This is a genomic window from Pseudomonas cerasi (assembly GCF_900074915.1).
Classification (GTDB): Bacteria; Pseudomonadota; Gammaproteobacteria; order Pseudomonadales; family Pseudomonadaceae; genus Aquipseudomonas; species Aquipseudomonas cerasi.
On the sequence record NZ_LT222319.1, the window covers coordinates 4,449,470 to 4,507,140 of the forward strand.

The 57,671-nt window shown below is 58.5% G+C and carries 46 protein-coding genes and 4 pseudogenes (2 of these 50 running past the window's edge); 24 read left to right on the forward strand and 26 right to left on the reverse strand.

Annotated elements, in window-relative coordinates; translation table 11 throughout:
* Positions 1–554: the 5' portion of a hypothetical protein gene (locus PCPL58_RS22120; RefSeq protein ID WP_065350447.1), read on the reverse strand. It extends 244 nt beyond the left edge of the window; the window shows 554 of its 798 coding nt (coding positions 1–554); it begins with the start codon at positions 552–554; its stop codon lies off the left edge, out of view.
* On the opposite strand from PCPL58_RS22120, the pseudogene PCPL58_RS22125 reads away from it, so the two are divergent.
* Positions 504–914: pseudogene (locus PCPL58_RS22125) on the forward strand (UvrD-helicase domain-containing protein); the annotation flags it as partial. The gene PCPL58_RS22120 and the pseudogene PCPL58_RS22125 sit on opposite strands and share 51 nt — an antisense overlap.
* A 34-nt stretch (positions 915–948) precedes the next feature.
* Here PCPL58_RS22125 and PCPL58_RS30040 read toward each other — a convergent pair.
* The 8 genes and pseudogenes from PCPL58_RS30040 to PCPL58_RS22160 form a co-directional block, all read right to left on the reverse strand.
* A pseudogene (locus tag PCPL58_RS30040) lies at positions 949–1,146 on the reverse strand (HAD family hydrolase); the annotation flags it as partial.
* 157 nt (positions 1,147–1,303) lie between these two features.
* A complete protein-coding gene (locus PCPL58_RS22130) occupies positions 1,304–2,281 on the reverse strand; it encodes an IS5 family transposase (RefSeq protein WP_065348561.1) in 978 nt (325 codons plus the stop codon).
* Between the two features lie 59 nt (positions 2,282–2,340).
* Positions 2,341–2,865, reverse strand: coding sequence for an HAD family hydrolase (locus PCPL58_RS30045; RefSeq protein ID WP_232002847.1), 525 nt, complete (start codon positions 2,863–2,865; stop codon positions 2,341–2,343).
* Between the two features lie 123 nt (positions 2,866–2,988).
* Positions 2,989–3,204, reverse strand: a pseudogene (locus PCPL58_RS22140) (IS3 family transposase); the annotation flags it as partial.
* A gap of 322 nt (positions 3,205–3,526) precedes the next feature.
* A complete protein-coding gene (locus tag PCPL58_RS22145) occupies positions 3,527–4,792 on the reverse strand; it encodes a pectate lyase family protein (protein ID WP_065350450.1) in 1,266 nt (421 codons plus the stop codon).
* A gap of 105 nt (positions 4,793–4,897) precedes the next feature.
* On the reverse strand, positions 4,898–5,359 hold the full coding sequence (locus tag PCPL58_RS22150; protein WP_065350451.1) for a GNAT family N-acetyltransferase: 462 nt from the start codon (positions 5,357–5,359) through the stop codon (positions 4,898–4,900).
* A gap of 23 nt (positions 5,360–5,382) precedes the next feature.
* A complete protein-coding gene (gene yiaY, locus PCPL58_RS22155; RefSeq protein WP_065350452.1) occupies positions 5,383–6,531 on the reverse strand; it encodes an L-threonine dehydrogenase in 1,149 nt (382 codons plus the stop codon).
* A gap of 141 nt (positions 6,532–6,672) precedes the next feature.
* The gene (locus tag PCPL58_RS22160; RefSeq protein WP_065350453.1) at positions 6,673–7,893 is read right to left on the reverse strand and encodes a class I SAM-dependent methyltransferase; all 1,221 of its coding nucleotides are present in this window, start codon (positions 7,891–7,893) and stop codon (positions 6,673–6,675) included.
* 296 nt (positions 7,894–8,189) lie between these two features.
* Between PCPL58_RS22160 and PCPL58_RS22165 the strand changes: the two genes are divergently transcribed.
* Together PCPL58_RS22165 and PCPL58_RS22170 are read left to right on the forward strand one after the other, a co-directional pair.
* Entirely contained in the window at positions 8,190–9,413 is a 1,224-nt protein-coding gene (locus PCPL58_RS22165) for an alpha-xenorhabdolysin family binary toxin subunit A (protein ID WP_065350454.1), read from the forward strand.
* Complete coding sequence (locus tag PCPL58_RS22170) at positions 9,410–10,426, forward strand: alpha-xenorhabdolysin family binary toxin subunit B (protein WP_065350455.1); 1,017 nt, start codon at positions 9,410–9,412, stop codon at positions 10,424–10,426. The genes PCPL58_RS22165 and PCPL58_RS22170 overlap by 4 nt, the downstream gene beginning before the upstream one ends.
* 56 nt (positions 10,427–10,482) lie before the next feature.
* Here the strand turns inward: PCPL58_RS22170 and PCPL58_RS22175 are convergent, their stop codons facing one another.
* Together PCPL58_RS22175 and PCPL58_RS22180 are read right to left on the reverse strand one after the other, a co-directional pair.
* Positions 10,483–11,100, reverse strand: coding sequence for a TPM domain-containing protein (locus PCPL58_RS22175; protein ID WP_003431360.1), 618 nt, complete (start codon positions 11,098–11,100; stop codon positions 10,483–10,485).
* A 26-nt stretch (positions 11,101–11,126) separates the two neighbouring features.
* Positions 11,127–11,819 (reverse strand): TPM domain-containing protein, encoded by a 693-nt coding sequence (locus PCPL58_RS22180; RefSeq protein ID WP_032609151.1) that lies wholly within the window; start codon positions 11,817–11,819, stop codon positions 11,127–11,129.
* A gap of 319 nt (positions 11,820–12,138) precedes the next feature.
* Between PCPL58_RS22180 and bglX the strand changes: the two genes are divergently transcribed.
* The 9 genes and pseudogenes from bglX (at position 12,139) to PCPL58_RS22225 (ending at position 26,623) form a co-directional block, all read left to right on the forward strand.
* A complete protein-coding gene (bglX, locus tag PCPL58_RS22185; protein WP_060708217.1) occupies positions 12,139–14,436 on the forward strand; it encodes a beta-glucosidase BglX in 2,298 nt (765 codons plus the stop codon).
* Between the two features lie 69 nt (positions 14,437–14,505).
* Positions 14,506–16,263, forward strand: coding sequence for an ATP-binding protein (locus PCPL58_RS22190; protein WP_065350456.1), 1,758 nt, complete (start codon positions 14,506–14,508; stop codon positions 16,261–16,263).
* Positions 16,260–17,402: pseudogene (locus tag PCPL58_RS22195) on the forward strand (sigma-54-dependent transcriptional regulator); the annotation flags it as partial. The gene PCPL58_RS22190 and the pseudogene PCPL58_RS22195, both read left to right, overlap by 4 nt.
* Before the next feature lie 223 nt (positions 17,403–17,625).
* On the forward strand, positions 17,626–20,001 hold the full coding sequence (locus PCPL58_RS22200; protein ID WP_083188469.1) for a PAS domain-containing protein: 2,376 nt from the start codon (positions 17,626–17,628) through the stop codon (positions 19,999–20,001).
* A 166-nt stretch (positions 20,002–20,167) separates the two neighbouring features.
* Complete coding sequence (locus PCPL58_RS22205) at positions 20,168–21,862, forward strand: molecular chaperone HscC (RefSeq protein ID WP_065350458.1); 1,695 nt, start codon at positions 20,168–20,170, stop codon at positions 21,860–21,862.
* The gene (locus PCPL58_RS22210) at positions 21,859–23,406 is read left to right on the forward strand and encodes a J domain-containing protein (RefSeq protein WP_065350459.1); all 1,548 of its coding nucleotides are present in this window, start codon (positions 21,859–21,861) and stop codon (positions 23,404–23,406) included. Before PCPL58_RS22205 ends, PCPL58_RS22210 begins: the two co-directional genes overlap by 4 nt.
* Positions 23,407–23,621: 215 nt before the next feature.
* A complete protein-coding gene (locus PCPL58_RS22215) occupies positions 23,622–24,947 on the forward strand; it encodes an MFS transporter (protein WP_003363806.1) in 1,326 nt (441 codons plus the stop codon).
* Between the two features lie 591 nt (positions 24,948–25,538).
* Positions 25,539–25,856 carry a hypothetical protein gene (locus tag PCPL58_RS22220; RefSeq protein WP_003363807.1) on the forward strand — a complete coding sequence of 106 codons (318 nt, stop codon included), beginning with the start codon at positions 25,539–25,541 and terminating at the stop codon, positions 25,854–25,856.
* Between the two features lie 143 nt (positions 25,857–25,999).
* The gene (locus PCPL58_RS22225; protein ID WP_065350460.1) at positions 26,000–26,623 is read left to right on the forward strand and encodes a flavin reductase family protein; all 624 of its coding nucleotides are present in this window, start codon (positions 26,000–26,002) and stop codon (positions 26,621–26,623) included.
* Here PCPL58_RS22225 and PCPL58_RS22230 read toward each other — a convergent pair whose 3' ends face one another.
* Positions 26,624–26,863, reverse strand: coding sequence for a hypothetical protein (locus PCPL58_RS22230; protein WP_065350461.1), 240 nt, complete (start codon positions 26,861–26,863; stop codon positions 26,624–26,626).
* Positions 26,864–27,028: 165 nt separating this feature from the next.
* On the opposite strand from PCPL58_RS22230, the gene PCPL58_RS31590 reads away from it, so the two are divergent.
* Both PCPL58_RS31590 and PCPL58_RS22235 read left to right on the forward strand, forming a co-directional pair.
* Positions 27,029–27,199: a hypothetical protein gene (locus PCPL58_RS31590; RefSeq protein WP_164989056.1), complete on the forward strand. Its 171-nt coding sequence runs from the start codon at positions 27,029–27,031 to the stop codon at positions 27,197–27,199.
* Positions 27,200–27,326: 127 nt separating this feature from the next.
* On the forward strand, positions 27,327–28,823 hold the full coding sequence (locus tag PCPL58_RS22235; RefSeq protein ID WP_065350462.1) for an MDR family MFS transporter: 1,497 nt from the start codon (positions 27,327–27,329) through the stop codon (positions 28,821–28,823).
* 14 nt (positions 28,824–28,837) lie between these two features.
* Here PCPL58_RS22235 and PCPL58_RS22240 read toward each other — a convergent pair whose 3' ends face one another.
* The 3 genes from PCPL58_RS22240 to pmeR form a co-directional block, all read right to left on the reverse strand.
* Complete coding sequence (locus PCPL58_RS22240) at positions 28,838–29,971, reverse strand: DUF3396 domain-containing protein (RefSeq protein WP_032609153.1); 1,134 nt, start codon at positions 29,969–29,971, stop codon at positions 28,838–28,840.
* Complete coding sequence (locus PCPL58_RS22245) at positions 29,952–30,155, reverse strand: hypothetical protein (RefSeq protein ID WP_003363818.1); 204 nt, start codon at positions 30,153–30,155, stop codon at positions 29,952–29,954. Before PCPL58_RS22245 ends, PCPL58_RS22240 begins: the two co-directional genes overlap by 20 nt.
* Positions 30,156–30,446: 291 nt before the next feature.
* Positions 30,447–31,106 carry an auxin-lysine conjugate-binding transcriptional regulator PmeR gene (gene pmeR, locus PCPL58_RS22250; protein ID WP_065350463.1) on the reverse strand — a complete coding sequence of 220 codons (660 nt, stop codon included), beginning with the start codon at positions 31,104–31,106 and terminating at the stop codon, positions 30,447–30,449.
* A 254-nt stretch (positions 31,107–31,360) separates the two neighbouring features.
* Between pmeR and PCPL58_RS22255 the strand changes: the two genes are divergently transcribed.
* From PCPL58_RS22255 to PCPL58_RS22265, 3 genes are read left to right on the forward strand one after another with little or no spacing between them, the layout of a single operon-like run.
* Positions 31,361–32,521 (forward strand): efflux RND transporter periplasmic adaptor subunit, encoded by a 1,161-nt coding sequence (locus tag PCPL58_RS22255; protein WP_065350464.1) that lies wholly within the window; start codon positions 31,361–31,363, stop codon positions 32,519–32,521.
* 3 nt (positions 32,522–32,524) lie between these two features.
* Positions 32,525–35,659 carry an efflux RND transporter permease subunit gene (locus PCPL58_RS22260; protein ID WP_044308897.1) on the forward strand — a complete coding sequence of 1,045 codons (3,135 nt, stop codon included), beginning with the start codon at positions 32,525–32,527 and terminating at the stop codon, positions 35,657–35,659.
* Positions 35,656–37,116 carry an AdeC/AdeK/OprM family multidrug efflux complex outer membrane factor gene (locus tag PCPL58_RS22265; RefSeq protein WP_003431378.1) on the forward strand — a complete coding sequence of 487 codons (1,461 nt, stop codon included), beginning with the start codon at positions 35,656–35,658 and terminating at the stop codon, positions 37,114–37,116. The genes PCPL58_RS22260 and PCPL58_RS22265 overlap by 4 nt, the downstream gene beginning before the upstream one ends.
* Before the next feature lie 67 nt (positions 37,117–37,183).
* Here PCPL58_RS22265 and PCPL58_RS22270 read toward each other — a convergent pair whose 3' ends face one another.
* From PCPL58_RS22270 to pcaR, 5 genes are all read right to left on the reverse strand, one after another.
* A complete protein-coding gene (locus PCPL58_RS22270; RefSeq protein WP_065350465.1) occupies positions 37,184–38,485 on the reverse strand; it encodes an MFS family transporter in 1,302 nt (433 codons plus the stop codon).
* A 212-nt stretch (positions 38,486–38,697) separates the two neighbouring features.
* A complete protein-coding gene (gene pcaF / locus PCPL58_RS22275) occupies positions 38,698–39,897 on the reverse strand; it encodes a 3-oxoadipyl-CoA thiolase (RefSeq protein ID WP_065350466.1) in 1,200 nt (399 codons plus the stop codon).
* A complete protein-coding gene (locus PCPL58_RS22280) occupies positions 39,897–40,679 on the reverse strand; it encodes a CoA-transferase subunit beta (protein WP_170846028.1) in 783 nt (260 codons plus the stop codon). Before PCPL58_RS22280 ends, pcaF begins: the two co-directional genes overlap by 1 nt.
* Entirely contained in the window at positions 40,676–41,533 is an 858-nt protein-coding gene (locus tag PCPL58_RS22285) for a CoA transferase subunit A (RefSeq protein WP_003363839.1), read from the reverse strand. The genes PCPL58_RS22280 and PCPL58_RS22285 overlap by 4 nt, the downstream gene beginning before the upstream one ends.
* 156 nt (positions 41,534–41,689) lie before the next feature.
* Positions 41,690–42,532: a pca regulon transcriptional regulator PcaR gene (gene pcaR / locus PCPL58_RS22290; RefSeq protein WP_003363842.1), complete on the reverse strand. Its 843-nt coding sequence runs from the start codon at positions 42,530–42,532 to the stop codon at positions 41,690–41,692.
* 857 nt (positions 42,533–43,389) lie between these two features.
* On the opposite strand from pcaR, the gene PCPL58_RS22295 reads away from it, so the two are divergent.
* A complete protein-coding gene (locus tag PCPL58_RS22295) occupies positions 43,390–43,587 on the forward strand; it encodes a hypothetical protein (RefSeq protein WP_002554967.1) in 198 nt (65 codons plus the stop codon).
* Positions 43,588–43,792: 205 nt separating this feature from the next.
* A complete protein-coding gene (locus PCPL58_RS22300) occupies positions 43,793–45,265 on the forward strand; it encodes an inorganic phosphate transporter (protein ID WP_003363847.1) in 1,473 nt (490 codons plus the stop codon).
* A 49-nt stretch (positions 45,266–45,314) separates the two neighbouring features.
* Here PCPL58_RS22300 and PCPL58_RS22305 read toward each other — a convergent pair whose 3' ends face one another.
* Together PCPL58_RS22305 and purU are read right to left on the reverse strand one after the other, a co-directional pair.
* On the reverse strand, positions 45,315–45,515 hold the full coding sequence (locus PCPL58_RS22305) for a hypothetical protein (RefSeq protein ID WP_065350467.1): 201 nt from the start codon (positions 45,513–45,515) through the stop codon (positions 45,315–45,317).
* Between the two features lie 76 nt (positions 45,516–45,591).
* Positions 45,592–46,443, reverse strand: coding sequence for a formyltetrahydrofolate deformylase (gene purU / locus PCPL58_RS22310; protein WP_003363851.1), 852 nt, complete (start codon positions 46,441–46,443; stop codon positions 45,592–45,594).
* 358 nt (positions 46,444–46,801) lie between these two features.
* Here purU and mvaT point away from each other — a divergent pair, with 358 nt between their 5' ends.
* Complete coding sequence (gene mvaT, locus PCPL58_RS22315; protein ID WP_065350468.1) at positions 46,802–47,182, forward strand: histone-like nucleoid-structuring protein MvaT; 381 nt, start codon at positions 46,802–46,804, stop codon at positions 47,180–47,182.
* A 73-nt stretch (positions 47,183–47,255) separates the two neighbouring features.
* Here mvaT and sbcB read toward each other — a convergent pair whose 3' ends face one another.
* Complete coding sequence (gene sbcB / locus PCPL58_RS22320) at positions 47,256–48,686, reverse strand: exodeoxyribonuclease I (protein WP_065350469.1); 1,431 nt, start codon at positions 48,684–48,686, stop codon at positions 47,256–47,258.
* Between the two features lie 180 nt (positions 48,687–48,866).
* On the opposite strand from sbcB, the gene PCPL58_RS22325 reads away from it, so the two are divergent.
* The 4 genes from PCPL58_RS22325 to PCPL58_RS22340 are packed head-to-tail and all read left to right on the forward strand — an operon-like array spanning position 48,867 to position 53,359.
* A complete protein-coding gene (locus tag PCPL58_RS22325) occupies positions 48,867–49,592 on the forward strand; it encodes an RDD family protein (RefSeq protein ID WP_065350470.1) in 726 nt (241 codons plus the stop codon).
* Positions 49,589–50,569, forward strand: a complete 981-nt coding sequence (locus tag PCPL58_RS22330; protein ID WP_065350471.1) for a stage II sporulation protein M — start codon at positions 49,589–49,591, stop codon at positions 50,567–50,569. Before PCPL58_RS22325 ends, PCPL58_RS22330 begins: the two co-directional genes overlap by 4 nt.
* Complete coding sequence (locus PCPL58_RS22335; protein WP_065350472.1) at positions 50,556–52,145, forward strand: DUF4129 domain-containing protein; 1,590 nt, start codon at positions 50,556–50,558, stop codon at positions 52,143–52,145. The genes PCPL58_RS22330 and PCPL58_RS22335 overlap by 14 nt, the downstream gene beginning before the upstream one ends.
* Positions 52,142–53,359, forward strand: coding sequence for a DUF4350 domain-containing protein (locus PCPL58_RS22340; protein WP_065350473.1), 1,218 nt, complete (start codon positions 52,142–52,144; stop codon positions 53,357–53,359). Before PCPL58_RS22335 ends, PCPL58_RS22340 begins: the two co-directional genes overlap by 4 nt.
* A gap of 154 nt (positions 53,360–53,513) precedes the next feature.
* On the opposite strand, the gene PCPL58_RS22345 is transcribed toward PCPL58_RS22340, so the two are convergent.
* The 3 genes from PCPL58_RS22345 to PCPL58_RS22355 all read right to left on the reverse strand — a co-directional run.
* Complete coding sequence (locus PCPL58_RS22345) at positions 53,514–54,941, reverse strand: aldehyde dehydrogenase family protein (protein ID WP_065350474.1); 1,428 nt, start codon at positions 54,939–54,941, stop codon at positions 53,514–53,516.
* Between the two features lie 131 nt (positions 54,942–55,072).
* Positions 55,073–56,674 (reverse strand): 5-guanidino-2-oxopentanoate decarboxylase, encoded by a 1,602-nt coding sequence (locus PCPL58_RS22350; RefSeq protein WP_065350475.1) that lies wholly within the window; start codon positions 56,672–56,674, stop codon positions 55,073–55,075.
* A protein-coding gene (locus tag PCPL58_RS22355; protein ID WP_060708231.1) for an amino acid ABC transporter permease/ATP-binding protein crosses the window boundary here: on the reverse strand, positions 56,671–57,671 show its 3' portion. Its footprint extends 517 nt past the window's final position; only the last 1,001 of its 1,518 coding nucleotides appear in the window; the start codon falls outside the window, past its right edge; it ends in the stop codon at positions 56,671–56,673. The genes PCPL58_RS22350 and PCPL58_RS22355 overlap by 4 nt, the downstream gene beginning before the upstream one ends.

A 57,671-nucleotide genomic window follows, 5' to 3' on the forward strand; every position in this document is an offset into this window, starting at 1 on the left:
AAAAAGCGCCTCAGGGCTTGGGCGGTTAGTCCATTTGCTAAAACCCCATCACTGAAGGTTATTAGAGGACAGAGAATCCACTTATAAAGTTCAAATCCTGTCGTGCCAAAACCAACAGAGAAATCCATTAGGAATTTTGTATAGCGTCCCGTCTGGCTTTCTAATATATCCTTTATTTCTGCGCGCACGTCCAGTTCGCTAGCTACCAATACAGCCAACTCTTGACGGCGATGAATACCTTGTTGCTCGCACGCGACTAGGCAAATTTGCTGAACCAGAAATACGTTGCCCCTACAATACTTCTTTACCTCTTCCTTGAAGGAGTGTGCAAAAACCAAGTTGAGCATTTCCTCACTGGTCTTGAAGAGATTGTCTATATCTTCATCATGCCAACTATCAGCATTGACGGATGTTATGCGGCCATCAAGATCATTATTCAGAGATGTCAGCTTGTCCGCTTCAAGCCAGACTCCGACAATGATAAAGCATATCTTGCTTGGCTCATGAAAGGCCTTCAATGCTTGAGCGAAGTCGACTTGAGTGTCCTCACCCATACCAACGCCGGGGTCACAGCCCTTCGCGCCCGGATGGCTCGGGCCAGGGTGGCACCGACCTCATTCCGAATTGCCACGCTTGATGGGTTCACCATGAAGCTGATCAGCAGGTTCCCAGGCAGGAGTGGCCACGACCCGGCAATCATGCTGCTGACGAACCGCGCCAATGACTACCCCGCCATCCGTGCAGCTGCCCTCGCGCTGTTGAGGGCTAGGCATCTTGATCAAGTACTGCAATCGACCTATTCGCGCGTCCTTGTCGACGAGTATCAAGATTGCAATCGAGTGCAGCACGCCATCGTCACCTGCCTGGCCGCCACGTTGCCCACGTATGTCATGGGCGACCCAATGCATTGCATTGGGAGGCAGCCCGCCAGAGCTTAAGACGGACATATCACCTAGCGCCTAATCCAGGTGACCATTGTGAGATTAGATTGGGTAGTTCATCCAGCGAAGTTATAGAAGATTCCGCTGGAATGATGCCTTCGGGCCATGAATGAAACCCTTGAAACCACACGGCGTACATTCCTGCTGCTTTTGCACCTTGGTAGTCATTCAAGGGATGGTCGCCTACAAACCAACACTGCTCGGGAAGAAAACCTAGGGAAGGTCTGAAGTAGGCAGACTTTTTAACCCTCCCGTTGCTTCAAAGTTTCAAAAAACGTCGTTTCAATCGAAAATCAGACCTTTGCCTCGCCCAACTCCTCTTTTTTCTTCGGACAAGCGCTTTTTAGCGTCAATTGTCCACATTACAGGCGCACCTCTCCTGTATTCAGCAGTCGTTTTCGCATCATCCACAGATTGGACAGAGCAAATAGCGTGGTCTGCTGCGCAGTGTTTTTCAGCAGGCCTCGGAAGCGTACTTTCGTATAACCAAACTGGCGTTTGATCACTCGAAACGGATGCTCAACCTTGGCGCGCAGTTGAGCTTTCGCGTATTCGATTTTGCGACGCATGCGCCCGATCAGACTTTCCTTTGCATGCTTTTTATAACTGCTGGGCCGCGCTGCAATCGACCATATCATTTGGCGATTTTGATGCTCGGGACGCTTTTCGACACCGGTGTAGCCCGCGTCGCCAGAGACGTAAGTTTCTTCTCCGTGCAGTAACTGGTCGACCTGAGTTACGTCAGCTACATTCGCCGCCGTGCCCACCACGCTATGCACCAAACCGGATTCGGCATCGACACCGATGTGCGCTTTCATCCCGAAGAAATATTGATTTCCTTTCTTCGTCTGGTGCATTTCAGGGTCACGTTTTCCGTCCTCGTTCTTGGTCGAACTCGCCGCATGGATGATCGTTGCATCGACCACGGTGCCCTGGCGCAGCAACAAACCACGGTCGCCCAAATAGCCATTGATGACCTGCAAAATCCCACCGGCCAGCTCATGTTTCTCCAGCAGTCGGCGGAAATTGAGGATCGTGGTTTCGTCCGGAATCCGATCCAGGTGCAGTCCTGCAAACTGTCGCAGAATTGTGGTTTCGTAGAGCGATTCTTCCATGGCCGGATCGCTGTAGCCGAACCAGTTTTGCATCAGATGAACCCGCAACATCGCCATCAACGGATAGGCAGGGCGACCACCTTCGCCCTTTGGATAGTGTGGCTCGATCAGTTTGACCAAGCCATTCCAGGGCACGACCTGATCCATCTCGATCAGGAAGCGTTCACGGCGGGTTTGTTTGCGTTTGCCAGCGTATTCGGCGTCAGCGAAGGACATCTGCTTCATCGGGACTCAACCGTTCAGTGCTTGGGACTGGCGTATTTCACCAGATTTGGAAGTCTTTTTCAGAGTTTCCCTAGCTGTGCAGCCCCTGCTCGGAAGATATCGGACGCTGGCTTAGCCATCCCAAACGCTTCCGAGCTAATTGCCGTGCTAACTGATTTGGCAAAGGGCAATGCGGCTATAGTTTGCCTGCGCGACCTTTCAGCACCGTTGGAAATAACACCAACCTTAATATCCCTGCTTTCTAACTCTAGGATCAAATCCAGAGCGCCGGGCATCTGTACTGTGGCGGATGGGAAATGGTTCATCCAGTGATTGATTAAGACCTGTGGCGCCTTCGGTGCTAACCATGGCAGGTCGTGGGCAAGCGTCTGGCCTACCGCTTCACGGATAGAGGTAAATTTAGATTCAGGAGAAAGGTAGCCGCCGTTGTCTTCACGAAGAATAAGCTTTCCGATGTCGTCCAACGTCACAAACTTCATTTGATGGCCGAAATCGGTCAGGAACACTTTGGCGTACCGCAGAATACTGAAGGCACGGTTTGTCAGGGTGTTATCTAAATCGAACAGGATGGCTCGTGGGTACATAAATTGTCCTTGAGACTCCAAATGAGTAGCCGCAGCTCAACCCTATCGTCCGGCACGCGCGTATTCAAGGAATGGCTACCGTATAGGTGGACACCCTCGTCTAACTGAATCGCCCCGGATTCTCTAGACACCTTGCAAGCTCATTGCGTAACGCTTTTCAAACTCTACCGGTGACAGTTGATTGTTGAAACCATGCCGGCGTTTTGCGTTGGAGAACATCTCGATGTAATCAAACACATCACTGCGAGCATCTTCCCGCGTGGTGTAGATTTTCCGCTTGATCCGTTCCCGCTTTAGAAGCTGGAAAAAGCTCTCGGCCACGGCGTTGTCATGACAGTTGCAATGGATCACTCACATGAATCCTACGGACTATGCACATATTGCTCACCTGTGAACATAGAGAATTTTGTATAGGCGAGACCTGCAAGGCACGTAAATCAATGGCTTGCCTGCATAAGCCACCTACACACCTACACAGATTGGTGTCGGATCTGTCCTATAAGAGTTCGATTCCCTCTACCCGCTCCATTTCAGTCTTTCACAAAATCTGCTCTGCACTCCTGAAATTCCTCCCCCTTGCCGTTCAAAACTCCCCCTCTCCCCGCCTCCACTCTCAGATAGCAAAACCCAGAAACACGTCAATGCAACTCAAACATCGAAGTCATCGCAGTAGACCGGCACTGGCCTTCCCCACCCCCGCCTCTCCCGGCACCCGCGCCTTGGCTTCTTGCGCCGAAACCGGCACCACCAAGTACTGCCGATACTCGCGGAACGCCTGCAAGGCAGAAGCGTCCTGCGGGCGATAGTCGTCGCCGCTATCCTGTTGCCGATTCGCCACACAAGGCCTGCCGATCACGCTCATGCACACGTTGTTTGCAGCCGCTGAAACCGGATCGAACAAGGCGAATGCCGTACCTGGCTGATCCGTATCGTTGAACAGTGGGTGGGCTACGTTCTCGAAGTCGTTTCCCTCGACCAGCAGCTGTGAGGATGAGGTCCGCGACATGATTGCGCCTTGGTAGGTCATACGCTGAAAGACATTGTTGACCAGTTGGGCACGAACCTGCGCATTGTTCATACCGCCTGAATGCGGTGCTCTGCCGGAGGTGTCGTGTACGTAGTTTCTCGACAGCGTCAGCGTGTCCTGACTGCCGAGGAACAGCCATACCCAGTAATGATGGCCATCGCAGGTAGACGAGTAAGGCGTTCGGCCGTCGAACTCATTGCTGGAAATGGTGATGTGTGACGCAGAGCCCCAGCCCGTAACAATCATCTGTCTACCGATCCGCGCGAAGGTATTGTGATCGATCCAGACGCCATCAGCCTTGTTCAGGGTCAGCGCATCGCCGCCCCATACGACACGTGGATTGATATCCGAAAGCGTCAGGTTGCGAACGATCACGTTATGCGCGCCGTCGCCAATGAACAGCCCAGCGCCCTGAATGCCTGCCTTGTCGCCAAGCCCGATCAATGTCTTGTTGGAGCCGACTTTCAGTGGTTTCAGCCCCGCGTTATCGTAGGTCACCATAACGGGCGGCCTTGATTGGCAGAAGTTGTTCGCACCATTCAGTGCAAGTTGCTCACCCCCCTGCGGGCAAGGTTTCACGACGCAGCCAGACTCAGTGGTTGTTGTATTGCCGTTGGCAATCACGCTCGTGCGGAAGTCGAACGTGCGGTCCAGTACAATCACTCGCGGTGTGTCATCGGTGCAGACCCCGTGTGAGTCATGAGACGAGCAGAGCGCTGATCGAAGTTCATCCAGCGTGGAGGGATGCACGGCAGCAGCGGAGCCTCCGCCGGTCACGCCCTTGGCAAAGCCATCAGGTATGTCTGCTGCGCGCAAGCATTGCGCTCCTGACAGGAGCAGAACCAGAGTGGCAGCGATCTTCAGATAGCCGCTTTGCAAAAGAGAACGCAGGGGCGTCATCGGTTGAGCTTCCCGTCATGCTCGCGGGAATCGCGAGGACAATCTAGATGCTAAACGGACTGCGGCCTGGCCTGCTCCGCTTCCATGGTGCTGGTCAGCCGCCGTTCAGGCGCCCTTGCTCACGAAAACCTCTCGCTCCATCCTGACGCTGTCAATCCCGCGCCCATGCCCGTCGACATCGACCGAGACAACAGCAAAGCCCAGGTTCGAGTAGAACCCCTGAACATGCTGACTGGTATCGATAAAGGCTCGGGTGACGCCCGGTAAAGACCGCATGCGCTGCAGCCGGGCCTCGGTCAGAAATCTGCCAAGGCCGCTGCCGTGGCGATCGCTGATGACCATGCCCCAGGTCAGCTCTGCCACTTCCGGGTCTGACAACACCAGATAGCCACCACAGGCAACAACCTCGCCGTCACGCTCGGCGACAAAGTACTGGCCCAGCGGAGCCATCAGAAAACTGGCAAATTGCTTGCGCTCCACTGGATCAAAGTAGCGTGGGACGTTGGTGTCGAAGATATCCAGACAACGCTCACGATCTGCGAGGGTGTAGGGCCGAAGCATGTCCATTGCGAGCCTTTTTGCAGAAAGAATTAAAGTGCCTGGCGAAATATATCCTGAATCTGCTCAAGATCGGCAGGACGCGGATTGGTCAGGCCACAGGCATCTTTCAGGGCATTGGTGGCCAGCATCGGGAAGTCTTCTTCCTTGACGCCCAGCGTAGCAAGGCCTGCCGGGATTTCCACGGCAGCTGACAATGCACGAATGGCGTCGATGGCCGCCTGGGCGCCCTCTTCCGGAGAGAGCCCACGGATATTGCTGCCCATGGCGTGTGCAACGTCGGTCAGGCGTGCAGCGCTGACGCTGGCGTTGAAGCGCTGCACATGTGGCAGCAGTACCGCGTTGCATACACCGTGAGGCAAATCATAAAAGCCGCCCAGCTGGTGCGCCATGGCATGCACGTAACCCAGTGAGGCGTTATTGAACGCCATGCCGGCCAGGAACTGGGCATAGGCCATGTTCTCGCGAGCAGTGATGTTTGCCCCGTTGTTGAATGCGTCGCGCAAATTGTTGGCGATCAGCGCCATGGCCTGCAACGCGCAGGCATCAGTGATCGGGTTGGCAGCCGTGGAGACATAGGCTTCGATTGCGTGAGTCAAAGCATCCATACCGGTGGCGGCGGTCAGCGATTTGGGCATGGCGACCATCATTTCGGGGTCATTCACCGACAGCAGCGGCGTGACGTTGCGGTCGATGATCGCCATTTTTACGTGCCGGGCTTCGTCGGTGATGATGCAGAAGCGGGTCATTTCACTTGCGGTTCCGGCGGTGGTATTGATGGCAATCAGCGGCAACTGCGGTTTTGCCGAACGGTCGACGCCTTCATAGTCGCTGATATGCCCTCCATTGCTCGCGCACAGGGCAATGCCTTTTGCGCAGTCGTGGGGCGAGCCGCCGCCCAGCGAGATGACGAAATCGCACTGGCGCTCCTGCAACAAGGCAAGACCGTTCTCGACATTGGCGATGGTCGGGTTGGGGCGGGCACCGTCGTACACGACCGAGTCGATGCCCTGCTCCACCAGCAGCCCGGCGATCTGACTGGCCACTCCTGCCTTGGCGAGGCCCACATCCGTGACGATCAGGGCCTTGCGAAATCCGTAGTTGCGTATGGCGAGCATGGCTTCATCAATGCAGCCAGTGCCGATGATGTTCACAGCGGGGATGAAAAAAGTGCTGATCATGACGGACCCTCGTGGGATGCCTGGAGATAGCTCAAGCATCCGCCTTGCGCGAGGTACAACCATTGACCTGGAGCAACGAAGCAGCCCACTGGCAGACCGTTGGTCGAAGACTCTTCGGTCTGCTGGCGCAGGGTGGCTGTTTCAGCCGATGAAACCGTCCGCCTCAAGGAGCGTTTCAAGGCACTGCTCGCTGATGCCATAGAACGTCTTGAGCTCCTGAATGCGTGCCAGCAACTGGGCCGGATCGACCGGCTCGGCACGCTTGACCGCGAGGATCATCTTGTTCTTGTTGGTATGCTCCAGCGAGATGAACTCGAACACTTTGGTTTCGTAACCGCATGCTTCCAGCAACAGCGCGCGCAGGCTGTCGGTGACCATCTCTGCCTGCTGTCCCATGTGCAGACCGTATTGCAGCATCGGTTTCAACAAGGCAGGACTCTGGATCTGCAGACGAATCTGTTTGTGGCAGCACGGCGAGCACATGATGATCGAGGCACCGGAACGAATGCCCATATGAATGGCGTAATCGGTCGCGATGTCACAGGCGTGCAGCGCGATCATCACATCCAGCGCGCTGGACGCGACAGTACGCACATCACCGTGCTGGAACGTCAGGCCGGGATGTTCAAGGCCCGCCGCAGCGTTGTTGCACAAGGTAACCATGTCCTCACGTAACTCGACGCCGGTCACTTGCCCTTGCGCCTGCAAGGTATTGCACAGGTAATCGTGAATGGCGAAGGTCAGGTAGCCCTTGCCTGAGCCAAAGTCCGCGACCTTGATCGGCTGATCCAGCTTGAGTGGCGATGAGCTCAAGGCATGGGAAAACACTTCGATGAACTTGTTGATCTGCTTCCACTTGCGCGACATGGCCGGGATCAGCTCATGCTGGCGATTGGTCACACCCAAGTCGGTCAGGAACGGCCGGGTCAGTTCCAGGTAGCGCTTCTTCTCGCGGTCATGTCCGGCTGAAGGGGCCTGACGCTCCTGCTGCGCCTTGCTTTTGAACAGCGTGGTCTTGCCCTTCTTGCTGTATTCCAGCTGCACCTCGTCGGTCAGCGACAACAGGTGCGCGTTCTTGAACGATTCAGGGATCAGGCTGGCAATAACAGCTACTGCTTCAGCAAGCGAAAAATTCTTGGTGATGTCACGAGTCTTGTAGCGATACACGAAGCTCAGGCACGGTTGTTCCTTGACGGTCAGCGGCTTGATGATAACGCGCTGCAGATCGGCCTCGCTGCCCACGTATTTGGCCAGGACCAGCTTGATCAACGAGTTCTGCGACAGACTGGTCTCCAGCAGGCCAAGGAACTGCGCGCGATGATCAGTCGCAGCGATGGGTGACGTGGAGGTAATGACTGACATTGAAAATGTGCCTCAAGCGTCCCGTCCGGGACTCGAAAAATCAGACCGGCATTTTAGGCGCGTCAGCGCGTCATGGGCACCCCTATTTTTCAGGGACTACACACACTGTTCGCGCGGTCGTACACGCCCTGAAGAAACGCACATAAATGGTAAAGTAATCCTTGTCAAAAACGACGCGCCATTACTTGCACGGCATACAAACATCTTTATAGTCGCCTTGGCTGATTACAGACAATCAGAACACACTTCTAGAGTCCTTTGTTCTACTGGAATAACTCGCACAAGGAACGTGCATTATGTTGAGTCAAGCAGCACTGTTGGAAAACGAAAACATCGCTCGAATTACCTTGAAACCCTTAGAGTATCTGAACGCTGTCTTTGATGATGAAAAAAGTGGTGGCCGAAGCGCCGGCCTTGTTCTAACCAAGGAAGACATTCTTAGCCTGAAGCGTTACGAACGACATGCTCTTAATATCCCCACGTCACTCGCTCGCGTCGAACAGCAATTGGGTTTTACCAAAAGTGGCATTCCCGGGCTTGAGCCTGAAGACATGCTGAAGACCTACAAGGCCATTAACAGTCACGGCAAAAGCTGGTCGGGGATCGAGAATGGCATCAAGCGCACCGGAACCAACATTGACCTGTTTGCCGCACAGTTCTCGGGGCAGGGTCAGCAGATCATCAACTACATTGAAAAGATGGATTTTGCCAGACAGCTGGATCTGACCGTTGCCGATTTATCCATTGAAGAGGTCCGCAACACGCCTCCGGTACCTCTGGGTGAAACTGATCAGAGGGTCTGTGTCACGCTGGCCGAATTTCTGAAGAAAACCGCGTCACAAATAAAAAACCATCAGCACGCTGCGCAAACGCTGGCGCAACACATCGATACGTTCAGCACCGTTCTGAGCGTCCAGCTCATTCCCGGCATCAATGACAAGGTAAAACTGGCAACGCGCTCGGACCTGGACCAGCAAATCAAGGAGCTGGAACAAGATATCGAACAGCTGACGAGAGAAATCGAGCAGAAAAACAAAGAGTATAAAAACACACTGAATAATATTGCCTGGGGTGTTTTCGGCGGCCCCATCGGGGTCGCTATAACCGGAGGTATTTTTGGCGCCAACGCGGAAAAAATTCGAAAAGAAAAAAATCGAATGGTAGCGTCCAAGCGTCAGAAAGTTCAAATACTCAAGGAAAAAATCCCCTTGGCAGCCGCCGTGCGCAGCCTGCAACTGCTGTTTGATGATATGTATATTCGCATGTTGGACGCTCATAAGGGCGCCACTCACCTGAAAGACCTCTGGGCCCTATTGGCCGCCTACATAGACAGTTCCGCAAACGAACTGGCGGCGATCAGAGACGATCAGGCACTGCTGATTTTCGCCATGCAGTTTCACGGCGTTGTCATGCCGTGGCTGGAAATAAAAGGCAAAACGACTGAGCTATTGAAGATATTTAATAGTGCGCTGGATCAGTTTAAACGCGAACAGCAACCCGTCATTGTAATAGGACGATAATCATGAGCACTGAAACCCTGGGTGAGCTGTTGATCCTCACCCCGCCTGACACTGAAGTCATGAAAACCGCCCGCCAGAATATTCTTGCGCACGTGACCGCGCTGAAGCTGGACTTTCTGCCGGTCATGAAAGAAAAAATGCGGCCGCTTCAGGACGCCTTGATAAGTGCAGACAAGGTCTATAGCCAGGCACTGGCCACTGTCACCGTACAGCTGAATAACGTATACCTGAAGTCGATCGATCAGAAACAACAACTGATTGAAGCCGACACAAGGCTCAGCGACAAACAGAAACAACAAGCGATCAGCCAGCTGAACGGGCAGCGCATTCGGCAGGTATCGAATCTCACCGCCGTGGTGCGCCGCAGCGCTCAAGCGATTGCCGGACACAGCGATGATATGGCGCAGATCAACCTGACGCTGGAAAATAATCGTTTGCTGGAAACACTCCAGCAACAGATCGACAGCATAAGCCAGCGCTCAGCCACGCTGGAAAGCGCAATGGCTTTAATCGCTGCAGACCGACGCCTGCTTGATACAACGATCACGACATTTGAAAAATACAACCTTGCCGATGTGTTCAAGGAAATGCTGCCTACTCCGGAGGAGCTCAAGCTGGTCAACATGACATCGCCGGAACTTGAGTTGGTCAACGCCGGGATTGCCAGACTCGGAAAATTACTCGACAAGGTCAGCAGCGCCTTGAAATACCTTGACCTCATTGAAGAACGCGACCGACTGAGGTCGCGCTATAACGCTCTGCTCGACGATTCCCGCACGGCTACCCGGGAAGCAAAGGCAATCAAAGAAAAACTCGACGAGTTGACAGCGCTCGCAGGCGTTGCGCAGAGCAAAGCGCTTTGGGTACAAGAGGCGAAAAAAGTTTATCAATCGCTCTACCATTTTCTGGATCAGATAACGTCGCCCGTTGATACTTCGACGCTGATCAGCCAGCAGGTCGAACAACTGCAGACTTACATAAAATCGTTTTACGACGTAAAGCGTATCGTCTGACCCGCACGGGTTCAAGAAAGGCAGGTGTCGATAAACTCGACACCTGCCTTTTGGCCTTACCCCAGCACCACCAGCCGATTGGGCAGCTCATTCCTGCCATGAGTCACAGGAACGTGATCGGCAAGCAACTCGCCACAGGCGTGAATACAACCCAGAAATCCCTGCAGAATCTGCCCGTCCCGAACCTGCTGAGTAAACACATCAACCATCGCCTTCCAGGTGTCGTCGTGCAGACGACTGGCGATGCCATGGTCGACCAGAATTTCGACATAACGCTCGGCCTCGCTGACAAATACCAGAATGCCGGTGCCGTCATGGGTCTTGTGCAGGTTCTGTTCGAGGAACTGCCGACGCGCGAGGTTGCCGGCACGCCAGCGTCTGACCGAGACCGGCACCAGCAAGGCGGATACTTTCGGGATGCGGCACGCCAGCGCCACGATAATGAACGTGCTCATCTGCGCCAGCATCAACTCGTCAGCGCTCAGCCATTGAAAGCAGTAATTGACCGTACCCGGCAGCAGCAGACCGATCAGCCCGGCCCAGATCAGCGGCATGTAGGCGTAGTCGTCGGCACGTGAGGCCAGCACCGTGACCAGCTCGGCGTCAGTGCGCTGTTCGACGCGGTCGATCGCTTCGGCAACCTGCCGCTGCTCGTCTTTGTTCAGTAAAGCCATGGTTCCCTCATTCCCGAATCAATCAACTACCAGTTACCGGAAGCACCGCCACCGCCGAAACGTCCACCACTGCGATCAGCGGCTCTTTCACGTGAGGGGCGGGTGACGCCGCTCCTTCTGACGCTGATGATTACAATCCCCAGAACGATGAGGGTCAACACGATACCGATCAGCCAGACCTGGTCGTCATTGGTCTGCTCGTCATATTCGGACATCTGACCTGTCGGCTCGGGGTAATCGGGGATCTGCCCGCCCAGTGCCGCGATGATCGCACGTGTACCGCGCTCTATACCGACGGCAAACCGGTTGTCGTCAAACTCCGGAGTCATCAGCATGTCGATGATCAGAGAAGCCTGGGCGTCATTGAGACGATCCTTCAGCGCTCCACCGACCTCCATGAACACCTTGCGCTTGTCGCGATAGACCACCAGCAGAACACTGTCATCCTTGCCGTGCAGCCCCAGGCCCCAAGTGTCCCCGAGTCGAGCGCCGAACTCTTCGATGCTCGTGCCCTGCAGATCCGCGAGGGTCACCACCACCACACGCTCCCCGGTCGCCTTTTCGTGGGCGCTTAGAAGTCTCGCCAGACGAACCGTAGTCTGGCTGTCGAGCATTTGTGCGGCATCCACCACACTGCCGGTCATCGGCGGAAAAACCAGTGCTTCTGGCTCTGCCTCGGCACGCAATACCCCTCCCAACAGCATCACCACGTATAACATCCACTGTGAAACAGACTTCAAAATCCAGACCTCCGGTGTTTTTTGAATCCATTGAAACGACACGCCTTAGCCAAAACACAAGTTCCCCGGCATAATCCACCGCCAACACCTGATCCGGTCACTATTTGATCGACAGGGTCTGTACAAAAATCAATCAAACCGCCATTTTCGTACACACCTTGGGGAGACTTCGTACAGTGAAGCGGATAGCAACTATCCTTGCATCCCGTGCGAACCATAACGCCAAAGGTCCATAACCCAAAAACTGGCTGTCGGACATTAAACGCGAGTTACTGACAAAAGCCTTGAGAAATCATTCATGAATAAGCTGTGTTTATTAGGTTTGCTGGTCGGTATGGCCAGTCAGTCGGTGATGGCCCAGACCGCTGCCGCCACGGACAATACAACGCTTCAAGCCAAGAATGCCTTCATCGGCAAACTCATGAAACAAATGACTCTGGACGAAAAGATCGGTCAGTTACGACTCATCAGTATCAGTTCGGAAATGCCACAGCCGCAAATTCTCAAGGAAATTGCCGCCGGAAGAATCGGCGGAACGTTCAACTCCATTACCCGTTCGGAAAATCGTCCGCTGCAGGAAGCCGCAGTCGCCAAAAGCCGTCTGAAAATTCCGATGTTCTTTGCCTACGACGTGGTTCACGGTCATCGCACGATTTTCCCGATCAGCCTGGGCATGGCCGCCAGCTGGGACATGGACGCCATCGCACTGATGGCCCGGGTCTCGGCCAAAGAAGCCAGTGCCGACAGCATCGACATGACTTTCGCCCCCATGGTGGATATTTCCCGCGACCCTCGCTGGGGCCGCAGCTCCGAGGGCTTCGGTGAAGACACTTACCTGGTGTCACGCATTTCCGACGTGATGGTCAGGTCCTTCCAGGGCAAGAACGTCGCAGCCAATGACAGCATCATGGCTGCCGTCAAACACTTCGCCCTGTATGGCGCAGTAGAAGGCGGACGCGACTACAACACCGTGGACATGAGCATGACGCGCATGTACCAGGACTACCTGCCGCCCTACAAGGCCGGCATCGATGCCGGCGCCGGCGGCATCATGGTCGCACTCAACTCGATCAACGGCGTGCCGTCGACCTCCAACAAATGGCTGATGCAGGACCTGTTGCGCAAGGACTGGGGCTTCAAGGGCGTGACCATCAGCGACCACGGTGCGCTCAAGGAACTGATCGACCACGGCGTGGCCAAGGATTTCCGCGAGGCCGCCAAGCTGGCGATCAAGGCGGGCGTCGACCTGAGCATGAACGACGCGGCCTATGGCGAGCAGTTGCCTGGCCTGGTGAAAGACGGCGAAGTTTCCATGAAGGAAATCGACAACGCCGTGCGTGAAGTGCTGGGTGCCAAGTACGACATGGGTCTGTTCGCCTCGCCTTACGGCCGCATCGGCGTCGCTGCCGATGACCCTGCCGATACCTATTCCGATGACCGCCTGCACCGTGCCGAAGCTCGCGATGTGGCGCGCAAGACACTGGTACTGCTGAAAAACCAGAACGAGACACTGCCGCTGAAGAAACAAGGCACCATCGCAGTGATTGGCGGACTGGCACAAAGTCACCTCGACATGCTCGGCAGCTGGTCGGCAGCGGGTCGTCCCAACCAGTCGGTGACGGTGTATGAAGGGCTGGCCAACGCGGTCGGCGACAAGGCCAAGCTGGTTTATGCGCGCGGTGCCAACGTCAGTGACAACGAACACGTCCTCAACTACCTGAACTTCATCGAGAAGGAAGTAGAGGTCGATCCGCGCCCGGCGCAGGAAATGATCGACGAAGCGGTCAAGGTCGCCGAGCAGGCCGATGTGATCGTTGCCGTGGTCGGCGAGTCGCGCGGCATGTCGCATGAGTCGGCCAGCCGCAGCAGCCTGGACATTCCGGGCAAACAGCGCGACCTGATCAAGGCGCTCAAGGCCACTGGCAAACCACTGGTGCTGGTGCTGATGAATGGCCGTCCGCTGGTTCTGGTCGACGAACAGGAACAGGCTGACGCCATGCTCGAAACCTGGTTCCCGGGCACCGAAGGCGGCAACGCAGTGGCTGATGTGCTATTCGGCGACTACAACCCGTCGGGCAAGCTGGCCATGTCGTTTCCACGCTCGATCGGTCAACTGCCGGTCTACTATGCGCACCTGAACACCGGCCGTCCGTATCACGAAGGCAAGCCAGGCAACTACACCTCGCACTACTTCGAGGAGCCCAATGGCCCGCTGTTTCCGTTCGGTTATGGCCTGAGCTACACCCAGTTCGACGTCTCGGACATCAAGTTGTCGGACGCCAGCATGACGCGCAAAGGCAAGGTGACTGCCAGCGTGACCGTGAAGAATACCGGCAAGGTGGCCGGTGCAACCGTTGTGCAGTTGTATCTGCATGACGTGGCAGCGTCGATCAGCCGTCCGGTAAAAGAACTGAAGAACTTCGAAAAGGTAATGCTTGAGCCCGGAGAAGAAAAAGTCGTGACCTTCACCCTCAGTGAAGACGATCTGAAGTTCTACAACAGCGAGCTCAAGCACGTGGCGGAACCTGGCGAATTCAAGGTAATGATCGGTCTGGACTCGCAAGCAGTGAAAGAAGCGACCTTCAATCTGTTGTAAACCCTGCGCGTGGCGCGTTCGTGAGCATTCGCTCGGGAACGCGCCGACAGGGTCCGATCAGGCTGCGACATGACGCTCAAGCATCGCTACTGGCGCATTACCCTGTACGTGCTGCTGATCCTGGCCGGTGCGGCCCTGTGCGCCGGGCTCGCGATGCGTCAGGCGCAGCGTCACGCCATGTCGGAAGATGCCGCGCGTGCCGAAGGACAGCTGGCACTGTATGCCAATACCCTGCACACCCTGATCGAGCGCTATCGCGCCCTGCCCTCCGTTCTGGCGCTGGACCCGGAAATTCGTGCCGCGCTGAGCGGCCCGGTGACCGGTGAGGTGCAGAACGCCCTCAACCTCAAGCTGGAAAAGATCAACAGCGCGGCTCATTCGTCGACGCTGGAGTTGCTCGACCGGCAGGGTCTGGCGATTGGCGCGAGCAACTGGCGCACGCCCAATAGCTATGTCGGCCACAACTACGCTTTTCGACCCTACTTCCTGCAAACCCGCGCCAAGGGCACCGGGCGTTTCTATGCGGTCGGTGTGACCACCGGAATTCCAGGGTACTTTCTGTCCAGTGCGGTATTGAACGACACCGGCGGGTTCATGGGGGCGATGGTCGTGAAGCTGGAGTTCCCGAGCCTTGAGCAGGAGTGGGATCAGGGTGAGGACCTGCTGCTGGTCAGCGATGAGAAAGGCATCGTGTTCATCGCCAATCAACCAGGCTGGCGCTATCGCGAGCTGCTGCCAATCTCGGTGGAAGATCGTGCCAGCCTGTTGCGCACCCGCCAGTACGACAAGAAGGTATTGTCACCGCTACGCAGCCGGGTCCTCGACAGCTTCAGCGAAAACAGTCATTTGAGCCGTGTCGAAGGCCCGGACGGCACCACGGATTATCTCTGGCAGTCGCTGCCCCTTGCGGATGAGAATTGGACTCTGCATCTGCTGCGCAAGCCGCCCGCGGCCAGTGAAGACGTTCGCAATGCAGGACTGGCCGCCGCGGGTATCTGGCTGGCGCTGGTATTTCTGAGTCTGTTTCTCTATCAGCGCTGGCGACTGGCGCGACTGAGAGAGCGCAACCGGGATGAACTGGAGCGCCTGGTGCAAGAACGCACGCGTGATCTGCAAACCGCGCAGGACGGTCTGGTGCAGTCGGCCAAACTGGCGGCGCTGGGGCAGATGTCGGCAGCGCTGGCCCACGAAATCAACCAGCCGTTGACCGCCCAGCGCATGCAACTGGCGACCCTGCGGCTGCTGCTCGATCAGGGCCGAATCGATGAAGCCTGCAAAGCATTGGTTCCCGTCGATCAGCAACTGACACGAATGGCCGCCTTGACCAGCCACCTGAAGACCTTCGCACGCAAGAGCCCCAGCGGACTGCGCGAACGGCTGGACCTGGCCACGGTGGTCGATCAGGCCTTGTTGCTGCTCGACCCGCGCCTGCGCGAGGAGCACGTCCACTGCGTTCTGCATGTGTCACGTCCGGCATGGGGGCGCGGCGATGCCATCCGCCTGGAACAGGTACTGATAAACCTGCTGCGCAATGCGCTGGACGCCATGCGCGAGTGCCGCTCCAGGCGCCTTGAAGTGCGTATCGACGCCGTCGACAACCAGTGGCGGCTCAGCGTCAGGGACAACGGAAGCGGGATCGCTGCGAAGGATCTGCCGAGCATTTTCGATCCGTTCTTCACCACCAAACCGGTAGGCGACGGCCTGGGCCTTGGCCTGGCTGTGTCGTACGCCATCATTCATGAACTGGGCGGACAACTGACGGCGCAAAACCATGCGGACGGTGCCGAGTTCTGGTTCAGCTTGCCCAATGACTTTCTGGAGGCCTGACCCGGCTGCAAGGCGCAGACCGCGACCTGCCAGTCATCCTCCTGACCGGCCATGGCGACGTGCCGATGGCTGTAGAGGCGATGCGCGAAGGGGCCTATGACTTTCTGGAAAAACCCTTCAGCCCGGAAACCCTGATCAGCAACCTGCGGCGCGCCCTCGAGAAACGCCAGCTGGTGCTGGAAAACCGCCGCCTGCATGAGCAGGCCGATGCCAGAACCCGCCTGGACGCCACGTTGCTCGGCGTATCGCCCGGCATGCAGACCCTGCGTCGCCAGGTGCTGGAACTGGCGCAACTGCCGGTCAACGTGATCATCCGCGGGGAGACCGGCAGCGGCAAGGAGCTGGTCGCTCGCTGCCTGCATGATTTTGGGCCGCGCGCCGCCAAACCTTTTGTCGCACTCAACTGCGCGGCCATCCCGGAGCACCTGTTCGAAGCCGAGCTGTTCGGCCACGAGAGCGGCGCCTTCACCGGCGCACAGGGCAAGCGCGTCGGTCGCCTGGAGTATGCCCACGGCGGCACGGTGTTCCTTGATGAAATCGAGAGCATGCCGATGGCGCAACAGGTCAAGCTGCTGCGCGTTCTACAGGACAAGCGCCTTGAGCGGCTGGGCTCGAATCAGAGTATCGACGTCGACCTGCGAATCATCGCGGCGACCAAGCCTGATCTTCTCGAAGAAGCGCGTGCCGGGCGCTTCCGCGAAGACCTGGCCTACCGCCTCAACGTTGCCGAGCTGCGCCTGCCGCCGCTGCGCGAGCGCCTTGAAGACATCGCGCAACTGTTCAGCCACTTCGCCCGCGCCGCCGCCGAACGTGTAGGCCGGGAAGCGCCAGCGCTGGATGCCGCACATGTAGGTCAGTTGCTCGGCCATGACTGGCAAGGCAACGTGCGCGAGCTGGCCAATGCCGCCGAGCGCCAGGCCCTGGGGCTGGAGCAAGCCCTGCCGCAACCTGATACGCAATGGCCGGGGCACTCGCTGGCGGCGCGTCAGGAGGCCTTCGAAGCACAATGCCTGCGCGCCTCGCTGGCCCGTCACAAAGGCGACATCAAGGCGGTGCTCAATGAATTGCAACTGCCTCGAAGGACGCTGAACGAGAAGATGCAGCGCCATGCTCTGGTACGCGAAACGTTCCTCGAATGAGGGCTGCGCAGATTCCGTACAGCTTGTTCCGGCGATAACCGAACATTTCCCGCAGCGCCGGGTCTGCATACTGTCACGGCCATGTGCGGTCGTGATGGCTGGATACTGGAAAGGCATAATGACATCATACCCGCCTGGCTATTCAGCTCACTTTGACAGTCCGAAAGATGGGGCATTTTCTACCGTGAATACTCCCCTCGACCTCCCATTGGGAGGCGGCGAAATGGGTCGGTTTATCCGAGAGACGGACTGGTCTACGTCCGCGCTTGGACCGAAGCAAGCATGGCCCGCAGCGCTACTGTCTTCAATGAACCTGATGCTCAGTTGCCCGGATAGCATGTACCTGCTCTGGGGCCCTGACTACATTCTGTTCTTCAATGACGCTTACTCTCAGGTGCTGCCCATTGCGGCACGACAGGCGCAGGGCCAACCCATTGCCTCGGTGTGGGGCGATGCCTGGGACGCCGTGCGGCCACTCGCCGAGCACGCGCTGGCCGGACAAAGCCGCCGATCCGACAATATTCAGCGCACCATCGTCCGTAATGGCAAGCCCGAGCAGACCTGGTGGTCGCTGTCCTATTCTCCACTGTACGGCGATAGCGGCCTGATCGAGGGGGTATTCTGCCGGGTCAACGAAACCACTTCGCAGGTCATGGCTGAAGCCCGTCAGTCGGAGAACGAAGCGTTCACGGACCGTGTGCTGTCGAGCATCAACGACTGCATCAAGGTGCTGGACCTCGACTCGCGCCTGACCTTCATGAGCGAAGGCGGCCAGCGGATCATGGAAGTCAGCGATTTCAACGCGATTCGCGGCTGCCCCTGGCCCGACTTCTGGCAGGACCAGGGCAATCTGGACGCCATCGCTGCGGTCGAAGCGGCCAGATCGGGTCAAAACGCCAGCTTCATCGGCTCGGCGCAGACCATGGCCGGCACCACCAAGTGGTGGCATGTGCAGGTCAGCCCGATTTTCGGCAAGGATGGCAAACCGGAAAAGATTCTGTGTGTTTCCCGAGACATGACCCAGCTCAGAGACGCTGAAGAAGCGTTGCTGTCGCTCAACGAGACACTCGAGCAGCGCGTGATCGAACGCACCCAGGACCGTGATCGTATCTGGCGGCTGTCGACCGACCTGATGCTGGTGGCGCAGTTCGACGGGATCGTCTCGGCGGTCAATCCGGCATGGAATCAGGCTCTGGGCTGGTCGGAAGAGCAACTGCTCAACAGCCAGTTCCTGGCACTGGTGCACCCTGAAGACGTGGAAAGTACGCTGGCCGCCATGAGCGGGCTGGAGAACGGCCGCACTATTCCTCACTTCAAGAACCGCTATCGCCATCTGGACGGGTCGTACCGGACCATCTCCTGGACTGCCGTGCCGGACAAACAATTCATCCATGCCGTCGGCCGTGACATTCAGGCCGAGGAAGAGGCCAATGAAGCGTTGCGGCTTTCGCAGGACGCCCTGCACCAGGCGCAGAAGCTGGAAGCCATCGGTCAACTGACCGGCGGCGTGGCACATGATTTCAATAACCTGTTGACGGTGATCCGCTCCTGCAGCGACCTGTTGAAATCGCCAAACCTCGAAGAGTCCCGTCGCGTTAAGTATGTCGAGGCCATTTCCAGCACGGTAGACCGAGCCGCTCGCCTGACCGGACAGTTGCTGGCGTTTGCCCGCCGCCAGGCCTTGCAGCCGGAAGTGTTCGATGTCTGCAAGAGTGTGGCGCGCATTGGCGAGATGATGGACACGCTTACCGGCGCACGTATTCAGGTCAGCATCGACCTGCCTGCCGAGCCGTGCTTCATCTTTGCCGACGGCAGCCAGTTCGACACGGCGCTGGTCAACATGGTGGTCAACGCCCGCGATGCCATGTCCGGCGCGGGTAAGTTGGTCATAAAGGTTGATTGCGCTGCCTGTGCTGCCGACGATCAGCCCGCTTCACTCGGTGAGGGTGATTATGTAAGGGTATCGCTGACCGATACCGGCGCAGGTATCGCCAAGGAGAAGCTGGGGCTGATCTTCGAACCGTTCTATACCACCAAGAGTGTCGGCCAGGGCACAGGGCTGGGGTTGTCGCAGGTATTCGGTTTTGCCAAACAGTCGGGCGGTGAAGTTCTGGTTGAAAGCGAGCTGGGCAAGGGCAGCCGCTTCACGCTGTGCCTGCCCAGCGCACAACGTCACGAAGTGATCCAGGAAGATAATCGCCATATCCTCCCCCCATTGCCAGGGCTGTGCGTGCTGATGGTCGAGGACAATCAGGACATCGGCACCTATACACGCCCGATGCTTGAGCAATTGGGCTTTCAGGTGCTCTGGGTGAGCAGTGCCGCCGAGGCGCTGAAAGAGCTCTCCGGCAACCCGGAAAACTTTCATGTGGTGTTCTCGGACATCGCCATGCCGGGCATGAGCGGACTGGAGCTGTACGCCGAAATCGAAGCGCGCTATCCGTGGATGCCGGTGGTTCTTACCACCGGGTACAGCACTGAGTTCGCGACGATCGCTCAGGACGAAACACACCGCTTCGACCTGCTGCAGAAACCCTACTCCAAAGATGATCTGGCGGCGATTCTGCACAAGGCCGTGAGTCGTACCGGCGAACACTGATGGTATGGATTGGTCTGAATCCATCATGCCAGCGGATTCACTGATGTCTGATACGCATGAGTGAACCCCGGCACTTCCCACGCATAAAACCAAGACAACACCGGTTGCCTTGATTCAGAATCACGCAAAACATCGCAACACTCTTAGAGCAGGGAGCATTTTCGAGATGATCGTTGGTATTGATCTGGGGACCACCAACAGCCTGGTGGCTGTATGGCGCGACGGCAGCAGTGAACTGGTGACCAACGCACTGGGTGAAACTCTCACCCCCAGCGTTGTCGGGCTGGACGATGACGGGCAGATTCTGGTCGGCAAGGCGGCCCGCGAACGACTGCAGACTCACCCGAAAAAAACCACGGCCCTGTTCAAACGCTACATGGGCAGTGCCCAGGAAATTCGCTTGGGCTGTGCTACTTACCGCCCGGAAGAGTTGTCCTCGCTGGTCCTCAAAAGCCTGAAAGCCGATGTCGAGCGCGCGTTTGGCGAGCCTGTCACGGAAGCGGTGATCAGCGTTCCGGCCTATTTCAGCGACGCTCAACGTAAAGCCACGCGTATTGCCGGAGAGCTGGCGGGGCTCAAGGTCGAGAAGCTCATCAACGAGCCGACAGCGGCGGCACTCGCGTATGGCCTTCACCAGAAGGAAGGCGAAACTTCGTTTCTGGTCTTCGATCTGGGTGGCGGTACGTTCGACATCTCGATCCTCGAACTCTTCGACGGCGTGATGGAAGTGCGTGCCAGTGCGGGCGACAACTTTCTGGGGGGTGAAGATTTCGACCAGGTCATGGTCGAGCACTTCGTGAACCTGCACCGCGATGAGCCGGACTTCCCGTCAACGGAGCTGATTGCCCCGGCCTTGCGGCGCGAAGCCGAGCGAGTGCGCAGGGCTTTGGGTCAGGACGGAAGTGCCGACTTCGTATTGCGTCACGCCGAGAGGGAATGGCGCAAGACCATTACTCAAGAGCAGATGAGCGATTTTTATGCGCCCCTGCTTAACCGCCTGCGCGCTCCGGCCGAGCGTGCGCTTCGAGACGCGAGGATACGCGTCGCCGATCTGGATGAGATTCTGCTGGTGGGCGGCACAACGCGGATGCCACTGATCCGCAAGCTTGCCGCGAGCCTGTTCGGGCGCTTCCCTTCCATTGCACTCAACCCTGATGAAATCGTCGCACAGGGCGCCGCGGTGCAAGCGGCGCTCAAGCAGCGGGACGCAGCGCTGGAGGAGATCGTCCTAACCGACGTATGCCCTTACACGCTGGGAATCGAGACCATCGCGCAAATTGCCAATCGCTATGAAAGCGGTCATTACCTGCCCATTATCGAACGCAACAGCGTCGTACCGGTCAGCCGGGTAAAAACAGTTCAGACCGTCAGTGATGATCAGGAACACGTCATGGTGCGGATCTTTCAGGGCGAAAGTCGCATGGTCAAGGACAACATTGCGCTGGGTGAGCTCATCATTCCGATCCCCAAGGCCAAGGCCGGCGAAGTAGCGCTGGATGTGCGCTTTACCTATGACAACAACGGCCTGCTGGAGGCCGATGTGATGACACAGCTGACCGGGGAACGTCACAAGCTGGTTATCGAAAACAACCCTGGCGTGATGACGCCTGATGAAATACAGGAACGCCTTCAGGTACTCGAAGCGCTCAAAGTCCATCCACGCGAACAGCAGGCCAACACTCACCTGATCGCCAGACTTGAACGCCTGTACCAGGAATGCCTGGGCAGTGATCGAGAACTTATCGATCATTGGACCAGCCAGTTTCAGCATGTGCTGGAGACACAGGACGAGCGGCAGATCAGCGAAATTCGCAAGCAACTCAAACAGGAAGTCGACACGTTCGAGCAGGGCGCAAGATGATCGACTGTTGGTCCGTACTTGAGCTGAATAACGATGCCGACGAGCGCAGCATCAAACGACAATATGCCCGGTTATTGAAGGTCAACCGTCCTGATGAAGACCCGGCAGCCTTCCAGAATCTGCGTGATGCCTATGAAGAGGCGCTGCAGCTGGCACGATCACGCGCGGACGAAGATGACCCGCCCGTCATGCTGCGCCAGCCTTTGCCTGAGCCCTCGCCTGCCCCCCTCCTGACAACGACTGTTATCGAGCAGCCCGATGGCATGGACTGGCTTCAACAGGTCAGGCAGACCACTGCGCAGAATCTGCCCGAGCAACAGCAGATCGCCATGGAGCACGGACAGGCGGAGCGCTTTCAACAACTGTTGCTGCTGGAGTGCCTGAACGACTCGGCGCGCCGTGTCGAGTTGATCAAAGCTGCATTTCAGCATTTGCGCTGGCTGACGGTATGGCAAAGCATTCATATCAGCAGCTACCAGCAGCACGCCTTGGCAGAGGCGATATTGCGCGAGGCGTTCGAAGCGTTCAGCGCACTCATCGAAAACGGGCAGCATGCGCGCTTCATTGAAGAACTTCGGGCGCTGGAACAACAGCCCTGGCTGACAGAACTGGAGCGTCGCGAGCATTTGCAATGCAGGTGCATGGTCTTGCTGATTGCCAGCCACCCTGTGACCTCTGACCTGCTGGAACAGACGCGCGCGGTATTTGGCTGGAACCTGCAGCAAAACCTCCACCCCGGTCCCGAAGACCTCTGGCAGGCGCTGCGCCAGCGATACGAAGAAGTGGAGTATGCCGAGCATCTGCAACGCCTGCTCGATGCCAAACCGAGCACTGCCGAAGGCAAGGCCGCGCACTTGATGTTCAAGCCGCCACGTCTGGCCGCGCGGATCCGTACCGCAGTCAAGCAAGACGCTTCGGTGTGGAACGCCTGCGCGCATATTCAGGAGCAGTTGACCGTTCACTACCCCGACGTCCTCAAGCGCTACCCCAAAGCGGACCTGAGCGCCTGGAAGCTCATGCGTGAGCAGAGCGACTTCACGCCGCTCATCTGGGTCTACATAGGCGCGTTTCTGCTGGCGTTGCTGGCACCCCCGCTGGCGCCTGAAGGTGTGGAGTACGATCCGGGAACGCGGGTCCTCGTGCTATTCCTGTCACCGCTCTGGACAACCGTCGGCTTCTTCATCTTCATCTGCATATGGCGTCCGCTGATGGTTCTGGCAGAGCCAGCCGATGCGTGGCTGAGCAGCAAGTTACTGCCCAAGGTGCTGAGCTGGCCCGGTGCCCAGGCGCTGGTCTTGCGGCGTGGCCTCCCCTTTTTGTTTCTGGGCCTTGTCCAGGTGCTCGACGGTCCGCGGACACTTCTGGCTTATCTGGTGCTGGCGGTGCTGTGGGTCGCCGTGTCGCCTTATCGCTACCTGTTTCAAACAGCGCCTATCCGGCAAAGGATTCGGCAGTTTTATGCAAGGCACACGATCATGGTGATCATCGGCACGCTGAGCATCGTCATGGCGGCGCTGTTGCTCTCCTCCAGACTGAGCGCTTGAGCGGTCTTCTGTCGGCAATCGACCAGAACGCCCTGCTGCGAGCGCTCCCATCGGCAAGAATCCGCTTACCTCAACCGGGCAGATAAGCGGATTATTGCTCATCAAAGATTCCCGACGGCTCTAGAACAAGCCCTCATGGTGTGGCACAGCTCCTGCTATGTAACAGGTAGGGCACCCAATGCCTCCTTCCAAAAATAATGAAAACAAGGAACACCATGGAAACCTCCAATCCCGCCTCCCATGGGTCGGCTGCTACTGCTGCTGGCCAGAAAACCACCTCCAGCCGTCTCAAATCGATTTTCAGTGGCTCGGTCGGCAACATGGTCGAGTGGTACGACTGGTACGTCTACGCCGCCTTCTCGCTGTACTTCGCCAAAGCCTTCTTTCCCAAGGGCGACACCACCGCACAGCTGCTCAACACCGCCGCGATCTTCGCCGTCGGCTTTCTGATGCGGCCCATCGGTGGCTGGTTGATGGGGCTTTACGCCGACTACAAAGGGCGCAAGGCTGCGCTGATGGCCTCGGTGCTGCTGATGTGCTTCGGCTCGCTGATCATTGCCCTGACACCAGGCTATGAAAGCATCGGCGTCGGTGCTCCGATCCTGCTGGTGTTCGCCCGCTTGCTGCAGGGGCTGTCTGTCGGCGGTGAATACGGCACGTCCGCCACCTACCTCAGCGAAATGGCCACCAAGGAACGTCGCGGCTTTTTCTCCAGCTTTCAGTACGTGACGCTGATTTCCGGCCAGCTCATCGCACTGGGCGTGCTGATCGTGCTGCAACAGACGCTGACCACCGAGCAACTGTATGCCTGGGGCTGGCGCATCCCGTTCGTCATCGGTGCCCTGTGCGCAATCGTCGCGCTGTTCCTGCGTCGTGGCATGGAAGAAACCGAATCGTTCACGCGCAAGAAGAAGGAAAAGCCCAAGGAAAGCCTGATGCGCACGCTGATGCGTCATCCCAAGGAACTGATGACCGTCGTCGGTCTGACCATGGGCGGGACACTGGCTTTCTACACCTACACCACTTACATGCAGAAGTATCTGGTCAACACCGTCGGCATGAGCATCACCGACTCGACGTCGATATCAGCGGCAACACTGTTTCTGTTCATGCTGTTGCAACCGGTCGTCGGCGCGCTGTCCGACAAGGTCGGGCGTCGTCCGATCCTCATTGCGTTCGGCGTGTTGGGAACGCTGTGTACCGTACCGATCCTGACCACGCTGCATACCATTCAGACATGGTGGGGTGCGTTCTTCCTGATCATGGCGGCGCTGATCATCGTCAGCGGTTATACCTCGATCAACGCAGTGGTGAAGGCCGAGCTGTTTCCGACCGAGATCCGCGCGCTGGGCGTCGGCCTGCCTTACGCCCTGACGGTATCGATCTTCGGCGGTACTGCGGAATACATCGCGCTGTGGTTCAAGAGCATCGGTATGGAAACCGGTTACTACTGGTACGTCACTGCCTGTATCGCCTGCTCGCTGCTGGTGTATGTGTTCATGAAAGATACCCGCAAGCACTCGCGCATCGAAACCGACTGATCGGATTGCGACGATTCTCGTGCCCAGGCTCCGCTCTCATCGTTATATATAAATCTCGTAGGAGCGAGCTTGCTCGCGAAGAGGCCAGTACAACCTCCAGAAATAGAGCGTTATGACTGACTCTTCGTGAGCAATGGGGATCGCCGCCCCGTTCACTCCATTTTTCGGGCTTATCGAGACCTGTGTATAACGCTGAGGACTCTGCCAAGGCACGAGAGTCATCAAGCTCGCTTACAACGATCAATATCATCGTCCGCATCGATACATCAGCCGCTACAAAACAATCAATTACATCCACGACCTGCAACAGAGTGTTACAGGGCGGTGCATCATTTGGCCAACTTTCAGTAATAAACGCTTGAATTAACTGTACTTTTAATTTGTCAAGGGCCTTTATTACAAGACTTTTCAAGAATTGCACCACAATAATGCAATCCCGCCTGAAAGGCCCGAAACCAGAGCATTACAGCCAACTATCATTTTCAGCGATGATCGCTAGCAATCCTATTAACTTCTTAATAATCCGCTGGCGCGTAGCATTGCCTCCATACCGGGATGACAACTCACCCGACACTCATTGGAGACATCATCATGAAAACCAACACATTGATCTTTGGCCTGGCTATCTCTGTTCTGGCTTCCAGCGCATTTGCACTTCCAGTCACCCACGTTCAAAGCGACCTGTCCAGCGCCACCCTCGTTGCTGAAGGCGGTACCAAACATACCAACGTCGGCTCGATCCGCGTATCTGCTGACGGCGCCGATCACGTCGGTGCCAATCGTCTGGCCGCTGATGGTGCAGATCGCGTCGGTGCCAACCGTCAGGCTGCCGATGGTGCAGACCACGTCGGTGCCAATCGTCTTGCGGCAGACGGTGCAGATCGCGTAGGCGCCAATCGTCTGGGCTGATCGCTCACGCAACATCCCAAGCCCGGCCAATGTCGGGCTTCTTCATGTCTAGCTCAGAGTGAAACACGCGAACTGCTCTGGCATCCTCTGCAAATGCGCAGCACTATGCTGACATCCATTATTGAGCCCATCAGGAACCGAGCATGTCAGACGCTATTCACTCCTACGAGCCTTCCAAGGGTCACGGCCTGCCGCACGACCCGTTCAACGCGATTGTAGGCCCACGCCCGATTGGCTGGATTTCGTCGCAGGATGCCCACGGCAAACTCAACCTGGCACCTTACAGCTTCTTCAATGCGTTCAACTACGTGCCGCCGATCATCGGGTTCTGCAGCGTGGGTCGCAAGGACAGCCTCAATAATATCGAGCAGACCGGCGAGTTCGTCTGGAACCTGGCGACCCGCTCGCTGGCCGAAGCCATGAACCAGAGCTGCGCACCGGTAGCGCCGGATGTCAGCGAATTCGAGCTGGCAAACCTGACACCACTGGCCTCGCAGATCGTCTCGGTGCCGCGTGTACTCGAAACGCCGGTGTCGTTCGAGTGCAAGGTCACGCAGATCATTCAGTTGCAACGCGCCGACAAGGAACTGGTGCCCAGCTGGTTGATTCTGGGCGAGGTCGTGGCGGTGCACATCGACAAGTCACTGCTCAAGGACGGCGTTTACGACACTGCCGCCGCCGAGCCGATTCTGCGCGGCGGCGGCCCGGCGGATTACTTCCAGCTTGGCCCGGAAGCGCTGTTCAAGATGTTCCGCCCAGGCGCCTGATCAGGCGTCAGCCCAGACCGGTTCGCCCTCTGCATCAATATCGACCAGCCGCTGCAGCTCTTGCACAGCGGCCACGTCGGCATCATCGGCGGTCTTGAATTTCTGGTCCGGCAGCAGCGCATGGAAGCGCGGTGCGCCGCCGGCACCCAGCGCCTTTACGGCAATCGCCGCGTTATAACCCTGCTCGGACGGCATCACTGCCGAGACCACTTCAAACCCGTTGTATTCCTTGCGTGCCATGTGTCTCAACCCTGCCAATACGTCAAAGCGCGAATTCTAGCGCGTCTTCCGGTTCGTCCGACATGCGGCATCCAGCGATAACGGCAGCCGACGCAAAACCCAACCTTGTCCTACACTCTAATCAGTTCTTTCAAACTGCTCTGTAGCCGAGGTAAGGAGTGCGTCATGAAAGCAATAACAAGAAAATGCATGGTTGTCGCAGGAGCTCTGGCGGTATTGGCCGTCTACACCGCCGGCGCCTATCGTAACGAACTGGCGCGCCAGGCCCCTTATGTCTCCAGCTGTACGTTTGGCCATTGCGTGCCAACCGATGCCACCTTCAGCGCCTTGCGATGAGGCGCGCACAGCGTGAATTGCATCGCCATTCCGCAAAGGCACCTATCGATTAGCAAGCTATCGGATTAGACTGGCCAGACTCTCCCGCCACACTTGCGGCGGGTCAACACTGCCATCAGGTTTTGCCTTGACCAGTCTTACTCATACGCCTCCGGCCATTCGTAGCATCCTGTTTGCGTTGATGATGGCAGTCCTGCTCAGCGCGCTGGACCAAACCATCGTCGCGGTCTCGATGCCTGCCATTTCCGCCCAGTTCAGGGACATCGATCTACTGGCGTGGGTTATTTCCGCCTATATGGTGTCGCTGACCGTGGCTGTGCCGATCTACGGCAAGCTCGGCGATCTTTACGGGCGACGTAAACTGATGCTGTTCGGACTGGGGATTTTTACCCTGGCCTCGCTGTTCTGTGGCCTGGCGCAAAGCATGGAACAACTGGTGCTGGCGCGCGTCCTTCAGGGTATCGGCGCGGGCGGGATGGTTTCGGTCAGCCAGGCGATCATCGCCGACATCGTTCCACCTCGTGAGCGCGGCCGTTATCAGGGTTACTTCAGCAGCATGTACGCCGTGGCCAGCGTCGCCGGGCCGGTACTCGGTGGCCTGATGACTGAATACCTGTCCTGGCGCTGGGTGTTTCTGATCAATCTGCCGTTGGGGGCCGCCGCGCTGATCGTCGCGTATCGGACCCTCGTCGGCCTGCCAGTACCGCAACGCAAGCCGATTATCGATTATCTGGGTACCATGCTGATGATCATCGGCCTGACAGCGCTGCTGCTGGGGATTACCGAGATTGGCCAAGGGCACGGTCTGGACGATACCGAGGTTCAGTTGTTACTGGGCACCGCCCTGCTGACACTGGCTATTTTCGTCTGCTATGAACGTCGCACGGCCGAACCCTTGCTGCCCATGCATCTGTTCACCAACAAGAGCGCGGTGCTGTGCTGGTGCACCGTGTTCTTCACCAGCTTTCAGGCCATCTCCCTGATTGTCCTGATGCCGCTGCGTTACCAGACCGTCACCGGTGGCGGAGCAGACAGCGCCGCCCTGCACTTGCTTCCGCTGGCGATCGGCATGCCGATGGGTGCCTATTTCGCCGGGCGACGCACCGCGCATACCGGGCGCTACAAGCCGCTTATCCTGACCGGTGCGCTGCTGATGCCGATTGCGATTCTGGGCATGGCCTTCACGCCGCCGCAATCGCTGATAGTGATGAGCCTGTTCATGATTCTCACGGGGGTTGCGACCGGCATGCAGTTCCCCACCTCATTGGTGGGCACTCAGAATTCGGTTCAGCCGCGGGATATGGGCGTGGCCACCAGCACGACCAATCTATTCCGCTCGCTGGGTGGCGCCGTGGGCGTGGCACTGATGTCGGCGCTGCTGCTGGCCATGTTGCAGCACACCGGCGTCGGTCAACTCGGTGCAGGGGCGCTGGGTGGCGAAGGCAGCTCCGGCAACGTCCTGCTCGACAGTCTGAACGCGGCCACCGGACCCGCGCTGGAGACCCTGCGCGCCGAACTGGCACTGACCTTTAGAAACCTGCTGATCACCAGCGCGGCCATTTCGCTGCTCGGCCTTGCGGCAGCCGCAGTGATGCCCAATACGCTATTGCGAGGACGGGACTGATTCGCTTCTCGGGCTCAGGAAGGCATCCCGGCCCAGAACCACTGCGTTTTCTTGCTCTTTATATGGGCAAACGCAGGCATCAGTTCGCCCTCATCGAAGTGTCGACGGGAGCCTGACTGAGCGCTGCTGAACCAGCTGCCTGAGCGAGGGCATACTTGCCCGGCATCGACCGGCGGCAGCGGCTTTTCATCGAATCGCGCATACCACTGCGCAGTGGTTTCATCGGTAAAGCCAATTCCTGGAGCCAGGTAGGGATGAAGATTGCCGGTGTCCTGCAAGCGGATTGGCTTGATCATCCTGTTGACCGTCACATAAGGCTTTGGCGGCGGCAGCCCTCGCCCACCCAGCTCGGGCACCTCACCGGCGCGAATGATCAGGCCGTTGCGGTAGGTGTGGAACACGATCTCGCTGTGTGCACTCATCTCGCCGCGCATTTTGTCACTGCCTCCCAACTGCCTGACGAACGCATCACCGAGCACGGTGTACCAACTGACGCCCTTGATACGGTCCAGCAGGCGCAGGCTTTCAATGTGCGGGCCGGGGTCGACCATCAGCCCGCTGTAATCCTGAGCCAGCCGATATTCCCAAGGCAAATACTGATGACCGTCACACGGCAACACGCAGGCAAGACCACCAAAGCCGTGCTCGGCCTGCAGTTCGCTGCTGAGGTACCTGATCCAGTTCTCGTAATGCTTCAACCCCTCGGGCTCGGTCAGATACGACCAGGGCAAGACCATTTTCAGACACGATCGATCGTTGTCGGCCTGCCCCTCTGAGGTGTTCATCACAAACAGGCTGTAGGTGGCGACTTCAGCCTGAGTCGCACTGGCGATAGACCAGATGAACTGCTCGTCTGGCGGACTCTCGACAATCTGACGCCGGGTCGAGGCAAACCCGGTGCCGCTCAGGCGCCGCATGCGTTTGAACAGTTGCCATTTGAGTTTCGTTTTGAACGCGTCATAGAAGCGCGAAAAACAGGCCTCGACGCGACGCTTCATCTCCACGCTGTGGCCGTTGCGAAAATACAGCGTGGTGATCAACCCCAATCGAATGACCGGTGTGCCCAATACGGAATCCATGGCCACACGCTCGGATTGTTGCGTGATCCTGGCCAATAACCTCACAGCGTCAGTTGCAGTGTCCGACATGCTCCGCCCTCCCATTATTCGCGGAAGTCAGGTTTTTGCGCGTGCGTGCATGCCCTTCACAGGTTTTGATCAGCCCGGAAATCTCCCCGCTCATGGGGTAGCCGAGGCCCTGCCCGCCCGATTGGACATCAACGTAACTGGCGATGATTTCAGGGCACATAAGCGCAAGATCCGGCAAAAACATGCAACTTTCCTCTCTTCTGTTCTTTCAGGGGGCGAAGAGTGAAGGGAGTTTTCCTGCGGAGCAATACTCGGAATTTACTTTGGGAAATCAGCTACATGTATCAGGAAATGTCCTACCTGCTTCCTACAATATCTTGTCAGATCAACGCTCGCCGATGCTTGCACGGCGAGCGCAATCCATGAATACCGATAAACGATCGGTAAACCCGCTATATAAGAGGCACGAATTGGAGTTAGGCTCTGCACAGAGTCGCTGGCAGGCGGAACCGGCGGTGCCGCCGGTCATGTTCAGTCAGACGCCAGTCGTTGAGCGAGTGCCATTGATCAGCAACGTCGGACTGAAGCGCAGCATGTCCAGACACACGTCGACCAGTTGCTCGGCCTCTGCGGGCAACGAGAAGCTGTCCGGGACCAGCAGCCACTGATAGATGATGCCATTGACGTAAGCAAACAGGGCCACTGCAGCCCGGGCCGTGTCCAGCCCTTTGGGCAATTGTCCCTGGCGTACGGCATTGTTCAGCCCCAGGGTGATACGGTCGTGGCACTGTATGGCGTTGTCCTGGCGCTGACGACGAAAATCACACATCTCGTCGGTAAACTCGCACTTGTGAAACAGGATTTCATTGATGCGACGGGTTTTCGGGTCCAGTGCGAGTTCATGAAACAGGTGAATCAACAGATTTCTCATGCAGCCCAGCGGGTCTTCCTCGTCCTCGCTCTGACTGGCCTCCGCCATTTCGTCGAGAGGCTCCTGAAGACTGTCGAGCATGGCCTGCACCAGATCGGCCTTATTATTGAAGTGCCAATAAATGGCGCCTCGCGTCACACCGGCAAGCGTCGCAATATCGGCCAGCGTGGTGCGGGCGACGCCTCGCTCATAAAAAGCCTGCTCGGCAGCCTCCAGGATCTGGCTGCGAGTGATCTGAGCTTCCTCTTTGGTGCGACGAACCATGGCAATAAGACCTCAAAAAATTCACCTCAGGCACGCGTCTTGCGTCATGCCTTGAGATATGGCCGGGCGGCATTTGTCTCGCCTTGTCCCGAATCGGCTCCCGGCTCCCTGAATAGTGGCCGAATGCGCATTGCGGTGTTTACAAACAGCCGCGAATGTAAGTATATTCCTTAGCATGCTACTTATCTAGCCGAAATATTTTTTTACACTTCAACGTACTGTTGAGATAACAGGCTCCTGCCCCGAGGATCTTCATGCAATTCAAGCCAGCTGTTACCGTTCTGGTCACTGCCGTCGCCCTGGCAACCCTGCTCAGTGGCTGTAGCAAGAAGGAACAGGCCGCCCCGCCTGCGCAAACCCCTCAGGTAGGCGTCGTTACCATCAAAGCACAGCCGTATACCCTGACCACCGAGCTGCCAGGCCGGACCACCGCCTTCCGCGTCGCCGAGGTTCGCCCTCAGGTCAACGGCATCATTCTCAAGCGTCTGTTCACCGAAGGTGGCGATGTCAAAGCCGGTCAGCAGCTCTATCAGATCGACCCGGCTGTCTATGAGGCCAACGCCAACAGCGCCAAGGCCACCCTGCAGTCCGCCAAGTCGATGTCCGACCGCTACAAGCAACTGGTCAGCGAGCAAGCGGTAAGCCGTCAGGAATACGACACGGCGCTGGCCTCCACCCAGGAAGCTCAGGCTAGCCTGCAGACCGCCCAGATCAACCTGCGCTACACCAAGGTGCTGGCCCCTATTTCCGGCCGTATCGGTCGCTCTGCGGTGACTGAAGGCGCATTGGTGAGCAGCGCGCAGACCGACGCGATGGCAACCATCCAGCAGCTCGATCCGATCTATGTCGATGTGGTGCAGTCGTCTGCCGACATGCTCAAGCTGCGCAGCGATCTGGACAGCGGCAAGCTGCAGAAAGCCGGCGACAACGCCGCCAAGGTCAAGCTGACACTGGAAGACAACAGCGTCTACGGCCAGGAAGGCAAACTGGAATTCGCCGAAGTGTCGGTTGACCAGACCACCGGCTCCGTGACCCTGCGTGCCGTGTTCCCGAACCCTGAACACCGTCTGCTGCCGGGCATGTTCGTTCACGCCCAATTGCAGGCTGGCGTCAACTCGAAAGCCATTCTGGCACCGCAGCAAGGCATGACCCGCGACCTGAAAGGCACGCCGACCGCCATGGTCGTCAATCAGGACAACAAGGTTGAAATGCGTACGCTGGTGGCCAATCGCACCGTGGGCAGCGACTGGCTGATCGAAGACGGCCTGAAGGAAGGCGATCGTGTCATCACCGAAGGCTTGCAGTACGTCAAACCCGGCGCCGAAGTGAAAGTCGCCGAAGCGACCAACGTCAAAGGAGCAAACCCGGCACCTGCCCCGGCCACTGATAAAGCCGCAGGCAGCAAAGGGGAGTAACCCATGTCGAAATTTTTTATTGATCGACCCATTTTTGCCTGGGTTATTGCCCTCGTGATCATGCTGGTCGGCGCGCTGTCGATTTCCAGCCTGCCGATCAATCAGTACCCGAGCATCGCACCGCCTGCCATCGGTATCCAGGTCACCTATCCGGGCGCGTCTGCCCAGACGGTGCAGGACACGGTGGTTCAGGTCATCGAGCAACAGCTCAACGGTATCGATAACCTGCGTTATGTCAGCTCGGAAAGTAACTCCGACGGCAGCATGACCATCACGGCGACCTTCAATCAGGGCACCAACCCGGATACGGCGCAGGTGCAGGTACAGAACAAGCTCAACCTCGCCACCCCGCTGCTGCCGCAGGAAGTGCAGCAACAGGGTATCCGCGTCACCAAGGCAGTGAAGAACTTCCTGATGGTGATCGGCCTGGTGTCGGAAGACGGCAGCATGGGCAAGGAAGACTTGGCCAACTACATCGTGTCGAACATGCAGGACCCGATCTCGCGGACCTCCGGTGTGGGTGACTTCCAGGTGTTCGGTTCGCAGTACGCCATGCGTATCTGGCTCGATCCGGCCAAGCTGAACAACTTCCAGCTGACGCCAGTGGACGTGAAAGACGCGATCACCGCGCAGAACGTTCAGGTGTCGTCCGGCCAGTTGGGCGGCCTGCCATCGATCAGCGGCCAGCAGTTGAACGCCACGATCATCGGCAAGACCCGTCTGCAGACCGCCGAGCAGTTCGGCAATATCTTCCTCAAGGTCAACACCGATGGCTCGCAGGTTCGCCTGAAAGACGTCGCCACCGTGGGCCTGGGCGCAGAGAACTACAGCACCGACTCGCAGTTCGACGGCAAACCGGCTTCCGGTCTGGCCATCAAACTCGCCACCGGCGCCAACGCACTGGACACCGCCAAGGCCATCCGCGCGACCGTTTCCTCGCTGGAGCCGTTCTTCCCGCCTGGCATGAAAGTCGTGTACCCGTATGACACCACACCGGTGGTCAGCGAATCGATCAACGGCGTGGTGCACACCCTGATCGAAGCGATCGTGCTGGTGTTCCTGGTGATGTACCTGTTCCTGCAGAACTTCCGCGCAACCATCATCACCACGATGACGGTTCCGGTGGTCTTGCTGGGTACGTTCGGTATCCTCGCGGCCTTCGGCTTCACCATCAACACCCTGACCATGTTCGGTATGGTGCTGGCCATCGGCTTGCTGGTGGACGATGCGATTGTCGTGGTGGAAAACGTCGAGCGGGTCATGGAGGAGGAAAAGCTCTCCCCGCGCGACGCCACGATCAAATCCATGACTCAGATTCAGGGCGCGCTGGTCGGTATTGCCTTGGTGCTCTCGGCGGTTCTGTTGCCAATGGCGTTCTTCGGCGGCTCCACCGGGGTGATCTACAAGCAGTTCTCGATCACCATCGTCTCGGCCATGGCCCTGTCGGTCGTGGTTGCGCTGATCTTCACCCCGGCGCTGTGCGCCACCATGCTCAAGCCCATCGATCACGAGAAGCACGGGCAACCGAAACGTGGTTTCTTCGGCTGGTTCAACCGCACCTTCGACCGCAGCGTTCTGAGTTACGAGCGCGGCGTCGGCAACATGCTCAAGCACAAGTGGCCTGCGTATCTGGGTTACATACTGATCTGTGCGGGCATGGTGTTCATGTTCATGCGCATTCCGGCTGCGTTCCTGCCCGAAGAAGACCAGGGCGTTATCTTCGCCCAGATCCAGACACCGGCCGGCTCCTCGACCGCGCGTACGCAGGAAGTCATCGATCAGATGCGTGAGTACCTGCTGACCAAGGAAAGCGGCGCAGTGAAGTCGGTGTTCTCGGTAAACGGCTTCAACTTCGCGGGCCGCGGTCAAAGCTCGGCGATTGCTTTCGTGATGCTCAAGCCGTGGGAGGAGCGTGATTCCAATAACAGCGTCTTCGAACTGGCCAAACGGGCTCAGGGCTATTTCTTCAGCCTGCGCGACGCGATGGTGTTTGCGGTCGTCCCGCCTTCGGTACTCGAACTGGGTAACGCCACCGGCTTCGACGTTTACTTGCAGGATCAGGGCGGCGTGGGTCACGACAAGCTGATGGAAGCGCGTAACCAGTTCCTCGGCATGGCCGCACAGAGCAAGATTCTGGCGGGCGTACGTCCGAACGGACTGAACGACGAACCGCAGTACCAACTGATCATCGACGATGAGCGCGCCAGTGCATTGGGCATCACTCTGTCGGACATCAACAACACCCTGTCCATCGCGTTGGGTGGCAGCTACGTCAACGACTTCATCGACCGTGGCCGTGTGAAGAAGGTGTACATCCAGGGCGATGCAGGTGCGCGTATGACACCTGAAGACCTGAAGAAATGGTACGTGCGCAACAGCGCGGGTGAGATGGTGCCGTTCTCGGCCTTCGCCAGCGGCAAATGGTCCTACGGCTCGCCGAAACTGTCACGCTACAACGGCGTGGCGGCAGAGGAAGTGCTTGGTACTCCCGCCCCTGGTTACAGCAGCGGCGAGGCAATGGCTGAAGTCGAGGCGCTGGCCAAGAAGCTGCCACAAGGTATCGGCATTTCGTGGACCGGTCTGTCCTACGAGGAACGCCTGTCCGGATCGCAGGCCCCTGCCCTGTATGCCCTGTCGTTGCTGGTAGTGTTTCTCTGTCTGGCGGCGCTGTATGAAAGCTGGTCGATTCCGATCGCGGTCATCCTCGTGGTGCCACTGGGGGTTATCGGTGCACTGATGGCAACCAGCCTGCGCGGTCTGTCCAACGACGTGTTTTTCCAGGTCGGGCTGCTGGTGACGGTAGGTCTGGCGGCGAAAAACGCCATTCTGATCGTCGAGTTCGCCAAAGAGCTTCACGAACAGGGCAAGAGCCTGGTCGACTCGGCGATCGAGGCCTGCCGCATGCGTCTGCGCCCGATCATCATGACCTCCATGGCCTTCATCCTCGGCGTTGTACCGCTGGCGATTTCCTCGGGCGCAGGTTCGGGCAGTCAGCATTCGATCGGTACAGGCGTAATTGGCGGTATGATCACCGCAGTTATTCTGGCGATCTTCTGGGTGCCCCTGTTCTTCGTAACGGTTTCGGGGCTCTTCAAGAGCAAGCAGAAACATATTTCACACGATGAGGCTGGCCAATGAGCAAGTCATTGATCTCACTTGCAGTTACCGCGTTCATTCTCGGCGGCTGCTCTTTGATCCCCGATTACAAGCAGCCGGAAGCACCGGTCGCCGCACAATATCCGCAAGGGCCGGCGTACTCGCCGGTCGAAGGCGCCAAAATGGCCGCCGCGGAACAAGGCTGGCGGCACTTCTTCAATGACCCGGCGCTGCAACAGCTGATTCAGACTGCACTGCTCAACAACCGTGACCTGCGGGTTGCGGCGCTGAACATCGACGCTTACCGCGCCCAGTACCGTATCCAGCGCTCGGACCTGTTCCCTGCTGTTTCGGCCACCGGCAGCGGTACACGTCAGCGCGTGCCAGCCGACCAGTCGCAAACCGGTCAGTCCGGCATCACCAGCAGCTACTCGGCCAGCCTGGGCGTCAGCTCGTACGAGCTGGACCTCTTCGGCCGGGTCCGCAGCCTCAGCGAGCAGGCGCTGGAGACCTACTTCGCCAGCGAGGAAGCGCGTCGCAGCACCCAGATCAGTCTGGTGGCCAGCGTCGCCAATGCCTACATGACCTGGCAGGCCGACAAGGAACTGCTCAAGCTGACGCAGGACACCCTGAAGACCTACGAAGAAAGCTTCCGTCTGACCTCGCGTGCCAGCGAAGTCGGCGTTTCTTCGGCACTGGACCTGAGCCAGTCGCGCACCGCCGTCGAAAGCGCGCGCGCCAAACTGGCCCAGTACCAGCGCCTGGTTGCCCAGGATCAGAACAGCCTGGTGCTGCTGCTCGGCACCAGCCTGCCTGACAATCTGCCGGCCAGCCACTTGCTCGATTCCGACATGCTGACCGAAATGCCGGCAGGCCTGCCGTCAGACCTGCTGCAGCGTCGTCCGGACATTCTGGAGGCCGAGCACTCGCTCAAGGCGGCCAACGCCAACATCGGCGCGGCACGTGCAGCGTTCTTCCCGAGCATCAGCCTGACGGCCAGTGCCGGGACCAGCAGCAGCGAGCTGTCCGGCCTGTTCAAGGGCGGATCGGGTGCCTGGCTGTTCCAGCCAAGCATCAACATCCCGATCTTCAACGCCGGCAACCTGCGCGCCAGCCTGGACTACTCGAAAATCCAGAAGGAAATCAGCGTCGCCAACTACGAGAAGGCGATTCAGACCGCCTTCCAGGAAGTGTCCGACGGCCTGGCTTCACGCAAGACCTATGACGAGCAGCTCCAGGCGCAACGCGACTTCGTCGCAGCCAACCAGGACTACTACCGTCTGGCCGAGCGTCGCTACCGGATCGGCATCGACAGCAACCTGACCTTCCTCGACGCCCAGCGCTCGCTGTTCAGTGCGCAGCAAACGCTGATCACCGATCGCCTGTCGCAGCTGACCAGCGAGGTCAACCTGTACAAGGCCCTCGGCGGCGGCTGGTATGAAAGAACCGGACAGACCGAAACCATCTCCAAGGAGAAGCCTTCGGTTCAGCTGTTCTGATTGACAGCGGCACACAAAAAAACCACCTGATCAGGTGGTTTTTTTGTGGCCGAAACAAACCCTGCGATCAATGATCCTGATGCAGGTACTTGGGCTCTTTGGGCAAGCGCAGACTGAACAGGAACGCTACCGCCATCATGGCCGTCACGTACCAGTAAAAACTGTTCTCCATCCCGGCACTCTTGAGTTTCAGCGCAACCCACTCAGCCGAGCCACCGAACACCGCGTTGGCCACCGCATACGCCAGCCCCACGCCCAGTGCGCGAACCTGAGGTGGAAACATCTCGGCTTTGACCAGCCCGCTGATCGAGGTGTAGAAGCTGACGATCGCCAGCGCCAGGGTAATCAGCACAAAGGCAATGAACGGGTTGGTGGTGGTCTTGAGCGTCATCAGGATTGGTACTGTACACAGCGTACCCAGCGCACCGAACAGAAGCATCGAATTGCGACGGCCTATGCGGTCCGCGAGCATGCCGAAAAACGGTTGCATGCACATGTACAGAAACAGCGCGCCGGTCATGATGTAGCTGGCGGTCTTGGCTTCCATGCCTCCGGTGTTGACCAGGTATTTCTGCATGTAGGTCGTGAAGGTGTAGAAAATCAGCGAGCCACCGGCGGTGTAACCCAGCACTGTGATGAAGGCTGCGGCATGATGCTTGAACAGTGCCGCGATACTGCCGGCGTCCTTGTCCTGCCGGCTTTCGGCTGTGGTGGTTTCGTTGAGGGTGCGACGCAGCAGCAAGGCGATGACCGCTGCGGCGGCACCGATCACGAAGGGGATGCGCCAGCCGTAGTCACGCAACTCTTCGGTGGTCAGGAATTGCTGGAGGATGACCACCGTCAACACCGCCAGCAGTTGCCCGCCGATCAGAGTCACGTACTGAAACGAAGCATAAAAGCCACGCTGGCCACGCAACGCCACTTCACTCATGTAAGTGGCCGTGGTGCCGTACTCGCCACCCACCGACAGGCCTTGCAGCAGGCGCGCCATCAGCAACAAGGCCGGCGCCCAGGCACCAATCGATGCATAGGTCGGCAGGCAGGCAATGATCAATGATCCGGCACACATCATGGTGACCGAAATCAGCATGGAGTTCTTGCGACCATGTCTGTCTGCGACACGACCAAACAGCCAGCCGCCAATCGGACGCATCAGAAAGCCAGCGGCAAACACACCTGCAGTGTTGAGCAACTGAACGGTCGGATCATCGGAAGGAAAGAAAGCTGGTGCGAAATAAATCGCGCAGAAGGCGTAGATATAAAAGTCGAACCATTCGACCAGGTTGCCTGATGAAGCACCGACAATGGCGAAAATTCTTTTGCTTCGCTCCTCGCCGGTGTAATGCGGTGCTTTTGATGTTGTAGTCATTATTTTCCCCAAGCAGAACTGTCCATAAGAAACAATCTGTAACACCGTCTTTAATCGAGCACAATAAGTCAGAGCAATTCAGCCACCAGCAAAAATCGGCAGGGTTGAACATCCAGTGCCCGGACGAACAACAACCCGGATCATCGGCCCGCCTTTTCGTGGAGGCAGACAAACGATCCGGGTTGCTGGACAACAGGTTGAAACGGGAGGGCTTACCGCTCGATGGCCAGCGCCAGCCCCTGCCCGACGCCGACGCACATGGTTGCCAGGCCTCTGCGCCCGCCGGTTTTCTCCAGATGATGCAGCGCCGTCAGCACCAGCCGCGCGCCACTCATGCCCAGCGGATGGCCAAGGGCAATTGCCCCGCCGTTGGGATTGACCTGCGGCGCGTCGTCTGCAAGTCCCAGTTCGCGTAGTACCGCAATACCTTGGCTGGCAAATGCTTCATTGAGTTCGATGACATCGAAATCGGTCACCGCCAGGCCCAGCCGCTCGACCAGTTTACGCACCGCTGGCACCGGGCCAATGCCCATCACCCGAGGTGCAACCGCCGCGCTGGCCATGCCAAGCACGCGGGCACGGGGTGTCAGGCCATGCTTTTTCACCGCTTCGGCCGACGCTAGAATCAGCGCCGCAGCACCGTCGTTGACCCCGGACGCATTACCGGCAGTCACTGTGCGGTCCGGGCCGTTGACCGGCTTGAGCTTGCTCAGGGTTTCCAGACTGGTATCGCCACGCGGATGCTCATCCTTGTCGACAATGGTTTCGCCCTTTTTGTGCGCGACCCGCACCGGCACGATCTCTTCCTCGAAAAAGCCCGCAGCCTGGGCAACGGCAGTGCGTTGCTGGCTGCGCAGGGCGAAAGCGTCCTGATCGGCTCGAGAAATCCTGAAGTCGGTTGCAACGTTGTCGCCGGTCTCGGGCATTGAGTCCACGCCGTACTGCGCTTTCATCGCCGGATTGATAAAGCGCCAACCGATGGTGGTGTCTTCCAGCTTCATGTTGCGCGAAAACGCGGCATCGGCCTTGCCCATCACGAAGGGCGCACGAGACATCGACTCGACGCCTCCGGCGATTGCCAGCTCGATTTCACCTGACGCGATGGCCCGGAAAGCGGTGCCGATGGCGTCCATTCCGGAAGCACACAGGCGATTGAGGGTGACGCCCGGTACGCTTTCCGGCAGCCCGGCCAACAGAGCAGCTATGCGCGCAACGTTGCGGTTGTCCTCACCGGCCTGGTTGGCACAGCCGAAGAACACTTCGTCGATTTCTTCCCAGTTGACCGACGGATTGCGCTCCATCAGCGCCTTGATCGGCACCGCGGCCAGGTCGTCTGCACGCACTGAAGACAACCCGCCACCAAACCGACCGATGGGCGTACGAATCGCATCGCAAATGAATACTTCACGCATCACGCTTCTCCCGCAACCTGACCGTGAGCCGCAGCGGTTCGTGCTTCCAGATCACGCAGCGCCGTCAGTTCGACGTCAGTAGGCTCTTCGGACACAACAACGGTGTCGGCAAAGCGGATCGCCCAGCCGGTTGCGGCAATAACCTGCTCGCGGGTCACGCCAGGGTGCAGCGTGGTCACGACGAACTCATGGGTGCCGGCTTCCGGCTCCATGATGCACAGGTCGGTGATAATGCCCACCGGGCCAGCACCGGGCAGACCCAGACGCTTGCGCGAATCGCCGCCTTCGCCATGGCCAACCGAGGTGATGAAGTCCAGCTTGTCGACGAACGAACGCGCCGACTGCTTGAGAATGATCAGCACTGACTTGGCCGACCCGGCGATCTCCGGCGCACCACCGGCTCCCGGCAGACGCACTTTTGGATGATGGTAATCGCCGACCACGGTGGTGTTGATGTTGCCGAAACGGTCGACCTGCGCCGCGCCGAGAAAGCCGACATCGACACGGCCGCCCTGCAGCCAGTAACGAAAGATTTCGCTGGTGGATACCACTGTGTCTGCGGTTTCAGCCAACTCGCCATCACCGATAGACAGCGGCAACACCGTGGGCTTGGCGCCGATCGGACCCGACTCGTAGATCAGTACCACGTCGGGCGCAGAGGTAAGACGTGCCAGATTCGCCGCCTTCGAAGGCAGGCCGATGCCGACGAAGCACACAGAACCATTACGCAAGCGACGAGCTGCGGCAACGGTCATCATTTCACTGGTGGAGTAAGTCATTATTTGGCCTCCGAAGCGCGAGCCAGCTTGCTCTGGAATTCACTGAAGTCTGCGGTGCCGTGGATGTATTCATCGATCCACGCCGTGAACGTCTCCCGGTCTCGGGCGATCGGGTCCCAGGCCTGATAGAACGGATTGTCACGCTCGTAGTAGCCGTGCGCATAAGACGGGTGAGCGCCACCTGGCACCAGGCACACCGCACTCAGCGCCCAGGTTGGCAGCACGCAGGAATTCATCGGTGCCTTGAGGTCATCGACGATTTCCTCCACCGTCACAATGCAACGCTTCGCAGCCAGCGCGGCTTCTTTCTGCGCACCGAGAATGCCCCACAACAGCACGTTGCCCTTGCGGTCGGCTTTCTGCGCATGAATCACGGTGACGTCGGGACGTACCGAAGGCACCGCTGCCAATACTTCGCCGGTGAACGGGCAGGTGACCGTCTTGATCAGCGGGTTGACCTTGGGCAGGTCGGACCCGGCATAAGCGCGCAGCACCGCAAACGGCAGACCGGATGCGCCAGCGACATAGGCGTTGGCGAGGTCGGCGTGGCTGTGCTCTTCAATTTCCATTTCACGCGGCCACTGTTTTTCAACGGCATCGCGCAAACGGTGCAAGGAGCCAACCCCAGGGTTGCCGCCCCACGAAAAAATCAGCCGCTTCGCACAACCGGCGCCGATCAACTGGTCGTAGATCAGGTCAGGCGTCATGCGCACCAGGGTCAGGTCTTTTTTACCCTGACGGATGATTTCATGGCCGGCGGCCGTGGGGATCAGATGAGTGAAGCCTTCCAGCGCAACGGTGTCGCCATCGTTGACCAGTTGCTTCACCGCATCGCGTAGAGAAAGAATGTCTGCCATGAGGTGCTCCGAACCCAACATCACGTTCAATGATCAGCGCGAAGACCTGCGCCGGAATGAAAATGAGGTTATGCCTGAGCACGAGGGCAAACAATCCGATAATCGACTAAACGTTCGGTAATCGAACGAATTCAGTCAGTCGAAAACACGGCCACGTCAGGTAAATAGTTGCGTGCTCAGGTCACGACTGGCATCGAGCATGATCGGCAAAAAGCGCTGTTCCAGCTCGCTGCGTGCCACACGCCCGGCACTGGTGCTGACATTCAGCGCGGCCAGCACCTGGCCCGACGCATCATAGACCGGCACGGCAATCGAACGCAGCCCCTGCTCCAGTTCCTGATCGACAATGCACCAGCCCTGCTGCCGAACCAGTTGCAGACATTCGAGCAGGGCTTCCGGCGTGCGAATGGTGCGGCTGGTCTTGGGCTGCAGATCCACATGGTCAAGGTATTCATGCAACGACACGTCATCGAGTGCGGCCAGCAGAATGCGGCCCATGGACGTGCAGTACGCGGGAAGACGGCCGCCCACTGAGAGGTCGACCGAGATCAGCCGCTGCGTCGTGGCAGAGCGCGCTATATAAAGAATGTCGTCGCCTTCCAGCGTGGCCATGTTGCACGCCTCATGCAACTGGTCACTCATACGGTCCAGATAAGGCTGCGAAGACGTTGCCAGTGGCGTCGATGACAAATAGGCGTGGCCCAGGGTCAGCACCTTGGGCAGTAGCGAGTAGGTACGGCCGTCAGTGGTCGCATAACCGAGCTTGATCAGGGTATGCAGGCATCGACGCACTGCCGCGCGGGGGATTTCCGTGCGATGGCTGATCTGCGCAATGGTCAGGTGCCGCTTGCGCTCTTGAAAGGCGTGAATCACGGCCAGCCCACGTGCCAGCGACGTCATGAAATCCGGGTCACCGGTCAGCGCCTGAATGCGCTTTGCGGGCGATGCCACGATGGGCGGTGCCAATGAGGCAAAAGATTTACGCAGTTCGTCGTTCATTGACACACCTTATGTAACTGCCTTGAAGCCCTGTAAACCGCAGGTTTCAGCTCTTTTTAGAGAAGCGAAACCCGCACCCACTTGTGCGATTATCGAACAGGTGGCCGATAATCGCAATTGACCCCATGTAAATATACTTATACCTTTACCTCTGCCATGAAGTGACTTCTTGGAAATACTGGTCAGGTACCCACTGAGAAGTCCAAGGCAGCGGCCTTGCTCACCAAGCAAGGCCGTTTTCATTATTCAGGCACCTTCCTCGCGACCGACGCTTGCGACCCCCTCCTCGTCATCCCATTCCCGGTCTGTGCCCGCCGCGTAACTCCACACATCCTGCATATAAAAGGCGTTGAATTTCTTCGCCAACATTTTGTCGTCGAGAGTGAAAACTGTTTTATAAAACTTATGTCATATAAACGGCTCACTGAAACTTCGGAACAATCGTACAAAAAAACCAGACCAGTGAACTCATTCAACCTCTGTTGTTGACGTAGCAGAAGTTCTTGGAGATAGTATCCGTCAGTTGGTCGGCACTACCCTCGCAACGATTGATCCGTTCACCCGATTCCCGCCTCGACTGTCCTGTCGGCGCGTTGTCGCGGTGCACCCTCGCAGCGAGACCTTAAGCAGGCCTGCCAGCGCAAGCCCTGCGCTTGAAATCAAACGAGTGTCGCTACGACAGGTGTTTTTCTCTGGTGCACGTAGCCGCAGACAACAACAGGCATGTCCGGTAAACCTTTCGCGCAATTGTCCGAACAGGTCGCTGACTGTATTGGGTATACAGCCAGACTGGAGTGAACATACTTGCAATGTTTTGCGTCATCGCCAGAGCCCATTCGACTCAAACAGGTATTAAAGTGACTAAAGATGAACTGCGCGCGGAACTTGAGCGCCAGGAGCAACGCTACAAGGATGTCTACGGCGGTGAAATCACCACCTACGCCGCGCAACCGGAACCGGAACGCAAGCCCTGGCGCAAAAGAGCCAGCCTGCTGGACCAGGCGTTCAAGCAAGAACTGCAAAAAATGGAAGAAGGCCTGAAAGAAGAGCCGTGACAGCGCGGGTCTGATGACCCTGCCCGATTCGCCTCTCACTTCCAGCACCCTGAATTACATGCCTTACTGCCTCATTGAGCATTCAACGGGGCGGCGCTCATGCGTCTTTTTTTTGGTTTGAGGCGACACCTGGCGGTGACGACAAGTCGTTCGGTATTTTTTCTGTCATAATCGCGCCCCCTTCAGACCCGGTCAGAAAACCTACATGATCGATTTATTCAGCGGGCTTGATGCCTGGGTGCTTGTGAGCCTGTTGCTCGCCCTGGCTTTCGTCCTCACCTTCGAGTTCATCAACGGCTTTCATGACACCGCCAACGCGGTGGCGACAGTCATTTATACCAAAGCGATGCCGCCTCATCTGGCCGTGTTCTTTTCCGGTGTATTCAACTTTCTCGGCGTGTTGCTGGGCGGCGTAGGCGTTGCCTATGCCATCGTCCATCTGCTGCCGGTCGAGCTGCTCATCAACGTCAACACCGGACATGGCCTGGCCATGGTGTTCTCGCTGCTGGCGGCGGCGATTACCTGGAACCTCGGTACCTGGTACTTCGGTATTCCGGCCTCCAGTTCGCATACGCTGATCGGCTCGATACTCGGTGTGGGTCTGGCCAATGCGCTGCTCAACGATATCCCGTTGGCCGATGGCGTGAACTGGCAAAAAGCGATCGATATCGGTGCTTCGCTGGTGTTCTCGCCGCTGGCCGGCTTTATCGTTGCGGGTCTGGTGCTGGTTGCCCTGAAATGGTGGCGCCCGCTGTCGAAGATGCACAAGACCCCCGACCAGCGCCGCAAGCTGGATGACAAGAAGCACCCGCCGTTCTGGAACCGTCTGGTGCTGGTCATTTCCGCCATGGCGGTCAGCTTCGTACACGGTTCGAATGACGGCCAGAAAGGCATTGGCCTGATCATGCTGGTGCTGATCGGTATCGTGCCCAGCCAGTTCGTGCTTGACCTCACCAGCACCACCTATCAGATCGAACGCACCCGCGATGCGACCCAGCACCTGAGCCAGTTCTATCAGCGCAACAGCAGCACGCTGGGTGAATATCTGGCGATGGGTAAAGCTGAAAAAGGCGACCTGCCGTCCAGCTCCGCCTGTAATCCGAAGCAGACCGAACCTACCATCGACGCGCTGCTCGACCGCCTGAAAGGCGTGTCCGACTACCACGCGCTGGCCCCTGAAAGCCGCATCGAAGTACGTCGCTATCTGTTGTGCCTGGACGACACCGCCCGCAAGGTCGGCAAACTTCCGGACCTGTCTGCGCGTGAAAAATCCGACCTGGAGAAACTTCGCAAGGACCTGACCACCACCACCGAATACGCACCGTTCTGGGTGATTCTCGCAGTGGCACTGGCGCTGGGCATCGGCACCATGGTCGGCTGGAAACGCGTGGTCCTGACGATCGGCGAGAAGATCGGCAAGCAGGGCATGACTTACGCACAAGGCATGTCGGCGCAAATCACCACCGCCTGCGCGATTGGTCTGGCCAACGTGTTCAGTCTGCCAGTCTCCACCACGCACATTCTGTCTTCAGGTGTAGCTGGCACCATGGTCGCCAACAAGAGCGGCCTGCAAGGCGGAACCGTGCGCACCATCCTGCTGGCCTGGGTGCTGACCCTTCCGGCGACCGTCGCCTTGTCCGCAGCGCTGTTCTGGCTGGCTTCCAAAGCCCTGGCCTGATCTGAAACCCTTTGGGCGGTGCATGCACGGCGCCGCTCAAGGGTTTGACTCACTTCACCTCTTGCGTCCCCTCCTCCTCAAGCCCTTCATCAGGCGCTTGCGCTTGCTGCAGCTCGCGCCACAGTGCTGCGGCTCCGTCGAAATCAGTGCCGTTTTCCGCAGTCAGTTCAGCAGGGTCATAGCGGCTCAGGCAGCCTTCGCCAAGCGTTGCCGGAGCGGTGGAAGTGGCTTTGTCGAGAGGATCGGTCATTGGCGGTCACCTTGCGCGTTGCACCATTGCCGACATTGAGTCGGGAGCGCGACGGGCGCGCTCCGGAAAAGATAGATCAGTCGAAGACGACTGTCTTGTTGTCGTGAACCAGAACGCGGTCTTCCAGGTGAGCACGCAGGCCGCGGGCCAGCACCATTTTTTCCACGTCGCGGCCGAAACGCACCATGTTTTCGATGCTGTCACGGTGGCTGACGCGCACGACGTCCTGCTCGATGATCGGACCGGCGTCGAGCTCTTCGGTCACATAGTGACAGGTCGCACCGATCAGTTTGACGCCACGCAACGAGGCCTGGTGATAAGGCTTGGCGCCGACGAACGATGGCAGGAAGCTGTGGTGGATATTGATGACCTGATGGGCATATTCACGGCACAGCTGTGGCGGCAGGATCTGCATGTAACGCGCCAGAACCACGACGTCGGCCTGGTGATGACCGACCAGACGCGATACCTCGGCGAACGCAGGCTCCTTGTCTTTCGGGTCCACCGGAACATGGTAGTAAGGGATGTCATGCCACTCGACCATGCTACGCAGGTCCTGGTGGTTTGAAATCACACAGGCGATGTCGCAGTCGAGTTCGTCACTGTGCCAACGGTGCAGCAGGTCAGCCAGACAGTGCGATTCACGACTTGCCATGAGCACGACGCGCTTCTTCTGCGCCGAGTCGGTAATGCGCCAGTCCATCGAAAACTCTTCGGCGATCGGCGTGAAGGCTTCACGGAACCCGTCCAGGTCAAAAGGCAGGGTGTCGGCACGAATCTCGTGACGCATGAAAAACCAGCCGCTGAGATTGTCAGAATGATGACTCGCTTCGGTGATCCAGCCGTTATGGGACGCCAGAAAGTTACTGACTTTGGCAACGATGCCTACACGGTCCGGGCAAGCAATCACCAGACGAAAAGTGCGCATTAGGGGAAACTCCAGAACTTCGCAAAGCCGCTATTCTAGCGGCTGCGCAGCAAAACTGCAGTATCTCTGTTGCCTGAATTCAGATGCCGAAAAAGCACACCGCCAAGGCCAAAGATTGCACCTTGCCAGTATGGGTTTTTACGGGGTCCGCCGCTAAACAAAACCTGTAATAAGGAGGGCTTTATAGCGGCGATCTTTTGAAGGACGCACGGCCCACCCCTAGTTCAGAGGTCTGTAGGACGCGTGTATATTGCTAAATAATTCAAATAAAACTTTTATTTAATGTTTACTTGCTCATTTACAGTGACTATTATTGCAGCACTGTATCCCTGCAACCCTCACAACATAAGGTCTCCTCATGTCCCTGATCAACGAATACCGCGCCACAGAAGAAGCTATCAAAGAACTGCAAGCCCGTTTGAAGAACCTGTCGCAAGACGACAAACTGCAAACCGAGCTGGAATTCGAAGGCAAACTGCGCACGCTGATGGGCGAATACCAAAAGTCGCTGCGTGACATCATTGCCCTGCTGGATCCGGATGCCAAGGTAAACAAGGCCCCTCGTGGCGGCTCTGTTAAACCTGCCGGCACCAAACGCGCGCGCAAGGTCAAGCAATACAAGAACCCGCACAACGGTGAAGTCATCGAAACCAAAGGTGGCAACCACAAGACGCTGAAAGAGTGGAAAGCCAAGTGGGGCAGCGACGACGTTGAAAGCTGGGCCACTTTGCTGGGCTAAGCTTCACAAGGTCGCGGTTCATCGCGATTGCAAAAACGCCAGCTTGCTGGCGTTTTTTATTGCCCGGTATTTTCTATACGCCCAGACGGTTACTCAGTTCGTTTGCATAATCCTGCCATTGCCGCAACACCTCCAACTGCTCTGGCGCGGCACTAAGGGAGCATTCTATCAATGCGGCCGTAAAGTCATGCAGGGTGTTGGGAGCGCCCCATTCCGGGCTGCGCAATCGCTGCTGACAGAAATCCCGCCAGCGTGTTTGCTCTTCGCCACTCAAGGTGTCAGGAAAGTTACGAGCGCGATACCGGAATAACAATTCAGGCAATCGGGCATCATCAAACGGCCAGGCGTCACGCGCCAATTGTTCGGGTTCGGCCTGCCGAACTTGCTCACACAGTCGACGATCACGGTCCCCCATAAAACCATCATATAACTGCTGTTCGGGATCTTCACTTGCGGCGAAATCGTCCTTGCCGTAAACGGCCGCCAGTTTATCGTGCCAAACTTCGCGGTGTTCACTCAATTGCGTTGCGCGCGCCTGATAGCCGGCCATGTCCAGTTGCAGCCGCTGCTGATCTTCGCTACGCAGCACCCCCAGCGGCGCGATCACCGGGCAGCGGTTTATATGCAATAGTTTGAGCGGCACGGGCAATTCGCCGTCGCCCAGCGCGTCGTGCCGCGTATATAAACGCCGTTTGAGTATTTCAGCGTCCTCGTGCAACAACGGTGAATGATCCAGGTGCAGATCACACACGATCAGCGCATTGCGATTATGCGGGTGCCATGCCAACGGCAGCACCACGCCGAGGTAATTGCGCGCCGCAGAAAAGCGTCCGGAAATATGCACCAGAGGCTGCATCAGGCGAACCTGCTCCTGGACTTTCTGTTTGCTGCGCAATGCAAACAAATAGTCATAAAGCTTCGGCTGCTTTTCACGAATCAAACGGGCCAGAGCAATAGTTGCACGCACATCGGATAACGCGTCGTGCGCCTGTCCATGATCAATACCATTGGCAGCCGTCAGCCGCTCCAGTTTCAGCGTGACCCGACCGTCCTGTTCCGGCCAGACAATGCCATCGGGGCGCAATGCATAGGCAGCCCGGACAACATCGATCAGATCCCAGCGACTGTTGCCCCCCTGCCATTCGCGGGCATAGGGGTCGAAGAAGTTGCGATAAAAACTGTAGCGCGTGACTTCGTCATCAAAACGCAGGGTGTTGTAACCCGCGCCACAGGTACCCGGTGCCGACAGTTCGGCATATACGCGCGTCATGAAATCGGCCTCGCACAAGCCTTTTTCTGCCAGCGTGGCTGGAGTGATTCCGGTAATCATGCAGGCGGCAGGATGAGGCAGGATGTCATCGCTGAGCTGGCAGTGCAGATTGACCGGAGCCGCGATTTCATTGAGGTCGGTATCCGTGCGAATCCCGGCCATCTGCAGCGCACGATCATTGCGCGGGTTGATACCGGTGGTTTCGTAGTCGTACCAGAAGATGCTGGAAGTCACGGGCTGATCCTGAACAAAAGACCCGCGAAGTGTAGGGCGTGACAGGTGTCATTGGCTAATCGGGTCGTATCCGGCGCACCGGGAAATGTTTTCTTACAGCCCGCGTATTGAATGGTCGGTTGCTTAGCTCCGCTGCGGTAGCTAGCATCAGTTTTCGTTTTCAGGCGCGTCCTTCCGACAATGTCATCCCGTCCCGCTTCGCCAAGGAATGCAGCGCTGCCCACGCCATTGGACACGCGCATTGAAATCGAGACGCCAGAAGGCATCGACATGCTTCTGCGCCCTGCCGGGCTGGTTTCCCGCGCACTGGCGTTCGGCATCGACTTTGCTATTCGCGCAGCCCTCATCGGCGTGTTCTTTGTGCTTCTGCAACTGTTCGACAAGCTCGGCATGGGTCTGGCCGCTTTGGTGTTTTTTCTGCTGAACTGGTGGTACATGGTGCTGTTTGAAGTGCTCAACCAGGGACGCACACCCGGAAAGCGCCTGCTCGGGCTGCGGGTGGTGCATGACGACGGCACGCCCATAGACTGGTCTTCGTCGCTGATCCGCAATCTGCTGCGCTTCGTCGACATGCTCCCGCTGGGCTACGGGCTGGGGGCGATCACTTGTCTGAACCATTCGCTATTCAAACGGCTGGGTGATCTCGCCGCCGGAACGCTGGTGATTTACAGCGACCGGCCGGTGGCGCGCCCCACCCTGCCGCAGGCCGAACCGGTCATGGTGCCCTTTGCCCTGCATCTGGATGAACAGCGGGCGGTGCTCGGCCTGGCAGAGCGGCAGGGTGAACTGTCCAGCGCACGAACCCAGGAACTGGCGGCCATCCTTGCCGAACCCTTGCGTATCCCCGCCGACACGGCGGTCGCTCATGTCAACGGCATCGCCCGCAACCTGCTGGGGCCGACATGAAGCAGAGCCTGTTTGAAACCCGCCATCAGCAGGAGTGGCAACGCTTTGAACAGCGCCTGACGGCCCTTGAACAGGGCAAGGGCGATGTCAGCGGCGGCGAGAGCTTTCCCGGCGATTATCGACGCCTCTGCCACCATCTGGCGCTGGCCCAGGAGCGCGGCTACAGCAGCCATCTGGTCGATCCCCTGCACCAATTGGCCATGCGCGGTCACCAGCAACTCTACCGTCACCGCAGCACTGCCGGGGTACGACTGCTGAGCTTCGTTCTGAGCGGCTTTCCGCGACGCGTGCGGGCCGAGTGGCGCTTTGTACTGGTTGCCAGCCTGCTGCTGTTCGGCAGCCTGATCGGCATGGCGTTGCTGGTGTATGGTTTTCCACAACTGATCTACAGCGTCGTCAGCCCCGAACAACTGGCAGACATGCAGAGCATGTATGACCCGTCGGCCAGCCGGGTCGGACAGCCCGTCGAGCGGGGTTCCGATACGGACTGGATGATGTTCGGCTACTACATCATGAACAACATCGGTATCGCCTTCCAGACCTATGCCAGCGGCTTGCTGTTCGGACTGGGCAGCCTGTTCTTCCTGCTCTTCAACGGGTTGATGACCGGCGCAATCGCCGGGCACCTGACAGACATCGGTTACGGACAGACCTTCTGGCCCTTCGTCATTGGTCACGGCGCCTTCGAGCTGACGGCCATCGCCCTGGCCGGGGCGGCGGGTCTCAAGCTGGGCTGGGCCTTGCTGGCCCCCGGAAGGCTGACGCGCAGTGCCGCGCTGCGCATCGCCGCGCGGGCCAGTATGCAACTGGTCGGCGGGGTAATCCTGTTTCTGCTGATCGCAGCCTTCATCGAGGCGTACTGGTCATCGATGACCTGGCCCGGACTACTTCTCAAGTACGTGACAGGTACCGTCCTGTGGGTGATGGTGGCCGCGTATCTGACTCTGGCAGGACGTACACCTCATGCGCCTGACTGAGTCGACCGTTGCCATACGCCCGCGCTTGCCCTGGGAAGCCATCGACCTGGGCGTGCTGCTCGCCGGGCGGCACCGCCGCGTGCTGATGAGCAGTTGGGCAATCGTCACCCTGCCCTTTTTCTGCATCCTCAGTGCGTTGCTCTGGGATTACCCCACGGCCGCCATCCTGCTGTTCTGGTGGCTCAAACCTGCGTTCGAACGGTTGCCGCTGCTGATCCTTTCGCAGTCACTGTTCGGTGCCACACCGACACTGCGACAGGCCCTCAAGGCATGGCCGGCGACCCTGAAGGAGCAACTGCTGCCCAGCCTCCTGTGGCGACGTCTTTCCCTGAGTCGCAGTTTCCAACTGCCGGTCCAGCAACTGGAGCATCTGGCAGGTACCGAGCGCGCCCTGCGCATCAGCCTGCTCAGCCAGAAAGACCTGCGTGCCGCACAGCTGCTCACCATCGTTGGCGCACACCTGGAATACGCACTGTGGATAGGCCTGCTGATCCTGCTCTACGCCCTGATACCGCAGCAGATCCAGATCGACTGGCACTGGATGAGTCTGCTCGACGTTGAAAACCAGTGGCTGTGGATCGACCACCTGACCAACCTTTTCTATGCCCTGGCGCTGGTCATCTGGGAGCCTGTGTATGTCGCCTGCGGCTTCACCCTGTATTTGAATCGCCGCACGGTTCTTGAAGCCTGGGATATAGAGCTGATCTTCCGGCGCCTGCGGCAGCGCCTGATTGGCACGGCCTATGCGGTGTTGATGGGCGTCGGGCTGGTACTTTCTGCAGCGCCAGCACCGGCTTGGGCCGATCAACCCAGCTACAGCTGCCCATTGCCGGAAACCGCTCAGACGGACCCTGACCCGTCCATGGCCGCGCCCGACACACCGCGCCTGACCCGCCAGTCCCTGACCAGCGAAGCGGCACGCAGCCAGATCCAGAACGTTCTGCAACAACCGCCCTTCCGTAATCCAAAGACTGAAACCGGCTGGCGCTTTCCTGAAAAACAGAAAGGCCAGTCTGCGGCTCGGGACACGCGCGACCAGAGCTGGCTGATGACCTGGCTCAATCGGCTTCTGCGCGCAGCGAGCGCCCTGGCCAGCCTGATTGAAGTGCTGCTGTGGGCCGTGGTCATCGTGCTTGTGGGGCTGGTGATCTTCCGTTATCGGGACTGGTTCAGGACCTTCGCAGGCCGAGAGGTCAGCAAGGTAAAAACCACCCGCCCGGCGCCGGAGCAACTTTTCGGCCTGCAAGTCAGTGCCGAAAGCCTGCCCGACGATGTTGCCGGCCGGGCCGAACAGCTCTGGAACAGCCAGCCTCGCGAAGCGCTGGGTCTGTTGTATCGCGCCCTGCTCAGCCGCTTGCTGAGCGACTATCGATTGCCATTAAAAAATGCCGATACCGAAAGTCAGGTGCTGGAACGTATCGCCGCGCTCAACCAGCCGCGGCTGAGTGAGTTCAGCCACACGCTGACCCTGCACTGGCAGAACCTCGCCTATGGACATCGCCTGCCACCGGCCCATGCCCGGCAGGAACTCTGCGATGGCTGGCGTCGTCTGTTCAGCCAGGCAGCGCAGCCATGAGCCGCCGCACCGGCCTGCTGATCGGGCTGCTGGCGCTGTTGCTGCTGGCAGGCGGCGCGCTGTTTCTGAGCACTCAGCTCGAGCGCTACGAGAAAACGGTCGATCAGGGCCCCTCGCCACAGGCGAAGGCCAATCCCTGGCTGGCGGCCGAACATTTTCTGCGTGGCCGCTCCATCACGGTCAATACCATCGACACGCTGGCTCAACTTCCCGACCCGACTCAGAGCACCCAGACCCTGCTGCTGCTCGATGACCGGGAAGACATGACCCCGGCGCAAACCCAAAAGCTGCTGAACTGGGCCGAGGCAGGCGGGCACCTGCTGTTCGTCGCCGAACAACTTTGGGACGAACAAAAAGGCCGCAGCGGCGATCTGCTGCTGGACAGTCTGCAGATTAATCAGTACCTCACCAAAGACATCAATGCCAAGGAACAGCAGTTGACCGACGCTCAGCCGCCACTGCCCATCCCGCTGATGACGCCCGCCCCCAAACGCAAGAAAATGCCCTGGCCGGAGCTGACCCGCCTGTACCTGGAAAACGAAAGCGCCCCGGCCTACATGAGTTTCGATCCGGCGTTTCACCTCGAAGACCCGGAAGATCACGCTCAATCCTGGGCCAACAGCGCCGATGCCACACACCTGCTGCAAATAAGCCGGGGCAACGGGCTGATCACCGTCGTCACGGACGCCAACCTGTGGAAAACCCGCTCGATCGGCCACTATGACAATGCCTGGCTGCTCTGGTATCTGACGCAGGACAGTCAAGTGACCCTGGTGCTGCAAACCGAACACGACAACCTGCTGAGCCTGTTGCTGCGTAACTATCCTCAGGCGCTGCTGACGCTGGCACTGCTGATCGGCCTGGGTCTCTGGCACATCGGTCTGCGCGAGGGCCCGTTGCGCAGGCCCGCGCCACTTGCACGCCGCCAACTGACCGAGCACCTGCGCGCCAGCGCCGAGTTCCTGCGCAAACACACCGGGCAGCAGGCGCTGATCAAACGCCTGCAACAGGACATCCTGCGTCGCGCCCGCCAACTGCATCCCGGTTTCGAGCGGCTGGTCGTTGCCGAACAGTGGCAAGTGCTTGCACGCCTGACCCGTCAGCCCACCAGCGCCATCAGCGACGCACTGCGCCCTCGCCCGCCGCAACGCCTGTCACACAGCGAATTCACCCGCCAGGTAGCCCACTTGCAAACGCTCAGGAATGCCTTGTAACCCGGCACCCGCAGAGGGCCGTTTTTCTGTGCATCAATCACCCGGTGTGTGAATGCCAGGCCGAATAGGGATCATTCCAGTGAGCCCCGTCCGATAAACCACGTCCAGCAGCGTATAACGAATAAAGGGAGGCTCTTTCCAGGCAGAAAGAGACCTACCCCAGGCACCGGGTCACATGCTTCACCGCCTGATAGGCCGCCAGTCCCCAAGGCCCGAGCTCACGCCCGATACCGCTGCCCTTGTTGCCGCCCCACGACGTTTCGACAAATACCGCCTGGATCGAGTTGATCCACACATGCCCTACTTCCAGCGCATCGGCCACCCGTTCGGCGCGCTCGATATCAGCGCTGGCAACCGTCGCCACCAGCCCAAAGCAGCTGTCATTGGCCAGGTCGACAGCTTCCTGTTCAGTGCTGAAACAGCGGAGGCACAGCACCGGACCAAAGATTTCTTCACCCCACAGGCGACTGCTGACAGGCACGTCGCGGTACAACGTCGGGCTGACGAACCAACCATCACGTGCCAGTGCTGTTCCACCGGTCAGACACTGCATACCCTCCTCCCGGGCAACAGTGAAATACTCACGGACCTTGTGCCACTGCGCCTCACTGCTCAGTGGTCCCATGTCGACGTCTTCAGTCAGCGGGTTACCGACCCGCAGCGCTTCGAATGCCTTCTGCAAACGAGGAATCAATGCCTCGGCGATGCCCTCTTGAACCAACAGCCGCGAGGTGGCCGAGCACATTTGCCCGGCGTTCCAGCAGATGCCAGCGACGATCCACTCCACCGCCTGATCCGGGTCGCAGTCGTCGAATACGATAATCGCGGATTTACCGCCCAGCTCCAGCGTCACCGGCCGACAATACGCCGCTGCGCTGTGCATGACTTGGCGGCCCACACCGTTGCTGCCGGTGAAAGACAGCTTGTCCAGACCTGGATGGTTGCTCAACGCTGCGCCGGTATCAGCCCTGCCGCTGACGATATTCAGCACTCCGGCGGGCAAGCCGAGCGCGTCGGCAACTTCGCCGTAAACCTGCTCGATCAGGGGCGTGACCTCCGAGGGCTTGAGCACCACAGTGCAACCGGCAGCCAACGCCGGAGCGAGTTTCCAGGCACTGGTGACCAGCGGAAAATTCCACGGCACGATCAGCCCCACTACGCCCACCGGCTCTAGGCGGGTACGCGAAGTAAAGCCGGAGGCGGCCAGTTCAACCTCGCGATGGGTTGGCTGAGCCTCGATCAGGTGGGCGAAGTAACTGAACGTTGCCACGGCGTCATCCAGATCGACTTCGGCTTCATGACGAGGCTTGCCGTTATTGCGCATCAGCAGCGCAATCAAGGCTTCGCGGCGCTGCGCGAGGTGATCAGAAAAGCCGCGCAGCAATGAGGCACGTTCGGCAGCAGGCGTATTTTTCCAGACGGGAAGCGCGGCGCGGGCAGCGGCGACAGCCTGATCGACCTGCGCGCTACTGGCGCTGATCACTTCGGCGAAGGGCTGGCCCAGAGCGGGCTCGTGGACGATCAGAACGTCAGCCCCCTGGCCTTCCAGCCAACGACCGTTGATGTAATGCGGGGTGTTCATGGCAGAGCTCCATCAAGAATTCCATGCAGGGCGCAATTGCACCGGGCAGGCTTTATCCGCCAGGCAGACGCCACCGATTTGCGGCTGAAGCGGATTGGCTCGCAGCGGCGGCGGTGACGACGCGCGGCGGCTCAAGGCGCAAACGGCGGCGCCTCTTCGATTTCGATAATCAGCGGCCGGTCATCCGGCGCTTCACGCAGCAGCGCCTGCAGGTGCTGGTAATCGCGAGCACGTTCAGCCACACAGCCGAACCCTCGGGCGATGGTCAGAAAGTCCGGCGTATGGATGTCCACGCCCAGCGGCGTGATGTCGCGGCGCTCCATGTAGCGCTTGATCTCGCCGTAGCCCTGGTTATTCCACAACAACACAATAATGCCGACCCGCGCCTCCACGGCGCTGGCAAGTTCCGGCAGGGTGAACTGAATGCCGCCGTCGCCCATCAGGCTGATCACCGCGCGCGAGGGCTCGGCCAGTCTGGCCCCGATGGCCGCAGGCAAGCCGTAGCCCAGGGTGCCGTAACCGGTAGAGGCATTGAACCAGCGACGAGGGCTGTCCAGCTCGACCAGGTGATTGCCGCTGTACACCGTCTGCGTCGAATCGCCGACAAAACGCGCCTCGGGCAGCACTTCAAGCACGCACTCGAACAGTTTTCGGTAGTGCGCCCAGGCGCTGAAGCCTTCGGCCAGTTGCTCCTGCGCCGCCGCGGTTCGTTGAGCACCCGGGCTGGCTTTATTGGCCGCACGCACTGGCAACTCGGCAAGCAAGGCACTTATTGCCGCAGTGGCATCGCTGAGGATCGCCAGACTCGGAGGATGGTTGCGGGTCAACTGCCCGGCATCGATATCGATGCGAATCAACTCGCCGCCAATCCTGAAATTGCCGTCGAACACCACATCGTAATCGGTCTCGCCCAGCTCGGTGCCAATCGCCAGCACCACATCGGCGTCCAGCGCCAATTGCCGAACCGGCATCAGCGACTGGTTGCTGCCCAGCAGCAACGGGTGCCCGGCCGGCAGCAGGCCTTTGGCGTTGATGGTCAGGGCCGTCGGAGCATCCAGCCGGGCCGCCAGCTCGCGCACTTGCTCCATCGCTGCGACACAGCCACCGCCGAGCAGCAACAGCGGACGCCGGGCCGAGCGCAACCGTGCAGCGGCCCGGGCAATGGCTGTAGGGTCCGGCGCGGGTCGATCGATGATCTGGCGCGGCTGCAGTGTCATGTGCGCGGCGCTGGCGACGATAATGTCCAGCGGCAGCTCGATGTGTACAGGCCGTGGACGCTGGCTGTCGAAGACGGCAAAGGCCCGTGCCAGAACCGCAGGCAGTTCCTCGACGCTCATCAGCGTGTGGCTGAAGGCACTGACCCCGGCGACCATCGCGCGCTGGTTCGGCAACTCGTGCAGATAGCCATTGCCCAGACCCAGCCGATGACGTTCGTTGACGCTGGAAATCACCAGCATCGGGATCGAGTCCGCATACGCCTGGCCCATTGCCGTGAGGATATTGGTCATGCCCGGGCCAGTAATGATAAAGCACACCCCGGGCTTGCCGCTGACCCGTGCATAACCGTCGGCCATGAAGCCCGCGCCTTGTTCGTGGCGCGGCGTGATATGTCGAATGCCACTGCCCGGCAAGCCTCGATACAGCTCAACCGTATGCACGCCGGGAATGCCGAATACCGTGTCGACGCCCCAGGCGCTCAGTTGTCTGACCAGAAACTCTCCACAGGTGGTCATGCTGCGCGCTCCTGTTCCAGGCCGATAAAGCGTCGCACGCGCGGATCGCCGTCCTGGCGGATAGTCGCGGGCGAGGCATCAGTGACCACATGGCCGTTCTCCATGAACACGATGCGATCGGAAATCGACAGCGCGAAATCCATCTCATGAGTGACGATCAGCATGGTCATGCCCTCGGCAGCCAGATCCCGAATGACGTTGAGCACATCGCCGACCAACTCCGGGTCCAGCGCCGAAGTCGGTTCGTCGAAGAGCATGATGTCCGGTTCCATCGCCAGAGCACGGGCAATCGCCACACGCTGCTGCTGGCCGCCCGACAATTGATGCGGGTATTTGTCGGCATGCGCCAGCAACCCGACACGATCCAGCAGCGCATGGCCCTTGCGACGCAATTGAGCGGTGCTGGCCAGGCCGTGATAACGCGGCGCGAGAATGACGTTGTCGAGAATGGTACGGTGCGGGAACAGGTTGAAGTTCTGAAACACCATACCGATGCGCCGGATGCCCTGCCGGATCACCGGAGAGTCGGCGCGTTCTCCTGCGCGGATGAAGTCATTGCCGAACAGGACAATCTCGCCCTGATCGATGCTTTCCAGATTGTTGATCGTGCGGATCAACGAAGTCTTGCCGGAGCCGGACGGACCAATGATCGAAATGACTTCACCGGGCCTGACCAGCAGGTCGATGCCCTTGAGTACTTCGTGGTTGCCATAGCGCTTGTGGATACCGCGCAGCAACAGGGCATCGGGTTGTCCCGGAACCGGCACGCAACGTGGCTTGCCAGACCCTGCGGGTTGGCGCAGGGCATCGGTCTGCGCATCCTCCAGGGTCTGTGCGTTTTTGCGCGACAAGTCCAGATGACGCTCGGCCCATTGCAACAGCCAGCCAAACAGCGTGACGATCAGCACGTAGTACATCGCTACTGCCGCCAGGGTTTCCAGCACCAGAAAGTTTTGTGCGTAAAGGCGCTGGCCAACCAGCAGCAACTCGTTGAGCG

Excerpts from the sequence above, each read along its gene's own strand:
- PCPL58_RS22130 (WP_065348561.1), bottom strand. The coding sequence starts at position 2,281 with ATGAAGCAGATGTCCTTCGCTGACGCCGAATACGCTGGCAAACGCAAA.
- PCPL58_RS30045 (WP_232002847.1), bottom strand. The coding sequence starts at position 2,865 with ATGTACCCACGAGCCATCCTGTTCGATTTAGATAACACCCTGACAAAC.
- PCPL58_RS22145 (WP_065350450.1), bottom strand. The coding sequence starts at position 4,792 with ATGACGCCCCTGCGTTCTCTTTTGCAAAGCGGCTATCTGAAGATCGCT.
- PCPL58_RS22150 (WP_065350451.1), bottom strand. The coding sequence starts at position 5,359 with ATGGACATGCTTCGGCCCTACACCCTCGCAGATCGTGAGCGTTGTCTG.
- yiaY (WP_065350452.1), bottom strand. The coding sequence starts at position 6,531 with ATGATCAGCACTTTTTTCATCCCCGCTGTGAACATCATCGGCACTGGC.
- PCPL58_RS22160 (WP_065350453.1), bottom strand. The coding sequence starts at position 7,893 with ATGTCAGTCATTACCTCCACGTCACCCATCGCTGCGACTGATCATCGC.
- PCPL58_RS22165 (WP_065350454.1), top strand. The coding sequence starts at position 8,190 with ATGTTGAGTCAAGCAGCACTGTTGGAAAACGAAAACATCGCTCGAATT.
- PCPL58_RS22175 (WP_003431360.1), bottom strand. The coding sequence starts at position 11,100 with ATGGCTTTACTGAACAAAGACGAGCAGCGGCAGGTTGCCGAAGCGATC.
- PCPL58_RS22180 (WP_032609151.1), bottom strand. The coding sequence starts at position 11,819 with ATGTTATACGTGGTGATGCTGTTGGGAGGGGTATTGCGTGCCGAGGCA.
- bglX (WP_060708217.1), top strand. The coding sequence starts at position 12,139 with ATGAATAAGCTGTGTTTATTAGGTTTGCTGGTCGGTATGGCCAGTCAG.
- PCPL58_RS22190 (WP_065350456.1), top strand. The coding sequence starts at position 14,506 with ATGACGCTCAAGCATCGCTACTGGCGCATTACCCTGTACGTGCTGCTG.
- PCPL58_RS22200 (WP_083188469.1), top strand. The coding sequence starts at position 17,626 with ATGGGTCGGTTTATCCGAGAGACGGACTGGTCTACGTCCGCGCTTGGA.
- PCPL58_RS22205 (WP_065350458.1), top strand. The coding sequence starts at position 20,168 with ATGATCGTTGGTATTGATCTGGGGACCACCAACAGCCTGGTGGCTGTA.
- PCPL58_RS22210 (WP_065350459.1), top strand. The coding sequence starts at position 21,859 with ATGATCGACTGTTGGTCCGTACTTGAGCTGAATAACGATGCCGACGAG.
- PCPL58_RS22215 (WP_003363806.1), top strand. The coding sequence starts at position 23,622 with ATGGAAACCTCCAATCCCGCCTCCCATGGGTCGGCTGCTACTGCTGCT.
- PCPL58_RS22220 (WP_003363807.1), top strand. The coding sequence starts at position 25,539 with ATGAAAACCAACACATTGATCTTTGGCCTGGCTATCTCTGTTCTGGCT.
- PCPL58_RS22225 (WP_065350460.1), top strand. The coding sequence starts at position 26,000 with ATGTCAGACGCTATTCACTCCTACGAGCCTTCCAAGGGTCACGGCCTG.
- PCPL58_RS22230 (WP_065350461.1), bottom strand. The coding sequence starts at position 26,863 with ATGGCACGCAAGGAATACAACGGGTTTGAAGTGGTCTCGGCAGTGATG.
- PCPL58_RS31590 (WP_164989056.1), top strand. The coding sequence starts at position 27,029 with ATGAAAGCAATAACAAGAAAATGCATGGTTGTCGCAGGAGCTCTGGCG.
- PCPL58_RS22240 (WP_032609153.1), bottom strand. The coding sequence starts at position 29,971 with ATGTCGGACACTGCAACTGACGCTGTGAGGTTATTGGCCAGGATCACG.
- PCPL58_RS22245 (WP_003363818.1), bottom strand. The coding sequence starts at position 30,155 with ATGTTTTTGCCGGATCTTGCGCTTATGTGCCCTGAAATCATCGCCAGT.
- pmeR (WP_065350463.1), bottom strand. The coding sequence starts at position 31,106 with ATGGTTCGTCGCACCAAAGAGGAAGCTCAGATCACTCGCAGCCAGATC.
- PCPL58_RS22255 (WP_065350464.1), top strand. The coding sequence starts at position 31,361 with ATGCAATTCAAGCCAGCTGTTACCGTTCTGGTCACTGCCGTCGCCCTG.
- PCPL58_RS22260 (WP_044308897.1), top strand. The coding sequence starts at position 32,525 with ATGTCGAAATTTTTTATTGATCGACCCATTTTTGCCTGGGTTATTGCC.
- PCPL58_RS22265 (WP_003431378.1), top strand. The coding sequence starts at position 35,656 with ATGAGCAAGTCATTGATCTCACTTGCAGTTACCGCGTTCATTCTCGGC.
- PCPL58_RS22270 (WP_065350465.1), bottom strand. The coding sequence starts at position 38,485 with ATGACTACAACATCAAAAGCACCGCATTACACCGGCGAGGAGCGAAGC.
- pcaF (WP_065350466.1), bottom strand. The coding sequence starts at position 39,897 with ATGCGTGAAGTATTCATTTGCGATGCGATTCGTACGCCCATCGGTCGG.
- PCPL58_RS22285 (WP_003363839.1), bottom strand. The coding sequence starts at position 41,533 with ATGGCAGACATTCTTTCTCTACGCGATGCGGTGAAGCAACTGGTCAAC.
- pcaR (WP_003363842.1), bottom strand. The coding sequence starts at position 42,532 with ATGAACGACGAACTGCGTAAATCTTTTGCCTCATTGGCACCGCCCATC.
- PCPL58_RS22300 (WP_003363847.1), top strand. The coding sequence starts at position 43,793 with ATGATCGATTTATTCAGCGGGCTTGATGCCTGGGTGCTTGTGAGCCTG.
- PCPL58_RS22305 (WP_065350467.1), bottom strand. The coding sequence starts at position 45,515 with ATGACCGATCCTCTCGACAAAGCCACTTCCACCGCTCCGGCAACGCTT.
- purU (WP_003363851.1), bottom strand. The coding sequence starts at position 46,443 with ATGCGCACTTTTCGTCTGGTGATTGCTTGCCCGGACCGTGTAGGCATC.
- mvaT (WP_065350468.1), top strand. The coding sequence starts at position 46,802 with ATGTCCCTGATCAACGAATACCGCGCCACAGAAGAAGCTATCAAAGAA.
- PCPL58_RS22325 (WP_065350470.1), top strand. The coding sequence starts at position 48,867 with ATGTCATCCCGTCCCGCTTCGCCAAGGAATGCAGCGCTGCCCACGCCA.
- PCPL58_RS22330 (WP_065350471.1), top strand. The coding sequence starts at position 49,589 with ATGAAGCAGAGCCTGTTTGAAACCCGCCATCAGCAGGAGTGGCAACGC.
- PCPL58_RS22335 (WP_065350472.1), top strand. The coding sequence starts at position 50,556 with ATGCGCCTGACTGAGTCGACCGTTGCCATACGCCCGCGCTTGCCCTGG.
- PCPL58_RS22340 (WP_065350473.1), top strand. The coding sequence starts at position 52,142 with ATGAGCCGCCGCACCGGCCTGCTGATCGGGCTGCTGGCGCTGTTGCTG.
- PCPL58_RS22345 (WP_065350474.1), bottom strand. The coding sequence starts at position 54,941 with ATGAACACCCCGCATTACATCAACGGTCGTTGGCTGGAAGGCCAGGGG.
- PCPL58_RS22350 (WP_065350475.1), bottom strand. The coding sequence starts at position 56,674 with ATGACCACCTGTGGAGAGTTTCTGGTCAGACAACTGAGCGCCTGGGGC.